This is a genomic window from Sphingomonas parapaucimobilis NBRC 15100, assembly GCF_000787715.1.
GTDB classification, from domain to species: Bacteria; Pseudomonadota; Alphaproteobacteria; order Sphingomonadales; family Sphingomonadaceae; genus Sphingomonas; species Sphingomonas parapaucimobilis.
The window spans coordinates 1-56,758 of the sequence record NZ_BBPI01000005.1; the positions used below are offsets into that span (position 1 = coordinate 1).

A 56,758-nucleotide genomic window follows, 5' to 3' on the forward strand; every position below is an offset into this window, starting at 1 on the left:
TGAAGGGGAGGGGCTAGGCGTGGTTCGATCCCATGTCATCATGCTCTCGCGGAGCTTGCCAGCGTGCTGAGTAGCGCAGCTTGGGTGAGGGATTAAGCAGGCCGTCACTTCCGCCAAGACGAAGTCGGCACAACCCTCTCCCGTCTATGAGGGGCGAGGGGAAAAGCGGTAGGATTGGCTGTCGATCCACTCCGGATCAGCCATCCCCCTGCGCAACGGCCCGCCAGATCCACGCCGTGGCTGGCAAGGCAATCCGGTCATGGGAGCGATACCGCGACAGCGCTTCTCGCAAGGCCGCCTCCATCCGCCGCCGTTCCTCAGGGGCGGCCTGTGCCAATGCCCGCGCCGCGGGACCGATTTGCGACAGGAAGGACAGCGCGTCCTCGACCGGATCGTCGCCTTCGCCCACCACATAGTCGAACGGCACGCGGACGGCCCCGTCAGGCCGCCATCCGCTTTCCATCAGCCACGCCCCGACCTGGTCCATGTCGGCAAAGGCAAAGGGACCGGGCAGGTAAGCGTCGTCCTGCGGAGGAGCAATACCGGTCACCGCATCCGCCAGCGTCGCGAAACTGTTGGCGGCCCGTTCCGCAAAGCAGGAAAAGACCAGCCGCGCTCCGTCGCACGCGGCCTGCCGCAAGCTGGCCAGCGCCTCGACGGGATCGGGAAAGAACATCATGCCGTGACGCGAGCATAGCAGATCGAACGGCCCTTCGGCGGCCGCCACGGCCAGCGCATCGCCGCACTGGAAACGCAGGCCGTCGCCAGACGCCCTGTCCACCCGCGCCTGTGCCACCGCCACCAATTCCGCCGACAGGTCGACACCCGTCACGCGCAATCCCGGCCGCGCCGCCCGGAGCGCCAGACTGGTTACCCCCGCCCCGCAACCGATATCGAGGGCATGGCCCCGTTCGGGCGCGACCGATGCGATCGCCGCGTCGAGATGACGGGACAGGTCCGCCAGGCTGCGGTCGGTCCGGCGCCATTCCGCGGCCCAGACCTCACCGACCCGCCCCCGCCAATCCATCCCGCCCGTCACGATCCCGCCCCCGGTATTTGCCAGCAAAAAGGCCCGCCATTGCTGGCGGGCCATATATTTTTAGATATCATCCTCGGCATCGGGGCCGGTCATCATTTCCTCGGCGACCTTTTCGGTCCGCTGGCGGATCGCCCGTTCCAGCCGGTCGGCCATGTCGGGATTGTCGCGCAGGTAATTCTTGGCATTCTCACGCCCCTGCCCGATGCGGACCGAGTCATAGGAGAACCAGCTGCCCGACTTCTCGACCAGCCCCGCCTTGACGCCCAGGTCGAGGATCTCGCCGATCTTCGAGATGCCTTCGCCATACATGATGTCGAATTCGACCTGCTTGAACGGCGGTGCGACCTTGTTCTTCACGACCTTCACGCGAGTCGCGTTGCCGGTCACTTCCTCGCGATCCTTGATCGCACCGGTGCGGCGGATGTCGAGCCGGACCGAGGCATAGAATTTCAGCGCATTGCCGCCCGTCGTCGTCTCCGGGTTGCCGTACATCACACCGATCTTCATGCGCAGCTGGTTGATGAAGATCACCATGCAGCGCGAGCGGCTGATGGAGCCGGTCAGCTTGCGAAGCGACTGCGACATCAGGCGGGCCTGAAGGCCGACATGGCTATCGCCCATCTCGCCTTCGATTTCCGCACGCGGCACCAGCGCGGCCACCGAGTCGACCACCAGCACGTCGATCGCATTCGAGCGGACGAGCGTGTCGGTGATTTCCAGCGCCTGCTCGCCGGTATCCGGCTGCGACACGATCAGTTCGTCGATGTTGACGCCCAGTTTCTTGGCATAGACGGGATCAAGCGCGTGTTCGGCGTCGACGAAGGCGGCGGTGCCGCCCATCTTCTGTGCCTCGGCGATGACGTGCAGCGCCAGTGTGGTCTTGCCCGAGGATTCAGGACCATAGACCTCGATCACGCGGCCACGCGGTAGGCCGCCGACACCGAGCGCGATGTCGAGGCCAAGCGAGCCGGTCGAGATCGCCTCGACCTGCATCGCTTCCTTCTGGCCCAGCTTCATCGCCGAGCCCTTGCCGAATGCCCGGTCGATCTGGGCGAGTGCGGCGTCCAGCGCCTTTTGCCGGTCTGCGTTTGCGGTTGCCATGCCTGTTTCGATCACTTTCAGATTGGCGGCCATCAGATGCTTCCCTCGCTAGACCAAGCTGGTGGTCCATTCAACGCATCTGCAATGTATGTGTTTTGTTCCATGAGAACAAGATGCGAACAAAGCCTATCGCAAAAAAGTCGGCAGCGTCCACCAGCCCTGTGTACGCGCGGCCTCCGCCGCCGCGTCGCGCGCGCCGGTGTCGCCGAAAATGGCAAAGCAGGTCGCCCCCGATCCCGACATGCGCGCCAGCTCGACGCCCGGCGCGCTCGCCAGCACGGCGAGCACCGAGTCGATCTGCGGCGCGATGGCGCGGGCGGGCGGCTCCAGGTCGTTGCGCCCCGCCGCCGCGACCGCCATCACCGCCCCCTGCCCCAGCGTGCCGCGGTCCACGCCGTCCCAGCGCCCGAACACCGCCGCCGTCGACACGCCGACGCCCGGATTGACCAGCAGCACCGGCCGCTTGCCCAGCGGCTCCAAGGGTTGGAGGGCATCGCCCTTCCCTTCGCCGCGCGCGGTCTTCCCGAGCAGGCAGGCAGGCACATCCGCGCCCAGTTCCGCCGCCAGCGCGAACAGCGCGGGATCATCGGTCGCGACGCCGTGCAGCCGCGCAAGCGCGCGCAAGGTTGCCGCCGCATCCGCCGAACCACCGCCAATGCCGGAGGCAACGGGCAAATGCTTGTCGAGGGTAATCGCATGGGCATCGCCCACGCCGAACTGCGCACCGAAACCGCGCGCCGCGCGCATGACGAGATTGTCGTCCTGCGACTCGCCCGCCAGCACGGCCGCAAACGGCCCGGTCAGCGTAAGGCTGGAGCTGTCCGCCCGCTCGACCGTGACGACATCGCCGTCACGGCAAAAGGCGAACAGCGTCTCCAGCTCATGATAACCATCGTCACGACGACGACGCACATGGAGCGCCAGGTTGATCTTGGCCGGGGCGGTTTCGACGATCGCGGTCATGCCCATCCCATGCGTCGCAAGCGCGCTCTCGGCAAGGCCGGTCAGCCCGCGATCTTTGCGGCCAGCCTGGCCTGCTCCGCAGCATCCGCCGTCAGGGCCGCCGCGCGCCAGGCATAACGTGCCTCGTAACGCCGCCCCAGCGCCCAATAGATGTCGCCGAGATGGTCGTTGATCTCGCTATTGGCGGGTTCGGCCATGGCAGCGCGCTCAACCAACGGCAGACCGCGCTTGGTCTGTCCCGCCTTGAAATAGGCCCAGCCGAGCGAATCGGTGATCGACGCATCGTCGGGAGCCAGCTTGCTCGCCTTTTCGAGCAGCGCGAGCGAGCCGGGCACGTCCTTGCCCCGCTCGATCCGGGCATAACCCAGATAGTTGAGCGCCAGCGGCTGGTCCGGGCCGAGTTCGACCGCCTTGGCCAGCGCAACATCCGCCTCACCCTTGCGCCCGGCCTGGTCGAGCGCCCCGCCATATTGCAGCCATGCCGCCCAGGGCAGTGCAGGGTCGGCGCGGGTTACGCGTTCATACCAGGGCACCGCGTCGGCCGGGCGCTTGGCGGCGATCAACTGGTCGGCATAGACCTGCCAGTCGTCGAGGCTGGACTCCTTCGCGGTCGCCAGCCCCTGTGCCAGCATCAGTGCCTCGCCCTGCCGCCCCGCCTCGGCGAGCAGGCCGATGCGGACGATCGCGGCGCGGTGTGCAAAGGCGCCACCCGGGCGCACGTCCCTGATCGCGGCGATGGCGGCATCCCAGGCCTCGTCCTTCGACAGGGCCTCGGCCATGATCAGCCGGGCGCGGTCATTGTCGGGGTCCGCGATCAGGGCGGTGCGGGTCAATGCGATGACCAGCGGGCGCGGCCCCTCGCTCGCCAGCTCGGCGCCGATCCGCACCAGCAGTCGCGACACGCCGAACCCGAGGTCCGGTTTGGCGCCCAGCGCCCTGCGATCGGCCAGGACGAGGGGATCGCTGAGCAGCGCGCGGGCATCGGCTTCGTCGCCACGCCCCGCCATGATCTCGGCCGCCGCGATCCGAGTGTCGGGCGCGGCGCGCATCGTCTCCAGCAGGACGCGGACCGAGGCCGGGTCGATCCGCTTGCTCGCCAGCGCGAGAAGGATGCGATGCTCGTCGGCCAGCCGCTTGGCCACCGGTTCCTTGCCCGCACTGTCGAGGCCGGGCTCGACCGGTTGCTTGCGGTCCCACGCCGCCCAGGCACGCAAGGTCGGCGAGAGGATGCGCAATGCGCCGCCATCGATCCGCTTCAGCGCCGCGTCATAGCCCGCCCGGTCACCTTTACGCGCCGCGATCGCCAGGTCGAGCAGCGCCACGTCGAGCGGCGCGACATTCTCGGCCTCCATCACCCGCGCGGATTTCAGGGCCAACGGCATGTCGCCGCTGGTCATCGCCTCGCGATAGGCACGCACCGCGACCGCCGGATCGTCCGGCCAGCCCGCCAGCGCGATCGCGTAGTCGCCGCTTGCGGCCGTCGCGCGCCCTTCCGACGCGGCCACCCGCGCCGCCAGATAGGCCGATAGCGGCGAGCGGGGCACCTCCACCGCCGCCAGCGCAGGCACGGACCAGCAGGCCCCGACCAGCAACACCCCGGTCAGGGCACGCAGAAACGAACGCTTACATATTGGGATAATTGGGTCCTCCGCCACCTTCCGGCACGACCCAGTTGATGTTCTGGGTCGGATCCTTGATGTCGCACGTCTTGCAGTGGACGCAGTTCTGGGCGTTGATCACGAATTTCGGATCGCCCTCTTCCACGCCCACCACCTCGTAAACACCGGCCGGACAGTAGCGTTGCGCGGGTTCGTCGAACAAGGGCAGGTTGTGTTCGATCGGCACATCCGCGTTCTTCAGGGTCAGGTGGACCGGCTGGTCCTCCTCGTGATTGGTGTTCGACAGGAATACCGAGGACAGGCGGTCGAAGGTCAGCACGCCATCGGGCTTGGGATAGTCGGGCTTCTTCACCTGATCCTTGCGCCACAGGCTTTCGTGATCGGGCTTGTGCTTCATGGTGAAGGGCATCTTCAGGCCCAAATGCTCGGCCCACATGGTCGCGCCCGCCAGCCCGGAACCCAGCGTGTCGCCATATTTCTTGACCAGCGGCACGACGTTGCGGACGGTCGACAGTTCCTTGTAGAGCCAGGACGCGCGGAACGCCTCCGGGTAATCGGTCAGTTCGTCGCCCTCGCGCCCTGCCTGCACGGCGGCAAAAGCGGCTTCGGCGGCCAGCATCGCCGACTTCATCGCGCCGTGCGTGCCCTTGATCCGCGGCACGTTGAGGAAGCCCGCCGAACAGCCGACCAGCACGCCGCCGGGGAAGGTCAGTTTGGGGATCGCCTGAAGCCCGCCGTCATTGATCGCCCGCGCGCCGTAGGAGACGCGCTTGCCGCCCTTCAGCAATTCGGCGATGACCGGATGGGTCTTCCACTTCTGCATCTCCTGGAACGGGGAGATATAGGGGTTGGTATAGTTCAGCCACGTCACGAAGCCGAGCGCCACCTGCCCGCCCGCCTGGTGATAGATGAAGCCGCCGCCATTGGCGTCATGGCCCAGCGGCCAGCCTTGCGTATGGATCACCCGGCCCGGCACATGCTTGGCGGGGTCGATGTCCCACAGCTCCTTGATACCGAGACCATAGACCTGCGGCTGGCTGTCACGGGCCAGATCGAACTGACGGATGATCTCCTTGGACAGGTGACCGCGAACGCCCTCGGCGAAGAAGGTGTATTTGGCGTGCAGCTCCAACCCCGGCTGATAGTCGGGCTTGCGTGTTCCGTCGCGCGCGATGCCCATGTCGCCGGTCGCGACGCCCTTCACCCGGCCATCCTCATGGAACAGGATTTCGGCGGCGGCGAAACCGGGGAAGATCTCGACGCCCAGTTCCTCGGCCTTGCCCGCCAGCCAGCGGCACAGATTGCCGAGACTCCCGGTGTAGGTGCCCTTGTTGTGCATGAAGGGCGGGGTCAGCGCGTGCGGCAGGTTGCGATGCTTGCCCGCGCTCAGGATCCAGTGGAGATTCTCGGTCACCGGCACCTCGGCCAGCGGACAGCCATCCTCGCGCCAGTCGGGCAGCAGTTCGTCGAGCGCGATCGGGTCGATCACCGCGCCCGACAGGATATGCGCGCCGACCTCCGATCCCTTTTCTAGGACGCAAACGGCGAGTTCTCCGCCCTGTTCGGCCGCCAGCTGTTTCAGGCGGATCGCCGCCGACAGGCCCGCCGGACCCGCGCCGACGATCACCACGTCATAGGGCATCGATTCGCGTTCGCTCATGGCATCCTCGCATCTGGTCCGCGCCCTGCCATACCGGCCCGCTTCGTACGGGTTCGTCCGGGCGCGGACGGGAAACATCTTGTCCCGACCGTCGATCCGACAGATTGACGCGCACGTCAACCTTGCAGCATGGGCTTACCCCATATGGGGGCTCTTCCAATGTTCGACACCGCACCGCTCGACGGTGCCCTCGCGGCCAGCATACTCGACTGGTGGCACGATGCGGGCGTCGACCTGCTGGTCGAGGACGAACCCCGCGACTGGAGCGCGCCCGAGCCTGTGCGGGCACCCCGCGTCATGCCGGGCCAGCCCCCAGCCGCCCCCCCCGTTGCCACTTCGGTCGCGTCCCTGCCCGACACACTGGAAGCGTTCCTGGCCTGGCGGCTGTCCGATGCCGCGCCGGAGGCGTCGTGGGACGGCATTTCGCTGACCGCGACCGGCCCGGCCGACGCCGCGCTGATGGTGCTGGTCGACTGCCCCGACCGCGATGACGGCGATGCGGGCCAGATCCTGTCGGGTGCGCCGGGGCGGCTGTTCGACCGGATGCTCGCCGCCATGGGCCTGTCGCGCGAGACGGTGCATATCGCCTCGGTCTGCGCGCGGCGGCCGATCGCGGGCCGTACGCCCGCCGGACTGGAGACGCGGCTGGCCGAGATCGCGCTGCACCATGTCGCGCTCATCGCCCCGCGCCGGCTGCTTCTGCTAGGCAATGCGGCGAGCCGTGCCGTGCTCGGGACCGAATTGACCGACGCACGCGGACATTCCCATGCCATTGACCATAAAAGCGGAAAAAGCACGGCCGTCGCCACCTTCCATCCGCGCTTCCTGATCGAGAAGCCGATGGCGAAGGCGGAAAGCTGGAAAGACTTGCAAAGGGTCATGGGGGATTTGCGCGCATGAAACTGGGCCGGACGATCGCGAAGGGCGCGACCATCGGGGCTTTGTTGACGGTCATCGGTAGTGCGGCCCTGGCTGCCGAACCCGGCTCCAACGCCGACGTCCGCAGCCCTGCCGCGCTCAAGGCCCCGCCCGCCATCCCCGCGCTGCTCGATGCCGATCAGAAGGCGGGCTATATGCGCGTCTTCGCCGCGATCCGGGACAGCCGCTGGACCGACGCGCAACTGGAACTGGACTCGCTCAAGCCCGGTCCGCTCCATGCCATCGCGCGCGCCGAACTCTACACCGCCAAGGGGTCCCCCAGGGTCGATGTCGAGCGGCTGGTCGCCCTGCTGAACGAAGCGCCCGAACTGCCCCAGGCCGAACAGCTGGCCCGCCTCGCCCGCTCGCGCGGCGCGCATGACCTGCCACCCCTGCCCGAAGCGCATACGCTGATCTGGCAGGACGGCGCCCCGCGCCGCACCCGCGCCAAGAGCGTGCGCAGCGATCAGATCGCCGCCGATCTGGCCGTGAGGATGCAGCCCTTCGTCAAGGCGGACGACGGCCCCTCCGCCCGCGCGCTGCTCGAATCGACGCAAGGCCTGTCGCCCGAGGCGCTGACCGAATGGCAGCAGAAGGTCGCGTGGATCTATTTCCTCAGCGGCGACGATACCAATGCCCGTATCCTGGCGGCGCAGGCCGCCGAAGGGTCGGGCGACTGGGCCGTCCAGGGCCGCTGGACCGTCGCCCTGTCGGCGTGGCGGCAGAATGACTGCCAGGCCGCCGCGACCGCCTTCGAGGGGACGGCGGCGCGCGCCACGGACGTCGATCTGCGCGCCGCTGCGCTGTATTGGGCCGCACGCGCCGACATGGTGTGCGGCCGCCCCGACAAGATCGAGGGCCGCCTGCGCTCCGCCTCGCAGTTCCGCGAAAGCTTCTACGGCCAGCTCGCTCGGCAGGCACTGGGAATGCGCGGCGATCGCGAACCCAGGGGACAGCTGGTCGCGACGGACTGGGCCGCGCTGGACCGTCGCCCCAATATCCTGGTGGCCGCAGCGCTGGTCGAAGTCGGCGAAACCGACCTCGCCGATCAGGTGATCCGCCAGCAGGCGCGGATCGGCCAGCCGTCCGAGTTCCGCAGCCTCGTCCGCCTGGCCGAATCGCTCGACCTGCCCGCGACCACCGTCTGGCTGGCACATAACTGCCCGGCCGGTGTCACCGCCACGGCCGAGGCGCGCTATCCGACGCCCAGCTGGAAGCCCGACAGCGGCTGGCGTGTCGACAAGGCGCTGGTCTATGCCCACACCCTCCAGGAGAGCGGTTTCCGCAACAAGGTGGTCAGCCCGGCGGGCGCCTATGGCCTGATGCAGATCATGCCCGCCGCCGCGACCGATTTCGCACGTGAGCGCGGCGTATCGATCGACCGCAGCGCCCTGACCAAGCCGTCGACCAACATGGATATCGGCCAGCGCCATCTGGAGCGGCTGCGCGACATGACCGGCGTGACCGGCGGCCTGCTGCCCAAGGTGATCGCGGCCTATAATGCCGGGCCGAAGCCGGTGGGCGAATGGAACAGCCTGGTCCGCGACAATGGCGATCCGCTGCTCTATATCGAGAGCATCCCCTATTGGGAGACGCGCGGATACGTCACCATGGTCCTGCGCAATTACTGGATGTATGAGAGCCAGACCGGCAAGCCGAAGTCGCCCAGCCGCGCGGCGCTGGCGCAAGGCCTGTGGCCGCGCTTTCCTGGCCTGCCGGGCGCCTCGGCGATCCGCCTGCAACGCCCGAACGTCGCACAGGCGAGCGTGACGCCCAAGAGGACCCTCGCCCTGAATGCGACGGTCAGCCCGCAGTCGAATACGACGATGCCTCAGGCGAATTGATGCGGGTTTGCGGCTGGGGGGATTCCCCTGGCCTTCGACTTCGCTCAGGCTGAGCGGGGGTTGGTGTTCGCTCCCACCTCCGTGCGCGCTGAGCCAAGTCGAAGCGCACGCCGACACAGCAGTTGCGCGCAAAAGTCATAGGTCCCCGCTCCGTTCAGCCTGAGCCAAGTCGAAGGCCACGCCGCGCCGCATCCAAAACGCCCCCGAAACCCCCGATCGGACGTTCACCCCGCCATGCCCATCGATACGACCCGCAACTTCACCCCCGTCCGCATCGCGGTCCTGACCGTCTCCGACACCCGCTCGCTGGCCGAGGATCGCTCCGGCGACACGCTCGCGGGCCTGCTCACCGACGCCGGTCATGAACTCGCCGACCGCACCATCCTGCGCGACGATGCTGACCAGATCGTCGCACAGCTCAATCGCTGGATCGACGACGCCAGCATCGACTGTATCCTGACCACCGGCGGCACCGGCGTCACCGGCCGCGATGTCACCCCCGAAGCGGTCGAGCGCGTCGCGACCAAGATGATCCCCGGCTTCGGCGAGCTGTTCCGCTGGCTGAGCTATCAGACCATCGGCACCTCGACCATCCAGTCCCGCGCCTGCGCCTGTGTGGCGCGCGGCACCTATATCTTCGCGCTCCCCGGCTCGACCGGCGCGGTCAAGGACGCCTGGAACGGCATATTGCGCGACCAGCTCGACAGCCGCCACCGTCCCTGCAACTTCGTCGAGTTGATGCCCCGCCTGCTGGAGCAATAATCAGTCGGCCTGCATCGCCGCGAGTTCATGCCCGTCGACATCGCTAAAGTGAAAGCGCCGCCCGCCCGGAAAGGCGAAGATCGGCACGACGACCGCCCCGCCTGCCGCCTCGACCGCCGCCAGCGTCGTGTCGAGATCATCGACCCGGATGACCGGCAGCGGCGCCTTAACCCTGTCCGATGCGGCATCGAGCCCGACATCGGTATCCCCGCTCATCGTCGCGGCATAATCCGGCCCGAAATCGGTGAAGGTCCAGCCAAACGCCTCCGCATAAAAATGCTTCGCCGCCGCCCGATTACCGACCGGCAATTCCAAATATTCCAGCCGCGCCATTCGCCCCTCCGTTCTCGATGCGTTCCGATGATGGTCGAATCGTCACGTCGCCGCAAGCCCCATAGGCTTGCACGCGCGTTCGCTTTATGTTCTATTCGGATCATGCCGAAGATCGCAGCTCGAGGGGCCACCCACAACGCGACGAGCCGACGCTTCGCCCTGCCGGAGCGGGAGGCGGATGGCGACTGGCTCGACGCCCGGTCGCTGGTCGACGGCGCGCCGCCGCCGCTGCGGACCAGCGTGACGGTCCTGACGCCACGCACGATCCTGACCCGAAACAGCTCACCCGACGTGCCGTTCAGCCAGTCGATCAACGCCTATGCCGGGTGCGAGCATGGCTGCATCTATTGCTTTGCCCGGCCGACCCACGCCTATCACGACCTGTCGCCGGGGCTGGATTTCGAGAGCCGCCTGTTTGCCAAGCCGGATGCCGCCGCGTTGCTTCGCGCCGAGCTGGCCAAGCCGGGCTACCGCGTCGCGCCGATCGCGCTGGGCACCAATACCGACCCATATCAGCCGATCGAGGGTGAGTGGCGGATCACGCGGTCCATCCTGGAAGTGCTGGCGGAAACGGATCATCCGGTGGCGATCACCACGAAGTCCGACCGCGTGGTGCGCGATATCGATATCCTCGCCCCGATGGCGGCCAAGGGGCTGGCGACCGTGTGCGTCTCGGTCACGTCACTCGATGCCAAGGTGGCGCGCACCGTCGAACCGCGCGCGCCGACGCCCGAGCGAAGGTTGGCTGCAGTCGCGAAACTGGCGGCGGCGGGTATCCCCACCTATGTCTCGATCGCACCCGTCATCCCCGCGATCACCGATCACGAGATCGAACATCTGGTCGCCCGCGCCGCCGAAGCGGGCGCGCGGCATGCCTTCTTCATTCCGGTCCGCCTGCCGCATGAGGTCGCGCCGCTGTTCCGCGCCTGGCTGGACACGCATTTCCCCGACCGGGCGGGTAAGGCGATGGCGATCATCCGGTCCTTGCGCGGCGGGCGGGACAATGATCCCGATTTCTTCACCCGGATGAAGGGGCAAGGGCCGTGGGCGGACCTGCTGCGCGTCCGCTTTCACCGTGCCTGTCGGCGGCACGGGCTCAATCTGGATCGGCCCATGCTCGACACCAGCCGGTTCCGTCCGCCCAAAGGGCCGCAGGGCGAGTTGTTCTGAGGATCGTCCTGCCTGTCCAAGGCGTTATGCGATGGAAGGAGAAATGCCATGATGACCGACCCCGAACAGACCAGCCCGGACAATATTCCGAACGAGGATGAGGCGGACACCTCCGGCGGCGGCTATGGCAATCACGGTGATGCCGATGAGGCAGGGCAGGATTGGCGTGAAGTCGGCGGCTGATACAAGACCAGCATGACGGAGCCGGGGACCTGGTTTACGGCCAGTAAGCAACAAAGCTGGCAGCTGCATATTCCTTCCCTGTAAGGGGAAGGGGACCAGCGTAGCTGGTGGAGGGGTATCGCCGGTCTCGATGGCGGGGCACCCCTCCGTCAGGTCTGACGGCCTGCCACCTCCCCTTCCAGGGCAGGAATAGGAGGTGTCCGTGTTCGCCGAACACTCGTCGAAGGCGTGCCGTCCTACCCCACCAGCGCCAATCGCGCCTCGGACGACTTCATCGCCACCGCCTTCACGCCGGGCAAATCCTCGATATGACTGGCCAGTTCGGCGTCGAGCAGGAAGTTCCGCCCCAGCGTCAGCAGCGTATCGCCCTCCGGCCCCTCGATCCGCGCGCGGACCTCGCCCCGGCCGTTGCGCAGCGGATCGAGCATCGCATGCAGCGCCTTGAACGCCACCTTGTCGGTCACCGTCACCTCCACCACGAATTTGGCGGTGCTGGCGAGGCCATCGAACAGCTGCACCCGCTTGACGCTGACGCGCGGAGCTTCCTCACCCGGTCGGCGGTCCAGCTCGACGGTAATGAGCGCACAGTCGCCTTCCTTCGCCGCCTTTTCCAGATCCGCCGCGACCGAGTCGTCGAAACAGGTCGCCAGAAACTGCCCCGTCGCGTCCGACAGCTGCGCCATCATGTAGCGCTTGCCGCGCGCCGATGTCCGCCAGCGCGCATCCTCGACCAGCGCCGCCATGGTCGCGCCGATCCGCGCGCCGTCGTCGGGGATAACGAGGTCGGTCAGCGAGGTATAGGTCCGCGCACCGTGCATCTTGGCGATATGCGCATGGCGGTCGACCGGGTGCGCCGAGAAATAGAAGCCGAACGCCTCTTTTTCTTGCTCCATCCGCTGCGACAGGGTCCAGCGGGTCCCGCTCGGCAGCTTGATCGCGTCGCCCGCGACTTCGGTTTCACCGAACAGTCCGCCCTGCCCGCTCGTCCGCCCCTCATGGGTGCGCGCGGCGATGGCGAGGACGGTTTCGGCGACCGCGTGGACGCCCGCGCGATTGGCTTCGATGCCGTCGAACGCACCCGCCGAAGCCAAGGTCTCCAGCTGGCGCTTGTTCATCAGGCGCGGATCGACCCGCTTGGCTAGCGCATCGAGCGAAGCGAAGGCGCCACCCGCCTGCCGCTCGACGACCAGCTTCTCCATCGCCCCCTCGCCCACCGACTTAAGCGCGCCCAGTGCATAGCGGACGGCCAAGCCATCCTCATGCGCCTCGACATCGAACTCGGCCTGGCTGGCGTTGATGCAGGGTGGCAGCATCGTCACCCCCATCCGCCGCGCGTCGTCGACGAAGATCGCCAGCTTGTCGGTCAGCGCCATGTCATAGCACATCGACGCGGCGTAGAATTCGTGCGGATGATGCGCCTTCAGCCACGCCGTCTGATAGGCAAGCAGCGCATAGGCAGCCGCATGGCTCTTGTTGAAGCCATAGCCTGCGAACTTGTCGATCAAGTCGAACAGTTCATTGGCCTTTTGCGCCGGGATGCCGTTCACCTCCTGGCATCCCTTGACGAAGATGGCGCGCTGCGCATCCATCTCCGCCTTCACCTTCTTGCCCATCGCGCGACGGAGAAGATCCGCGCCGCCCAGCGAATAGCCCGCCAGGATCTGGGCGGCCTGCATCACCTGTTCCTGATAGACGAAGATGCCGTAGGTTTCGGACAATATCTGTTCGAGCAGGGGATGCGGGTAGATGATCTCCTCGGTCCCCTGCTTGCGTCGGCCGAAGCTGGGGATATTGTCCATCGGACCCGGCCGGTACAGCGACACGAGTGCGATGATGTCGCCGAAATTGGTCGGTCGCACGGCGGACAGCGTGCGCCGCATCCCTTCCGATTCCAGCTGGAACACGCCGACCGTGTCGCCCTTCTGGAGCAGGGCATAGGTCGCCTCGTCGTCCCAGAGCAGCGCGCCGAGATCGACCACGACCCCGCGCTTGGCGAGCAACTGCACCGCCTTTTGCAGGACCGACAGGGTCTTCAGGCCCAGGAAGTCGAACTTGACCAGCCCCGCGCCCTCAACGAACTTCATGTCGAACTGCGTCACCGGCATGTCCGAGCGCGGATCGCGGTAGAGCGGCACGAGCTGCGCCAGCGGCCGGTCGCCGATCACCACACCGGCGGCGTGGGTGGACGAGTGGCGCGGCAGGCCCTCCAGCTTGGTGGCGAGATCGAGCAACCGGCGGACCTGGTTGTCGTTGGCATATTCCTTCGCCAGTTCGGGCACGCCGTTCAGTGCGCGCTTCAGGTCCCAGGGATCGGTCGGGTGGTTGGGCACCAGCTTGGCGAGCCGGTCGACCTGACCATAGCTCATCTGAAGCACGCGGCCGGTGTCCTTCAGCACCGCGCGCGCCTTCAGCTTACCGAAGGTGATGATCTGCGCGACCTGATCGCGACCATATTTCTCCTGCACGTAGCGGATGACCTCGCCACGCCGGGTTTCGCAAAAGTCGATGTCGAAGTCGGGCATCGACACGCGTTCCGGGTTCAGGAAGCGCTCGAACAGCAAACCCAGCTTCAGAGGATCGAGATCGGTGATGGTCAGCGCCCAGGCGACGACCGAGCCCGCGCCCGAACCACGCCCCGGACCCACGGGAATGTCGTGATCCTTGGCCCATTTGATGAAGTCGGCCACGATCAGGAAGTAGCCGGGGAAACCCATCTGGATGATGATGTCGACCTCGAACGTCAGCCGCTCGTGATAGGCCTCGCGCCAGCCGGGTTCGCCCTCGCCCTCCAGCTCGGCGATACGGTCGAGCCGCGCCTCCAGACCGGCGGTCGCGTCGCGGCGAAGCATCGCCGCCTCGCCCTCGCGGTCGCCCGCCAGGCTGGGCAGGATGGGCTTGCGCCACGGGGCCATGACGGCGCAGCGCTGTGCAACGACCAGCGTGTTCTCGATCGCCTCGGGCAGGTCGGCAAAGAGCTGCTTCATCATCTCGGCGGGCTTGAGCCACGCCTCGGGACAGCTTTTCGGGCGATCGTCCATTTCGACATAGGTCGAATTGGCGATGCACAGCATGGCGTCATGCGCGTCGCGGAACCCGCTATCGGTGAAACAGCAGGGGTTCGTCGCGACCAGCGGCAGGTCGCGGTCATAGGCCAGGTCGATCAGGTCCTGCTCGGCCGCCGCCTCGATGGGGTCGTCGCGGCGCGCGAGTTCGACATAGAGCCGGTCGCCGAAGATCGCCTGCAACCGGTCGGCATAGGCCTTGGCCCGATCCGGCTGCCCTTCGGCGAACAGGCGCGCGATACCCCCCTCGCCGCCCGCGGTCAGCGCGATCAGGCCCTTGCTGAACTTCTCCAGCGTGTCGAACCCGACATGCGCGGCCAGCTCGATCGGCCGATCCAGATGCGCCGCCGACACCAACGCGCACAGATTGTCATAGCCGGTCATGTCCTGCGCATAGAGCGCGACCCAATCGACCACCGCGCCGACATTGTCGGGCATGTCGGGACGCGCGATGCCCAGCATCGTGCCGATGACCGGCTGCACGCCCGCCTTCTTCGCGGCGTCCGAAAAGGCCATGGCGGCATATAGCCCGTTGCGGTCGGTCAGCCCGGCGGCGGGAAAGGCATTCGCCTTGGCCTGCGCCGCAATCGCCTTGGGATCGATCGCGCCGTCGAGCATCGTGAAGGAGGAAAAGATGCGAAGCGGCACATATCCGGAATGCATCCCCCATCCCTATCCGACCGCGCGTGATTCGACCAGTGCGGAACCCGGCCGTCGGAACACCGCCCAAGCCGATCGGTTATGCCAACAGAAGAACCAATCCAGATCAGGGCGAACGACGATGACCGACAGCGACCGTTCCTTTGCCGCCTCTTTCCAGCCCGGCGCGGGTTGGGGCTGGATCCTGGCCTATGGCATCCTGTCGGCGCTGCTCGGGCTGGCGGCGTTCCTGTTTCCGGTCCCTGCGACACTGGCGGCAACGCTGGTGATCGGGGCCTTCTTCATCGCCTCGGGACTGGTGTCGATCGGCGCCGGCATTTTCGGCAAGGGCCATGAGGGGCGCGGCTATGCGATCGGGTTCGGGCTGGTGTCGCTGATCATCGGGCTGATCATGGCGCTGGAGCCTGCCACGGGTGCGATCTCGATCACGCTGCTGGTGACCGTGTGGCTCGGCCTGCGTGGGGCATTGGAGATCGGGCTGGGCGCACGGATGCGGCGGCGGCGCGGGTGGATGATTGCGCTGGGCGTGCTGAACATCCTGCTCGCACTGTTTGTGCTGGCAACGCTGCCGTGGAGCGCGATGACGCTGCCGGGTTATATTCTGGGGCTGAGCTTCCTGTTCGGCGGGATCACCGCCATCGCCTCGGCGCTGGACCATAAGAAGGGGGCGAGCGCGTTTTCGATTTGAGCGGGCAAAACCCCGTTCAGGCTGAGCGTAGTCGAAGCCCATGCCCCGGCATCCGCCAAAAGGGCACGGTTACCCTTGGCCTTCGACTTCGCTCAGGCTGAACGGAGGTTGGGAATAATAGTTCGCCCCGTTCAGGCTGAGCGTAGTCGAGGCGCAGGCTCCGCCCTAGCGAAGCCGTGCCTCGATATCCTTTACCAGATCCTCGGGCTTGGTCGTCGGGGCATAACGCGCGACCACCTGACCATCCCGGTCCACCAGAAACTTGGTGAAGTTCCACTTGATCGCCTTGGTCCCCAGCACGCCCGGCGCCTGGGCCTTGAGCCACTGGAACAGCGGATCGGCATCGTCGCCATTGACGTCGACCTTCGCCATGACCGGAAAGCTGACGTCATAGGTCAGCGAGCAGAAGTTCGCGATCTCCGCTGCATCCCCCGGCTCCTGCGCGCCGAACTGGTTGCAGGGAAAGCCCAGCACCGTCAGACCCTGCCCCTCATAGCGGCGATGGAGCGCCTCCAGTCCTTCATATTGCGGGGTAAAGCCGCATTTCGACGCGGTGTTGACGATCAGCAGCGCGCGCCCCTCAAAGGTCGCCATGTCGAGCGCCTGACCGTCCGCCGCCTTGACGGTGAAATCCGTGATACCGCTCATGCGTGTTTCCCCAGCAGATAGTCGAGATTGGCCCGGACGCCCGGCCATTCGCGGTCGATGATCGAATAGACGACGCTGTCGCGGATGCGCCCATCGGCCATCACCTGATGCCCGCGCAGCACGCCGTCCTTCCTGGCGCCCAGCCGCTCGATCGCCGTCTGGCTGCGCGTGTTCAGCGTATCGGTGCGAATCTGGATCGCCTGGCACCCCATGACCTCGAAGGCATGGGCCAGCAGCATCCGCTTCGCCTCGCTATTGACGCCGGTCCGCTGGACGCGGGTGGCGTAGAAGGTGCCGCCGATCTCCAGCCGACGATGCTGGGCCGCGATCCGCATATAGCGCGTGGTGCCGACGACCTCGCCGCCCGGCGTCTCGACCGTGAAGATCAACGCGCGGCCCACGTCGCGCTCTTTCAGCGCCGCCGCCAGCCACCGCTCGGGCGTCTTCATCATCGCCACATTGGCGAAGAAGATATTCCAGAGATCGCCCTCGCGCGCCACCTCGACCAGCGCTGGCAGGTCAGCCTCGGCAAAGGGGCGGAGCGTGACGTGGCGGCCGGTCAGCGTCGGCGTCTCGGTCCAGACGCTCATTGCAGGCGCCCTTCGTGGAGGCGAACCACCCGGTCCATCTTCAGCGCCAGCCGTTCGTTATGCGTCGCGACCAGCGCCGCCGAGCCCTCGCCGCGGACCAGGCGTAGGAACTCGTCGAGCACGATTTGCGAGGTATGCTCATCAAGATTGCCCGTCGGCTCGTCGGCCAGCACCAGCGGCGGCTGGTTGGCGAGCGCGCGGGCGACCGCCACCCGCTGCTGCTCGCCGCCGGACAGCTGGCTCGGCCGGTGCGTCAGCCGGTGGCCAAGGCCGAGCGCGGTCAGCAATCCCTTCGCCCGCATTTCGGCGGCCTCGGGCATCGCACCCTTCACCAGCTGCGGCAGGACGACATTCTCGATCGCGTTGAAGTCCGGCAGCAGATGGTGGAACTGATAGACGAAGCCGAGATAGTCACGCCGCGCGACGGTGCGACCATGCGAGTCCAGCTTCGACACCTCCTCGCCCGCAATGCGGATCGAGCCGGAGAAACCGCCCTCCAACAGACCCACCGCCTGCAACAGCGTGGACTTACCCGAACCGGACGGCCCGAGCAGCGCGACGATCTCGCCCGGCGCGATGGCCAGGTCGACGCCGCGCAGCACCTCGATGGTCTGGCCCCCCTGGGTGAAGCTGCGGGACAATTCGCGCGTGGCCAGCACGGGCTCGGCGGCATGGGGCTGGGCGACCGTTCCCATGCGGATGATCGGATCATTCATAGCGCAGCACCTGAACCGGGTCCGTGCTCGCCGCCTTCCAGGCGGGGTAGAGCGTGGCGAGGAAAGAAAAGACGAGCGCCATCGACGCGATCACGACGATCTCGACCGGATCGGGCTTGGACGGCAACTCGGTCAGATAGCGGATCGAGGGGTCCCAGAGATTCTGACCGGTCACGAACTGGACGAAATTCACCACCGCCTGACGATAGAACAGGAACACCGCACCCAGCCCCAGGCCGGCGACCGTACCCAGCGCGCCGATGATCGTGCCCACCGTCATGAAGATGCGCATCAGCCCGCCGCGCGTCGCCCCCATCGTGCGCAGGATCGCGATGTCGCGCGTCTTGGCGCGGACCAGCATGATCAGCGAGGACAGGATGTTGAACACCGCGACCAGGATGATGATCGACAGCACGGTGAACATCGCCACCCGCTCGACCGCCAGCGCCTCGAACAGCTGCGCGTTCATCGTCCGCCAGTCGGCGATGACCGCGCGCCCGCCCAGCTTGTCGGCCAGCGGCGCCAGTATCTGGCCCACCCGGTCGGCGTCGACCGTCTGCACCTCGACCATGCCGACCGTGTCGCCCATCAGCAGCAGGGTCTGCGCATCCTCGATGGGCATGATGACATACGCCTTGTCATAGTCGTACACCCCGATCTCGAAGATGGCGCCGACCGTATAGCTGACGATGCGCGGCACGGTGCCGAACGGGGTCGTCTGCCCCTGCGGACTGATCAGCGAAATTTCCGAGCCGACCTGCGCACCCAGCGCCTCGGCCAGGCGGCTGCCGATCGCGATGCGGCCGCTGCCCGGCGTGATGCTGTTCAGATTGCCCATGATGATCTTGGAGCGGATGGCCGAATTGCCACGGATATCGGCGACCCGCATGCCGCGGACCAGCACCGCCTCGACCCGGCCGTTATAGCTGGACATCAAAGGCTGTTCGATCATCGGCACCGCGCTGGTGACACCGGGCGTGGCGCGCGCATCACGCACGATGTCGCGCCAGTCGGGCAGGCGTCCGCCCACCCCCTGCACCACGGCATGGCCGTTCAAGCCGACGATCTTGTCGAACAGCTCGGCGCGAAAGCCGTTCATCACGCTCATGACGATGACGAGCGCGGCGACGCCCAGCATGACCGCGACCAGGCTGATCGAGGCGACCAGGAAGATAAACGCCTCTCCCTTGCCCGGCAGCAGATAGCGCCGGGCGATCATCCGTTCATAGCGTGACAGGATCATTGATGTCCGATCGATCCGTGGAGAAACTGAAAAGCCCTGGGGCTGTACGGGGGGCTTCGGGTGCTGGCAATGCCGCGCCCGGATTGGGAGGCCAAACGGCCGACCCCGCCCATTGTTGCGCGCACGCCACACATCCGAGTCAATCGTAGCGCGAATGCCGCAAGAGGGATGACAAGCCGCCCCGCCGTACCGTACCACCGTCTTACTGAGACACAGGCACCAACGGCCGTGGTTCGGGGATTGCTCCAACGCTCACCCAACGAGGTTGATGCGGGAGCGGGAAAAGGGGGCTGACGAGCGATCGTCACGCAGGCGCCCGGATCGGAAACGGTCCGGGCGTTTGTCATTCGGGCCTCGTCGCGCATCACTCCACCCGCAAAGCCGCCGGAACCGGCTGAGGTACGGGGAGCTTCCAGACTCCGTCCCCAAATGCCGGCCCGGCGCCCGTTCACGGGATCTTGGCTATACCAGATCAAGATGAACCGAATGTGGACGAATCCTGAGATTCGCCTACCCAATCCTCCCCAAGCTTGCTTGGGGAGGGGGACCACAGGGCGTCAGTCCGGTGGTGGAGGGACCATGCCGTTGGCTGGCGTAACCCGCCCCTCCACCACCGCTAACGCGATGGTCCCCCTCCCCTTTGAAGATGGGGAGGATTTGTCTAGAACGACTTGGAAATGGTGAACCCATAGGTGCGCGGATCGCCTGGCTGACCCACGATCAGCCCGGTCGACCCCGATTGGGTGGCCAGCAGTTCGTAATAATCATGGTCGAACAGATTGCGCACCCAGACAAAGGCATTCCAGCTGCCCGGCGCCTTGAACCCGGCCCGAACGTTGGACAGGCTATAGCCATTGATGTCCGTATAGGCCGAGCGCGACGGATTGGATGAGAATTTCGACCGATAGCTGCCGTCATAACCCAGATAGAATTGCCCCTCGGTCCCCGCCACGGTCGCGGGCAGGTCATATTCCGCGCCATAGGAAAAGGCCCAACGCGACACGCCCGGCAGCCACTGGCTCGAGATGTTGCAATAGGGCAGCGAAGCGCCCGGCGTGCCCGCTGCCGCAGGGGTGCCCACGATCTGGCCGTTCACCACCGGCAGCGCGGTCCCGCCGGACAATTCGGGCGGGCACGGCGCATTGGTGAAACGGGTATAGCGCGCATCGGTGAAGGCGCCGTTGGCATAGACGTTGAACCGCTCCGTCGGGCGGAAGGCCGAGTCGATCTCGATCCCGCGCGTCCGCACCCGGCCCGCATTGGCGAGATAGCCGCGCAGGACGTTGACCTGAAGATTGTTCACCGTTGCCTGATAATCGCCGATCTCGGTCCAGAAGCCCGCGAAGTTCACGGTCGCGCGGCGATCCGCGAACTGGGTCTTCAGCCCCAGCTCGAAATGATTGACCTTTTCGGGCCGCACCGTCTGCGTCGCCAGGATGGGGTTGTTCTGCGCATCGAGCGGCAGGCCGGACAGGTTGATCCCGCCCGACTTATAGCTGCGGGCATAGGTGGCGTAATAATGGACGTTGGGATTGAACTCATAGGCGATGGTCAGGTCGCCGGACAGGTTCCAGTTTGTGAAGGAGGGCGTGTAGTTCTGCGGGGCGAGCACCCCACGCTGGTCGCTGGTCAGCGTCGTTGAGCCCGCCCCGTTGGTCACGGTCGAGACATAGGAGCCGTCCTTGCGATCATAGTTCAGCCGCAGGCCCGGCGACACCGACAGGCGATTGTCTACATGCCAGGTCAGCTTGCCAAACAAGGCCGCCGAGGTGTTGGTAAAGCCGATCGTATTGCGAGAGGCCAGCCCGTTCAGCGTCGCCGGATTGCGCCCCGCCACGCTGGTCGGGTTGAGCAGAAAGGCGCTGGCCGCCGGACCCTGCACCTGCAACCCTTGCGTATCGATCGACTGCCAGAAGTAGAAGGCGCCCAATACGTAATCGAGCGTCCGCTTGCCATTGGAGGCGATCCGCACTTCCTGCGTCACCTGGCTCTGCTGCGACGGGTTGGCCGAGACGGTGGTGATCGGCAGACCGATGAAATCGCGGTCGTTGGACGGATCCCAATGCCAGAAGCGCCATGCCGACATGCTGGTCAGCGTCGCCTCGCCCACATCCCAGTTCGCCACCAGCGACAGCCCGCCCAGCTCCTGTTTGGCGCGCAGATCGGTATCGACATCGGTCAGCCGGTCGAAGGCGTTGGTCGAGGGTACGCTATAGCCCTGCGCCGCCGCCAGCGCCGCATATTGCCGGTTGAGCGGCCGCTGCGTCGCGCCCACCCGCGCATAATATTGCACGCAGCAATTGGGGTTCTGCCGCGCATAATCACCCGACAGCGTCAGGTCGAGCGTCGGCGTCGCGTGCCACAGGAACTGGCTGCGCAGCGACAGATTGTCCTGCGAGTTCTGCCATTCCTGCTGGCGGGTATTATAGACGGTGCCGCGTCGCGTGGTGATCGACGTCGACAGCCGCACCGCGACCTTGTCATCGACGAGCGGGCCGGACACCGACGCCTTGCCCTGGAAGAAATCGTAATTGCCCCCACTCAGCTCGACCCGTGCCTCGGGCGTGAAGCTGGGCGGGCGGGTAATGATGTTGATCGCCCCCGCCGTGGTGTTCTTGCCATAGAGCGTACCCTGCGGCCCGCGCAGCACCTCGATCCGTTCGGTATCGGTGAAGTCGAACGTCGCCGAGGCGATGCGGCTGTAATAGACCTGATCGACATAGATGCCGACGCCCTGCTCGATCCCGTCATTGGTCAGCCCGAACGGCGCGCCCAGACCGCGGATATTGGCGGCCGAATTTCGCGGATTGGTCGAGTAGAATTGCAGCGTCGGCTGTATCTGGGTCAGCCGATTGACGTTGTAGGTCCCCGTCTCGGCCAGCGCGGTGCCGCCGATCACCGACATGGCGATGGGGACGCTCTGGATCGTCTCGGCCCGCCGCCGCGCGGTGACGACGACATCGCCCCCGCCCTGCTGCGCAGTGCCCAACCGCCCTTCATCGCGGCGGGTTTGCGCGGTCTGCGTATCGGCGTTGGGATCGGTTTGCGGAGTGGCGACGGCCGTCTGCGCCGCCAGGATGAAGGCCAGGGTCAAGGACATGGAAGCTCCCCTTTTGATTTCATCTCCTATTCACACATCGTTTTAGTAGGCATTCAAGCCAGCGATGGCTTGGCCCGTCCGAAGTTTTGCTTTTCGATCCTAAAAGGCGCTTGAAGACACCTTAAATTGAACCATATCGGTTCGCGTGCGGTGCCGTTATCGGGCCGCACGGATGGGTCGAACCGCCCCGTGCCGGGGTGGACCGACCGATCCCGTTTCAATTCGCTTCTGATGGAGGTTTTGACATGCGTATCGACCTGACTCCGTACCGCCGTTCGACCATCGGCTTCGACCGGCTGTTCGATCTGCTGGAGGCCAATTCGCGGGCCAATTCGGCGGAAAACTATCCCCCGTTCAACCTCGAGCGTCTGGCCGACGACCGTTACCGCATCACCTTGGCGGTGGCCGGTTTCGCCCGTGACGAGATCGAGATCACCGCGCAGCAGAACATGCTGCTCGTCACCGGCAAGAAGGACGACAAGGCGACCGCGCCCAACTTCCTGCATGTCGGCATCGCCAATCGCTCGTTCGAGCGGCGCTTCGAGCTGGCGGACTTCGTGTTCGTCGAGGATGCGCGCCTGAACGACGGCCTGCTCGTCATCGACCTCGTCCGCGAGGTGCCCGAGGCGATGAAGCCCAAGACGATCGCGATCAAGACGGGCCAGCCGCTCGCCGCGGTGGAACATCAGGCCGACGAGGCCCAGGCGGCGTAAACGGTTCGACGTCTTATTCTCCCTAAAGACGTCGCGGGGCGTCCGGACCGACGGGTCCGGGCGCCTTTTGGTTTTCTCCCTACCTCCGTTCAGGCTGAGCGTAGTCGAAGCCCATGTCCGAACATCCGCCAAGAGGATAAGCCCTCCCTTGGCCTTCGACTTCGCTCAGGCTGAACGGAGGGTTTGTGCCTTCCGGGAAAAGAAAAACCCCGCCTCCATTATCTGGAGGCGGGGTTTCCCATCACACCAAGCGGCTCTGCTTCACCGCCGCTTCGATGAAGCTGGCGAAGAGCGGGTGCGGGTCGAAGGGCTTGGACTTCAGCTCCGGGTGGAACTGCACGCCGACGAACCACGGATGGCCGGGCCGCTCGACGATTTCGGGCAGCGTGCCGTCCGGCGACATGCCGCTGAACACCAGGCCGCCCTTTTCCAGCGCTTCCTTATAGGTGGTGTTCACCTCATAGCGGTGACGGTGCCGCTCGGAGATGTCCTCGCTGCCATAGATCGATGCGACGACGCTGTTGCCCGCCAGCTTGGCGTCATAGGCACCCAGCCGCATCGTGCCGCCCATGTCGCCGCTCGCCTCGCGCTTCTCCAGACCATCGCGGCCCATCCATTCGGTGATGAGACCGACGATCGGCTCGGAGGTCGGACCGAACTCGGTCGAGGAGGCGTCGGCGATACCCGCCAGGTTCCGCGCACCTTCGACGCACGCCATCTGCATCCCGAAGCAGATGCCGAAATAAGGCACGCGCCGTTCGCGGGCGAAGCGGACCGCCTCGATCTTGCCCTGCGCACCGCGCTCGCCGAACGCGCCGGGGACGAGGATCGCGTGGCAGGGTTCGAGCTGCTGCGCGATCTCGCTTTCATCGCCTTCGAATAGTTCGGCGTCGATCCAGCGGATATGGACCTTTACCTTGTTGGCGATGCCGCCATGGACCAGCGCTTCGTTGAGCGACTTATAGGCGTCCTGCAGGCCGACATATTTGCCGACCACGCCGATCGTCACTTCACCTTCCGGGTTGACCAGGCGGTCGACGATCTCGGTCCAGCGCGACAGGTCGGGCGCACCCTCAGGCTCGATGCCGAACGCGCGCAGCACTTCCGAATCGAGACCCTCGGCATGATATTGGAGCGGCACCGCATAGATGCTCTTGGCGTCCAGCGCCGGGATGACCGCCGAGGGCGGTACGTTACAGAACAGGCCGATCTTGGCCCGGTCCGAGGCGGGCAGCGGATGCTCGCAGCGGCAGACCAGCACGTCGGGGGCCACGCCCAGTGCGGCGATCTCGCGCACCGAATGCTGGGTCGGCTTGGTCTTCAACTCGCCCGCCGCCGCGATGTACGGGACCAGCGTGACATGGATGCTGATCGACTTGCCGCGACCCAGCTCGTTCTTGAGCTGACGGATCGCCTCGATGAAGGGCAGCGATTCGATGTCGCCGACCGTCCCGCCGATCTCGCAGAGGATGAAGTCGATCTCCTTGCCGTTCTCGTCGAGCGTGTCGGCCTTGGCGAACGCCTTGATCGCGTCAGTGACGTGCGGAATGACCTGGACGGTCGCGCCCAGATAGTCGCCGCGCCGCTCGCGCTCGATGATCGTCTTGTAGATGCGGCCCGAGGTGACGTTGTCCGACTGGCGCGAGGAGACGCCGGTGAAACGTTCATAATGCCCCAGGTCGAGATCGGTCTCGGCACCGTCGTCGGTGACGTAGACTTCGCCATGCTGATACGGGCTCATCGTGCCCGGGTCGACGTTGAGATAGGGATCGAACTTGCGAATGCGCACACTGTAGCCGCGCGCCTGCAAGAGAGCCGCAAGAGAGGCCGCCATGAGGCCTTTGCCGAGCGACGAAACCACGCCGCCGGTGATGAAGATATACCGCGCCATGGGAAGAATCGCCTAGCTTGGATGGGGTGGATACGACAACAGCAAAGATGCGCGCCGCCGGAAATTATCGGCGGCGCGTTGGCCTATGCTGCGATGGAAACGAGGTTTAGCGGGCGAGCGGAACCGCCGAATTGTCCGCAGGCGCCTGTGCAGGAGCCGCGCCGGTCGGGACCGGGGCGGGCGCGGGCTGGGTGATCGGTGCCTGAGTCGCGGGCGTGCGGGCCAGCGAGGTGTCGATGGCGGGCGCGCCGCGCGTCGCGGCCAGCACCGCCAGCAGGATCGAGAAGCCGACGAACGCGGTGGCCAGCACCGCCGTCGCACGGCTGAGGAAGTCCGCCGCGCCGCGCGCCGACATCAGCCCAGACGGGCTGCCCCCCATGCCCAGACCGCCGCCTTCCGACCGCTGCATGAGGATCACCGTGACCAGGGTCGCGGCGATGATGGCGTGGATGACGAGCAGAAATGCGAACATGAGGCGCGTATGATCCCGAACAAGGGGTGTGCGAGGGGGCGCACATAGGCGACGTGCGTGGCGGGATCAACCGTGCGGCGGATCGGAGTTCCCTTCCCCGCCCGTCCATGCACTGAAAAGGTTCCGAAAAATCCCTGCCACAAGTTGTTCATCTCGTCGGAACAGGAGTGAAACCACCACGGATAAGGGGCGTTATGACAACGAAACAACGCCCGGCAAAGCCCGGCACAGCCATTGGAATCGCCGCCGTGTCCAATCCGCACGACCCGCAGTCGCTGTTCGCCTGGATGAGCGCCCTTGTCGATTATGTCCGTTCGGGCGAGCCCGATCTGACCAACCGGCAAATGGCGTTGCTGCTCGTCGTATACCTGCGTCCCGGCCCCCATACGGTACGCGGTTTGGCGCGCGCCTTGAACGTCTCGAAACCTGTCGTTACCCGCGCCTTGAATAGACTGGGAACGCTGGGCTATCTGCGCCGCCAACGCGATGATAGCGACAAGCGTAACATCTTTGTCGCCAGGACACCTGAAGGGGCGGACTTTCTTGAAGAATTCGGACATTTCATCGGCGCTGGCGACGCCCCAGCCCTCCAGCGGGCCAACGCGTAAGAGCTTCGCCCTGCAGGGGCGCACCGTCGGGCTCGACCCGAGAACCCATGCGGTTCGTCCCGATCTGGCCGATGTCCGGCTGGCTGAATACGTATTCGCGCCCCATTATGCAGCCCCCCTGCCCTATAGAAGCAGCGCACCGGTGACACTGCGCGAGGGACGTGCCACGAACAGCACGGTCCTGGCCGAATTGCGGTCGGGCGAGACGTTCGAAGTGCTGGAGCTGGCAGGTGGCCATGCCTGGGGCATCGCGCCCCATCTCGGGCTGGTCGGTTATTGCGATGCGGGACTGTTGGAGCGGGTGCAGTGACGAAGACGGTCTTCATCGATGGCGGCGCGGGCACGACCGGGCTGGAGATCGCCGACCGGCTGGCGGGTCGTACCGACCTGTCGATCCTGACCCTGCCCGATGATCTCCGCAAGGATGCCGATGCCCGTCGCGAGGCGATCAACGACGCCGATTTCGTCATTCTCTGCCTGCCCGACGATGCCGCGCGCGAAGCCGTTTCGCTGATCGCCAACGACCGGACACGGGTGGTCGACGCCTCGACCGCGCACCGGACCGCCGCGGGCTGGGTCTATGGTTTCGCCGAGCTGGAGCCCGAGCAGCAGGAGCGGATCGCCGCCGCCCGCTTCGTGTCCAACCCCGGCTGTTACCCGACCGGCTTCCTCGCCCTTGTCCGCCCGCTGGTGCGCGCCGGTATCATCCCGGCGGACTTCCCGGTGACGGTCAACGCCGCCTCGGGCTATTCGGGCGGCGGCAAGGCGATGATCGCCGAATATGAGTCCGCGACCGAGCGCGCCTTCCGCCCCTATGGCCTCAGCCTCGCGCACAAGCACGCGCCGGAGATGCAGCGTCATTCGGGCCTGACCCACGCGCCGATCTTCGCTCCGTCCGTCGTCGACACCTATCGCGGCATGGTCGTCGAAGTACCCCTGCCCCTTTACGCCCTGCCCGGCGCGCCCTCGCTCGACACCGTCGCGCAGGTGTTGGCCGACGCTTACGCCGACAGCCGCATCGTGCGTTTTTCGGCGGATGCCGTAGCGGCGGTGAATGTCGAGGAAAATGCCGGAACCGACCGGATGACCTTGCGCGTGTGCGGCAATGCGGCCACGGAACAGGCGCGACTGATCGCCACGCTCGACAATCTGGGCAAGGGTGCCGGGGGTGCGGCGGTCCAGAATTTGAACATCATGGCCGGGCTCGACCCGACCGCTGGCCTCGTGCTCTAAGGAGACGTCATGACGCGCAATCCCGTTGGCAAGCTGCTGCTGTTCGGCGCGACCGGCGACCTGTCGCAGCGGATGCTGCTGCCCTCGCTGTTCAACCTGCATTCGGACGGGCTGCTGCCCGAGGGGCTGACGATCACCGGCACCGCGCGGTCGGATCATGACGATGCCAGCTTCCGCGCGTTCGCGGCCAAGGCGCTCGACACCTTCCTACCCGACGACCGCAAGGACGCCGACAAGATCGCCAGCTTCCTGGAGCGGGTGCAGTATCAGTCGCTCGACGCGTCTTCGATGGACGGCTTCCCGGCGCTGGCGGAAAAGGTCGGCGACGTGTCGAACGGCCTGGCCATCTATCTCTCGACCGCGCCCAGCCTGTTCGAGTCCACCATCAAGGGCCTCGAATCGGTCGGCCTGGCGGGCGAGACGGTGCGGATCGGCCTGGAAAAGCCGCTCGGCTACGACCTCGCCTCGTCCAAGGAGATCAACGACGCGGTGGCCTTCGGCTTCCCCGAGGAGCGGACCTTCCGCATCGACCATTATCTGGGCAAGGAAACCGTCCAGAACATCCTGGCGCTGCGCTTCGGCAATTTCTTCTTCGAGCCGATCTGGAACGCGCACGGCATCGACAATGTCCAGATCACCATCGCCGAGACGGTCGGGCTGGAGGATCGCGCGGGCTATTACGAAGGTGCGGGCGCGCTGCGCGACATGGTGCAGAACCATATCCTGCAGCTGCTCGCCCTGATCGCGATGGAGCCGCCCGCGCGCTATGACGGCACGGCGATCCGGGATGAGAAGGCCAAGGTCTTCCGCTCGCTGCGCCTGATGACGCCCGAGGAAGTGCCCAACAACACCGTCACCGGCCAATATGCCGACGGCGCGGTCGGCGGCAAGATCGTCGGTTCCTATGCCGATGAACTGGGCAAGCCGTCCAAGACCGAGACCTTCGTCGCGATCAAGGCGCATGTCGACAATTGGCGCTGGCAGGGCGTGCCCTTCTACCTGCGCACCGGCAAGCGCATGGCCGCGCGACGCTCCGAAATCGCCATCCAGTTCAAGCCGGTGCCGCATTCGATGTTTGCCGGGCGCGGTGGCCTGCTCCAGCCCAACACGCTGGTCATCCGGTTGCAGCCGGAGGAATATATCCAGCTGCTGGTGATGGCGAAGGAACCGGGTCTCGACCGCGAAGGCATCCGCCTGCGCGAAGTGCCGCTGAACCTGTCGCTCGACGCCGAGTTCGCAGGGACCCGCCGCCGCATCGCCTATGAGCGGTTGCTGCTCGACCTGATCGAAGGCGACCAGACCCTGTTCGTCCGCCGCGACGAGGTGGAGGCGCAATGGACCTGGATCGACGCCATCCGCGCCGGTTGGGACGCCAACGACGTCAAGCCCAAGACCTATCCCAGCGGCAGCTGGGGGCCGTCCTCCGCCATCGCGCTGACCGAGCGTGACGGGGTGCATTGGCAGGACGACTGACCTTCGCCGTCAGACCAGAAGACGTGTGACATTATCGGCAAGGCACGGGTCCGCTGGCCCAAGGCGGCGGATCGGCCTTGCCCCGACCATCTAGGACGCAGATACCATGACCGACGAAATCGAATGGTGGGATTACGAAGACACCACCGAAATGGCGAACGCGCTGGCGGGCGACATCCAGTTCATCATCGAAAGCGCCATCGAGGCGCGCGGCGCGGCGGTGATCGCACTGTCGGGCGGCAAGACGCCGATCCCGGTCTATGAAAAGCTGGCCCAGGCCAAGCTTGACTGGAAGCGCGTGACCATCGTCCCCGCCGACGAGCGGATCGTGCCGCTGGGCGATCCGTTGTCCAATGTGACCATGATCGGCAAGATTTTCCTGCCCAAGGGCGCGCGGGTCATGCCGATCGTGCCGCAGGCGACCTCGGACTATAAGGCCGCCGGTCGCTCGGCCGATGCGCTGATGCAGGAACTGCACTGGCCGCTCGACCTCGTGCTGCTGGGAATGGGGACGGACGGGCATACCGCCTCGATCTTCCCCGGCCCGGACTATGACGAAGCGCTCAACGGCCCGAAGGAGCGCCGCGCGCTGGGCCTGATGCCCGATCCGCTGCCGCCGGAAGCGCCGGTCGCGCGCGTGACACTCAGCCGCGCGGGCATCGTCTCGGCCCGCTCGATCATGTTCGCCATTTCCGGCCCGGCCAAGAAGAAGGTGCTGGAAGACGCGATCAAGGAAGGCGCATCCTCGCCCTATCCGGTCGGCCGCGTGCTGGCCGAGGTCGAACTGCCGATCGACATCCACTGGAGCGAGCAATGAGCCTCAACGCCGCCGTCTCTGCCGTTACCGACCGGGTCATCGAACGCTCGCGTCCGGGCCGTCAGGCCTATCTCGACCTGATCGCGCACGAGGCCGAGACGGCGGTGCGCCGCCCCAGTCTGGGCTGCGCCAACCTCGCCCATGCCTATGCCGGGACCGAGGAAGACCGCGACGCCATGAAGGCGGATCGCGGCATGAATATCGGCATCGTGTCGGCCTATAACGACATGCTGTCGGCCCACGCCGTCTATTATCGCTACCCGGAACTGATGAAGGTCTGGGCGCGCGAAGTCGGTGCCACCGCGCAGGTGGCGGGCGGCGTGCCCGCCATGTGCGACGGCGTGACGCAGGGCTATGCGGGCATGGAGCTGTCGCTGTTCAGCCGCGACACCATCGCGCTGTCCACGGCGGTCGCCCTGAGCCACGGCACCTTCGAGGGGGCCGCGCTGCTCGGCATCTGCGACAAGATCGTGCCGGGCCTGCTGATGGGCGCGCTGCGTTTCGGCCATCTGCCGATGATCCTGGTCCCCGGCGGCCCGATGCCGACCGGCCTGCCCAACAAGCAGAAGGCCGCCGTCCGCGAGGCCTTTGCCGAGGGCAAGGCGGGGCGCGAGGAACTGCTCGACGCCGAGATCGCCGCCTATCATTCGAAGGGCACCTGCACCTTCTACGGCACCGCCAACACCAACCAGATGATGATGGAGGTGATGGGCCTGCACATGCCGGGCGCCGCCTTCGTCAATCCGGGCACCAAGCTGCGCCAGGAACTCAGCCGCGCCGCCGTCCACCGGCTCGCCGCCATCGGGCAGCGCGGGGACGATTACCGGCCGCTGGGCCGGTGCGTCGATGAAAAGGCGATCGTCAACGCGGCGGTCGGCCTGCTGGCGACCGGCGGTTCGACCAATCACCTGATCCACCTGCCCGCTATCGCGCGCGCGGCGGGGATCATCATCGACTGGGAGGATATGGACCGCCTGTCGGCCGCCGTGCCGCTGATCGCGCGGGTCTATCCCAACGGCTCGGCGGACGTGAACGGGTTCGAAGCGGCGGGCGGCATGCCCTATGTCATCCGCGAACTGCTGTCCGAAGGGCTGCTCCACCGCGACATCATGACGGTGGCGGGCCAGGACCTGTCCGATTACGGCCAGACCGCTGTGATCGAAGACGACAAGCTGGCGTGGACCCCGGTCGGCGACAGTGGTGACGAGACGATCCTGCGCCCCGCTGCCGCGCCCTTTTCGGCCGATGGCGGGATGCGCATCCTGTCGGGCAATCTCGGCCGCGCCTGCATCAAGGTGTCGGCGGTCGAGCGCGAGCGCTGGATCATCGAGGCCCCCGCCCGCGTCTTCTCCGACCAGTCGGAGGTGCAGGCCGCGTTCAAGGCGGGTGAGCTGGAGCGCGACGTGGTGGTCGTGGTCCGCTTCCAGGGGCCGAAGGCGAACGGCATGCCGGAACTGCACAAGCTGACCCCGCCGCTCGGCGTGCTCCAGAATCGCGGCTTCAAGGTCGCGCTGGTCACCGATGGCCGTATGTCGGGCGCGAGCGGCAAGGTCCCTTGCGCCATCCATCTCAGCCCCGAGGCGATCGGCGGCGGCGCGATCGGCCTGATCCGCGACGGCGATATCGTTCGGCTCGATGCGGTCGAGGGCACGCTGAACGCCCTGGTCGATCCGGCCGAATGGGCCGCCCGCGAACTGGCGGCGACGCCTGCCCCGGCGCAGGGCATGGGCCGCGAACTGTTCGCGCTGTTCCGCCAGGCCGCCGACGAAGCCGAGAAGGGCGCCTCGCCCATCCTCGCCGCGGCCGGCCTGTAAAACGATAAGGGGGAGGACATCATGGAAATCGTAGCCGTCGACATCGGGGGCACGCATGCGCGCTTCGCGATCGCCGAGGTCGAGAATGGCCGGGTGGTGAAGCTCGGCGAGCCCTGCACGCAAAAGACCGCAGAGCACGCCTCGCTCCAGACCGCGTGGCAGGCGTTCGAGGCGCATCTGGGCCGCCCGCTGCCCAAGGCCGCGTCTCTCGCCATCGCCTCGCCGATCACCGGCGACGTGATCCGCATGACCAACAACCCCTGGGTCATCCGCCCCTCGCTGATCCCCGAGCGGCTGGGCGCGGACGTCTATACCGTCATCAACGACTTCGGGGCGGTCGGCCATGCCGTCGCGCAGGTGCCGGAGGAGGACTTCCTCCACATTTGCGGCCCCGAGGAGCCGATGCCCGCCAACGGCGTCGTCACCGTCTGCGGCCCCGGCACCGGCCTGGGCGTCGCGCAGGTGCTGATGACGCCCAACCGCTATCATGTTATCGAAACCGAGGGCGGGCATATGGACTATGCCCCGCTCGACGGGATCGAGGATGCGATCCTGAAGCGCCTGCGCCGCACCTATACCCGCGTGTCGTGCGAGCGGATCTGCTCCGGCCCCGGCATCGTCGCCATCTACGAAACGCTCGCCACGCTGGAGGGCCGCGCGGTGCCCAGCCGTGACGACCGCGAAATCTGGACCGAGGCGCTGGATGGCACCGACTCGATCGCGCTCGCCGCGCTCGACCGCTTCTGCCTGGCGCTGGGCGCGGTCGCGGGCGACTTCGCGCTGGCGCAGGGGGCCAAGACCGTCGTGATCGCGGGCGGCCTGGGCTACCGGATCAAGGACAAGCTGCTTCGCTCGGGCTTCGACCAGCGCTTCGTCGCGAAGGGACGCTTCCAGTCGCTGATGGCGCGCATTCCCGTCAAGCTTATCACCCATCCCCAGCCCGGCCTGTTCGGCGCGGCCGCGGCCTTTGCCCAGGAGCATTCATGACCGACATCGCCACCATCATGCGTACCAGCGCGGTCATCCCCGTGCTGGTCATCGACGACGCCGCCACCGCCAAGCCCTTGGCCGAGGCGCTGGTTGCGGGCGGGCTGAAGGTGCTGGAGGTGACGCTGCGCACCCCCGCCGCGCTGGAAGCGATGGCCGAGATGAAGAAGGTCCCCGGCGCGATCGTCGGCGCAGGGACCGTGGTCAACGAGCAGCAGCTGCGCGACGTGGCGGATGCGGGTGCGGAGTTCATCGTCTCGCCCGGCCTGACCGATCGGCTGGGCGCGGCCGTCATCGAGAGCGGCATCCCCTATCTGCCCGGCATCGCCAATGCGGGCGACATCATGCGCGGGCTGGACCTGGGCCTGACCCATTTCAAGTTCTTCCCCGCCGAGACGAGCGGCGGGCTGAAGGCGCTAAAGGCACTGGCCGCGCCCTTCTATCAGGCGCGCTTCTGCCCGACCGGCGGCATCACCGAGGCGAGCGCCCCCGACTGGCTGGCGTTCGACCGCGTGCTGTGTGTCGGTGGCAGCTGGGTGACGGGCGGTTCGATGGCGGACGTGGAGGCCAAGGCACGGGCGGCGGCGGCCTTGCGCGGGTAAATCTATCCTCCCCTCGCAGGGGAAGTGGCAGCGCGAAGCGCTGACGGAGGGGTGTCCCGCTATCGAGAGGGCGACACCCCTCCACCATGTTGCGCATGGTCCGCCTCCCCTTGCAGGGGAGGAATTACCTCTACCGCCCCCAGCAACCACTGCCGAAATGCTCGCATCGCAAGCCCTTCCTTGCGCGACAGCAACCGCGTCAGCCAGTAACGCCCCGCATCGATCTCGAGCGCAAAGGGCTGGACCAGTCGCTCCGCCGCCAGCTCGCGCAGGAACATCGCGCGCGGCGCCAGCGCCACGCCCAACCCCGCCATCGCCGCCCCCGCCATCAGCGCCGAACTGTCGAACATCGGCCCACGCAAGGCAGGCGACGGAACGCCAGCGGCGTCGAACCAGCGCTCCCACTCGCTGACCCGGTAGGACCGCAACAGCCTTTCGCGTGCCAGATCGGCAGGTTGCCGCAAGCGCCCTGCGATCCGGGGCGAGCATAGGGGCGTCAGCGGCGCCGCCTGCAATGGCTCGGCATGGGTGCCGTGCCACGCCCCGTCGCCGAACCGGATCGCGTAATCGAGGCCCTCCCCGGCCAGATCGACGCGGTTGTTATTGATCGACACGCGAACATCGATGTGCGGATGGGTCGCGGCGAAATCGTCCAGCCGCTCGAGCAGCCATCCGGTCGCGAAGGTCCCCACCACGCCCAGCCCCAGCGTATATTGGAAGCGCCCGTCGGCAAACCGATCCAGCGTCGCCCCGATCCTGTCGAACGTCTCGGCCAGCACCGGGACCAGCGCATGGCCGTCATCGGTCAGCGCCAGTCCACGCGGCAGCCGGTGGAACAGCCGCGCACCCAGCCGCTTTTCGAGAGCCGCGACCTGATGGCTGACCGCGCCCTGGCTGACGCACAGCTCGATCGCGGCACGGGTAAAGTTCAGATGCCGCGCCGCCGCCTCGAAAGCGCGCAGGGCGTTCAGCGGGATTTGGGCGCGGTCCATGCCTCATCATGAATTTCCCTCATGGCTCTGTCGAGGGAAGATGCTTTGTAGGCCCTGCCGACCCGCTTCATGATGCCGGACGAAGGAGATACGCCATGCTTGCCAGACCGACCCTGCTTTCGCTGATCGCCATCGTCTCCGCGCCTGCCATGCCTCGGGCACCCGATCCCCTGACCAAGCCGATCGTGACGGACCACACCGCCGATTGGCTCGCCCCCCGCCCGCCGGTGAAGGTCTTCGGCCATAGCTATCTGGTCGGCTTTGGCGGACTGAACGTCGCGCTGATCGATACGGGCAAGGGCCTGATCCTGATCGACGGCGCCCTTCCCCAAGCCGCGCCTGCCATCCTGGCGAATGTCAGGAAGCTCGGCTTCGCTCCCCATGATATCAAATATATTCTCAGCACCGAGCCGCATTTCGACCATGCGGGTGGTTTGGCGGCGCTCGCCCGCGATACCGGTGCGACCGTCATCGCCAGTCCGCGCGGGGCCGAAGGACTGCGCACCGGGCGGCTGGCGGCCGACGACCCGCAGCGGGGCTATGACAGCCGCTTCCCGTCCGTTCGCACGGTGAAGGTGGTTCGCGACGGCGGACGACTGCCCTTGGGCAACACCATCCTCACCGCACGGGCGACGCCGGGCCACACCATGGGCAGCATGAGCTGGAGCTGGCGCGCCTGCGAAGGCCAACGGTGCAAGACGATCGTCTTTGCCTCCAGCCTGAACCCGGTGTCGACCGACGATTATCGCTTCTCCGCCCCGGCGAACAAGGCGGTGGTGGCGGCCTTCGCGCGCGGTCAGGCGGCGATGCGCGCCCTGCCCTGCGATATATTGATTACCGCCCATGCCGATCAGGACGGCGCGACCAGCCGGTTCCTGACGAAGCCCGGCGCCTGTCGGGCCTATGCGGATGCGTCACAGCGCAAGGTCGCACAACGCCTCAAGGACGAGGCGCGCTGACGCTTACATCTCGCCGCGCTGGCGGCGGATCGCGTACCATTTCTGCACATTGGCGTTATGTTCGGCCAGCGTGTCCGCAAAGACATGCCCGCCCGATCCGTCCGCCACGAAATACAGCGCCTTGCTGTCCGCCGGGTTCAGCACCGCGTCGATCGAGGCGCGGCCCGGATTGGCGATCGGGCCGACCGGCAGGCCGGGGCTGGCATAGGTGTTGTAGCCGTTCTTGGCGTGCAGTTCCGACCGCAGGATCCGGCGGCCGAGCGGGCGCCCCTTGGTGATCGGATAGATCACGGTCGGATCGGCCTGAAGCGGCATGCCGATGCGCAGTCGGTTGCCATAGACCGCCGCCACAGTCCGCCGCTCGGAGGGCTTGGCCGTCTCCTTCTCGACGATCGAGGCGAGGATGATCGCCTCCTGCGGGGTTCTCACCGCGATGCCGGGCTTCCGTTCGGCCCAGGCCTGGGCAAGATAGTCCTTCATCGCCTTCTGCATCCGCGCCACCACCGAGGCACGGGTGTCGCCCTTCTGATAGGCATAGCTGTCGGGCAGGACCGATCCTTCGGCGGGGACCGGCACGTCGCCGGTCAGCCCATCGGCCCGCAACAGCGCGTCATGGACCAGCACCGAGGGATAGCCCTCGGGCACCGGCACCAGCCGCTGGCGAACCTTGCCCTCCTGCAGCAGGGTCAGGACGTCATGCGCGCTGGCCTGTTCGGGAATGGCATATTCGCCCGCCTTGATCGCGCCGCCATCGCCGAAAATCCGGGCATAGAGGCGAAAGCGGCTGGCCGAGCGGATCGCGCCCGCCTTTTGCAATTCGTTGGCCGCGCGGGCCAGGCTGGCCCCTTCGGGCACGACGACCGCCAGCGGCTTCTCCGCCGGACCGCTGCCCGCCCAGTCATGCGCGACCCAGGCAAAGACGGCGATGCCGATCAGCCCCAGCAGCAACCCGATACAGCCGACCTTGCGCATATCTCACCCGGTTTTGACTAGGGCGCCCAGGCCCGGACATGGAACAACCCCGGCACCGATCCGGGTCCGCTCGCTTGGCCGCCCGATGGCGCGGGCCGAACCATTTTGCAAGCGGACCCGGCCGGTGCCGGGGTTGGAATTCTATCGCTGCCCTCCGTTCGCGCTGAGCGACGTCGAAGTGCACGCCCTGACCTCACCCTTTATCCCTTGGCCTTCGACTTCGCTCAGGCGGAACGGAGGTCCGGGCACTGGGCGGAACACAGGGGATGGGGGCGCACCACCGCCGTTCAGCCTGAGCGAAGTCGAAGGCCACGGGAATCCCCCGGAACACAACGACCCCGCCCCTCACGAACGGCGGTTGGGCCGATCAGACCGCCTTCATCACCAGCGAAGCATTGGTGCCGCCGAAGCCGAACGAGTTGTTCAGCACCGCCTTCACCTCACGCTTCTTGGCCTTGTGCGGCACCAGATCGACGCCCTCGGTGCCCTCATCGGGATTGTCGAGGTTCAGTGTCGGCGGCACGATCTGGTCGCGCAGCGCGAGGATGCAGAAGATGCTCTCCACCGCACCGGCACCGCCCAGCAAGTGGCCGATCGCCGACTTGGTGCTCGACATCGACGCACCCGACAGATCGTCACCGAACACGCGCTTGGCCGCGGCCAGTTCGATCGTGTCGGCCATGGTCGAGGTGCCATGCGCGTTGATATAGTCGATGTCCGACGGCTCCATTCCCGCCTTGCGCAGCGCCATGCGCATGGCGTTCTCGGCACCCTTGCCCTCGGGATGCGGCGCGGTGACGTGATAGGCGTCGCCCGACAGGCCATAGCCGACGACTTCGGCATAGATCTTCGCGCCGCGCGCCTTGGCGTGCTCATATTCCTCCAGCACGACGACACCCGCGCCCTCGCCCATCACGAAGCCGTCGCGGCCCTTGTCATAGGGGCGGCTCGCCTCGGTCGGGCGGTCGTTCATGCTCATGTTGAGCGCGCGCGCCTGGGCGAAGCCTGCCACGCCGAGCGGGTTGATCGTGCTTTCCGCGCCACCCGCCAGCATGATGTCGGCATCGTCGTCGCGGATCATCCGCGCCGCGTCGCCGATCGAATGCGCGCCGGTCGAACAGGCGGTGACGACCGCATGGTTCGGCCCCATCAGGCCGTATTTGATGCTGACCTGGCCCGAGATCAGGTTGATCAGGCGGCCATGCACGAAGTGCGGGCTGACCCGGCCGGGACCACGCTCATGCAGGTTGACCGATTCGATCTCGATGCCCGGCAGGCCGCCGATGCCCGAACCGATCGACACGCCCGCACGCAGCTTCGTCGCCTCATCCATCTCGGTGAGACCCGCGTCTTCCAGCGCCTGTCCGGCGGCGTCGATGCCATAGACGATGAACGGATCGACCTGGCGCTGGACCTTGTGGTCGACGCGCTTGTCGGGATCGAAGCCATATTCATGGTCCTTGGGCTTCACCTCGCACGCGATGGTGCATTTCTGCCCCGTCGTGTCGAAGCGGGTGATCGTCCCCGCGCCCGACTTTCCAGCGATCAGATTGGCCCAGGCGGTTTCGACGTCCGCGCCCAGTGGCGTGACAAGACCCAGACCGGTGACGACGACGCGCCGCATATTCCACTCCATTCCCAAACGAAAACGGCTCCCCGCCCGCTAGTCGGGGTCGGGGAGCCGCTTGAAACCTGGTCTTGCGACCCGTTCGGCCCGCATCATCTGCGGGCCGAGGCCCCGGTATTAGGCCTTGTTCTCGTCGATATAGGTGATCGCGTCCTTGACGGTCGTGATCTTCTCGGCGGCATCGTCCGGGATTTCGACACCGAACTCTTCCTCGAACGCCATGACGAGCTCGACGATGTCGAGGCTGTCGGCACCGAGGTCGTCGATGAAGCTCGCGTCCTCGGTCACCTTGTCGGCTTCGACGCCGAGATGCTCGACGACGATCTTCTTCACGCGGTCGGCGGTCTCGCTCATGGTAATCCCTTCTCGTAATTCATCGGGGGTTGATACTTGCTGAACGCACGTAGAACGCGCGCCCTAGTCTGGCAAGCCCGTCCAGCGACGGACTTGGTGTAGGATCGGATCATTCGAGCCCTTTTTGCGGGCTCAGAGCATCGCCATGCCGCCGTTGACGTGCAGCGTCTGGCCGGTGACATAGCCCGCCTCCTTCGACGCCAGATAGACGACGGCGGCCCCGATATCCTCGCCCTTGCCCAGGTCACCCGCCGGAATCTTGCCCAGCAGCGCGGCCTTCTGCGCTTCAGGAAGAACGTCGGTCATCGCCGAGCGCATGAAGCCGGGCGCCACGCAGTTGACGGTGATGTTGCGGCTGGCAAGTTCCTGCGCCACCGCCTTGGACATGCCGACGATGCCCGCCTTGGACGCGGCATAATTGGCCTGGCCCGGATTGCCGGTCGCGCCGACGATCGAGGTGATCGAGATGATGCGGCCGAAGCGCGCCTTCATCATCGGCTTGGCGGCGGCGCGGATCAGGCGGAAGGTCGCCTCCAGGTTGACGCGGATGACCTGGTCCCACTCCTCGTCCTTCATCCGCATGGTCAGATTGTCGCGGGTGACACCCGCATTGTTGACCAGGATGTCGAGCTTGCCGCCAAGTGCCTCGACCGCCTGCGGGATCAACGCATCGACGGCGGCGGGGTCGGACAGGTTGCACGGCACCGTGACATGATCGCCGCCCAGTTCGGCGCGAAACGCCTCCAGCTTGTCGATATTGGAGCCGGACAGCGCCAGCTTGGCCCCCTGCGCCGCCAGCGCCTTCGCCACAGCGGAACCCAGGCCGCCCGATGCGCCGGTCACGAGGGCGGTCATTCCTGTCAGGTCGAACATGCTCATTCTCCGATTCTTTGGTTCACGCGGAGACGCGGAGACGCGGAGGGAGTGTGGGAATTGACGATCCGTCGCACCCCTTCTCTCAGCGTTGCGCCGCCAAAGTTAATCAGCAGGCCGACCGGCTGCCCGGTCAGTCTCAAATAGGTCAGCAATTGCTTGGCATGAGCGGCGGTAAGCCGCTCAACCGATTTGATTTCGACGAGCAGTCGCTCGTCAACAAGGAGATCGATACGAAAAGCGGCGTCAAAGGTCATGCCGTCAAAATGAATGTCTACCGGCCGCTGTCGCGCAACCCGAAATCCCATTCGCCCCAACTTGCCCGCCAGAACAGTTTCATAAACGCTCTCAAGCAGCCCCGGCCCCAAATCGCGGTGCATATGCAGCGCAACATCGAGAACGGCTCCACTGATTTCGTCTATATCCTGCATCTCCGCGCCTCCGCGTCTCCGCGCGAAATCAAAATTTCGCCAGAAGCCCCTCGATATCGTCCATCGTCACCACGCTGACCGCATCGACGTCCGGCGCGATACGCTTGACCATGGGGCCGAGCACCTTGCCGCCGAATTCGACGCACTGCGTCACGCCCGCATCCTGCATCGCCAGCACCGATTCGCGCCAGCGGACCATGCCCGTCACCTGCGCCACCAGCAGCGCGCGGATCGCGCCCGGATCGGCGACCGGCGCCGCCTCGACATTGGCGTAGACCGGCACCAGCGGCGCGCGGATCGTCGCCTCGGCCAGCGCGGCGTCCATCGCATCGGCGGCGGGCTGCATCAGCGGGCAGTGGAACGGCGCCGACACCGGCAGCAGGACGGCGCGCTTGGCCCCCAGGTCCTTGGCCAGCGCCACCGCCTTCTCGATCGCCGCGCGGTGGCCGGAGATCACCACCTGCGACGGGTCGTTGTCGTTGGCGACCGTGCAGACCAGTTCCTCGCCGCCCTCGGCCAAGATCGCGTCGACCGCCGCACCTGCGATCGTCTTCGCCTTTTCCAGGTCCGCGCCGAGCAGCGCCGCCATCGCCCCCTCGCCCACCGGCACCGCCGCCTGCATCGCCCGGCCACGCAGCTTCAGCAGGCGTGCCGTCGTCGGCAGGTCGATCGCATCGGCCGCACACAGCGCGGTATATTCGCCCAGCGAATGGCCAGCGACGAAATCGGCCTTTTCGGACAAGCGTACGCCGCCTTCCTTCTCCAGCACGCGCAGGGTCGCAATCGCGTTGGCCATGATCGCAGGTTGTGCATTCTCGGTCAGGGTCAGTTCGTCGGCGGGGCCTTCGACCATCAGGCGATAGAGATGCTGGCCCAGCGCCTCGTCGACCTCCTGGAACACCTCGCGGGCGACGGGGCTCGCCTCGGCCAGCGCCTTGCCCATGCCGACGGCCTGGCTGCCCTGGCCCGGAAAGATGAATGCACGCATGTTCGTATCTGCCATCAAACAGTAATAGGATGGCCCGCGCGGTAGAAAGGTCCGGCATGGCTGGCAAGAGCACGCCCCCTTCCGCGCTTGCCTTTTGGCCACGATCCGCTATGAGCCAGCGCACCATTGGGCGGGAAGCACCTGCTTCACCCGCCCTCATGCCATTTTGGCGTGACGGTATTGAAGTATGGAAGACAGCCGGAGGGGCGCGCCACATGGGGTGGGCGTCAGCGATCGGCCAACATAAGGTAAGCTGCATGGCTCTTTACGAGCACGTGTTCCTTGCGCGCCAGGATCTGGCACAGGCGCAGGTGGACGCGCTGGCGGAAGCCGCCACGAAGATCGTCGAGGACAATCAGGGCAAGGTCGTGAAGACCGAGACCTGGGGCCTGCGTTCGCTGGCGTACAAGATCGCCAAGAACCGCAAGGCGCATTACGTCATGCTCGAAATCGACGCCCCCGCGGGTGTCGTCGCCGAGCTGGAGCGCCAGACCCAGATCAACGAAGACGTGATCCGCTACATGACCGTCAAGGTTGACGGCCATGAAGAAGGTCCGTCGGTGATGATGCGCAAGCAGGAGCGCGACCGCGAGCGTCGTGCCGATCGTGGCGAACGCCCCGACCGCGCTGACCGCCCCCGTCGTGATCGTGAAGAGGAAGCCGCATAATGGCCCGCCCGTTTTTCCGTCGCCGCAAGAGCTGCCCCTTCTCCGCGAAGGACGCGCCCCGGATCGACTATAAGGACGTCCGTCTGCTTCAGGGCTTCGTGTCCGAGCGCGGCAAGATCGTGCCTTCGCGCATCACCAGCGTGTCGGCCAAGAAGCAGCGCGAGCTGGCTCAGGCGATCAAGCGCGCCCGTCACCTGGGCCTCCTGCCCTACGTCGTGAAGTAAGGGGTCTTACAGATGAACGTTATTCTGCTTGAGCGCGTCGAGAAGCTCGGCGCCATCGGCGACGTGGTGACGGTGAAGGACGGCTATGCCCGTAACTTCCTGCTGCCGCGCAAGAAGGCGCTGCGCGCCAACGAAGCCAACAAGAAGGTGTTCGAGGCCAACCGCGCCCGCATCGAAGCCGAGAACGCGAACCGTCGCGCCGAGGCCGAGGTCGAGTCGAAGACCTTCGAGAACGCCACCGTCACCCTGATCCGTCAGGCGTCGAACGTCGGCCAGCTGTACGGCTCGGTCGCGGTGCGTGACCTGGTAGAGGCGCTGGTCGCCGATGGCCACAAGGTCAACAAGAGCCAGATCGTGCTCGACCGTCCGATCAAGGCGATCGGCGTGTACGACGTGCGCGTCGCGCTTCACCCGGAAGTGGCCGTGACCGTCAAGGTCAACGTCGCCCGCTCGCCGGAAGAGGCCGAAATGCAGGCGCAGGGCGTCGACGTCATGGCCTCGATGTTCGAGCGTGACGAAGCCGGCTTTACCGAGGATTACGATCCCAACGCAGAGCCCGGCGCCACCGCCGAGGTTCAGCCGGAGCAGGAAGAAGCGCAGGGCTGATCCCCAGCGCTTCGGCCTTCCGCCGACAAAGAAAGGGCCGTCCGGCATGTCCGGGCGGCCCCTTTTCGCGTCTTGGGAGATGGTGGCGAAGCGCGCTGAAGACCCGCGCGCTTCGGTTCAAGGACAGGTGACGCAGGCACCAACCATGGCGGCCAGCGGGATCAACGCAAAAATCAGTGGCATGACGTGCTTCATGGCAAAAACTGTCCAAGCTTCTCTTGAAATCGATAATAGCCGGCACCGTGTAAAAGTTGCGTTACGATGAACGAGCGGGACCAATTTTTTTCAATTCGTCGCCATATATGATCGGTTTGTCGTCGATTAAGTGATGTTTCGAGCGATCATGTAATCCTGATCGACGCTTCATCACTCATTCGCCTTGCCGGGTCATGTTGGCAATGGAGGGGGCTTCATGCGATCCGCCATGATATTGGTCGACCAGTTCCAATCGCCCCACGACCGCACCTGGTCGAAGCAGCGCACCGGGGGCAATCACGGCATTCGCGCCAATCCTGACCCCGTCACCGATCAACGCACCGAACTTTGTGACACCCGTATCGATCACACCCGACGGTACGGCGATACGAATGATTTTGTCGGTTAGCTCGTTGCGATGATTGGCGACTATCGCCCCCGCTTCGATATTGACGCCCGCCCCGACAATGGAGTCGCCGACGAAGTTGAGATGGGCCAACGCCGCGCCATCGAATATCAAACTGCTCTTGACCTTGCAGTGGGGGCCAAGCGTAGAATTTGCCGCGAGGCTGACACCGCCTCGCAGATAACAGCCGGTCGCGACCTGGCAATGTGGACCGATGATCCCGACCCCCTTCAGCGTCACCCCCGATTCGACGTTCGCGGTACGGTGGACAAGAAATCCGTCATGCCGCAGATATCCGTCGCCAAGATGCTCCATTCGCCGAGCAACCACAATTTCGGCACGCGGGACAATCTCCCATGCCAGCGACGCATTGTCGCCCCATGCCGATGTCGTCCACGCTGCGACATAGCGGGATATGGCGTGATCGTTCATCCCTGCTCCATCCCAAGCTACGACTGATGCCATCCGTCAGGTTTGGATACGGTCCCGGTCGACAATGGCTTCAATCCGTCTTCAAAGGCACCTTCCGTTTCGGCGTGCCCGAAGAAGCTGTCACTTCCGCCCGAACAGCTTCTCGATATCGCCATGCTGCAACTTCACCCAGGTCGGGCGACCATGGTTGCATTGCCCCGAATGCGGCGTGACCTCCATCTCGCGGAGCAGCGCGTTCATCTCGGCGACCGACAGGATGCGGCCCGCGCGCACCGAACCGTGACACGCCATGGTCGCGGCGACATGGTCGAGCCGCTCGCGCAAGGAAAGGGCCTGGTCGAACGCCGCCAGTTCGTCGGCAAGGTCACTGACAAGCCCCTTGGGATCGCTCTGCCCCAGCAGCGCGGGCGTCGCGCGAACCAGCATCGCGGTGGGGCCGAAACGTTCCAAGTCCAGCCCGAACTCGGCCAGTTCCTCGGCCCGCGCCTCCAGCCGGTCGCAGGCGGGCTCGTCCAGTTCGACCACCTCGGGGATCAACATCGCCTGTGACGCAATCCGTCCGCCGGTCAGCGCGGCGCGCATCCGCTCCAGCACCAGTCGCTCATGCGCGGCATGCTGGTCGACCAGCACCAGCCCGTCTTCCGCCTCCGCGACGATATAGGTCTTGGCGACCTGCCCCCGCGCGACGCCCATGGGGAATTGCCGGACCTCGGGGGGCGGCGCGAAGGCGGCTTCGGCGCGGGCCAGCGGCGGGGGGGCCGAAAAGCCGGGGCGCGGGGCGAAGAGCGATTGGCGCTCCATGACCCGCGTTTCGGGCGCGGCCTGGGGCCAGTCATCGGCGGGCGGCGGGGCCACCAGGGGCGAGGCGACCGCCTCGCTCTGCCACATGGCAAGCGCCGATTCCGGGGGCCGCTGAACGCTGCGATGCCCGGCCTCGTCGAGCGCGCGGCGCAGGCCGGAGACGATCATCCCCCGGATCAGCGCCGGATCGCGAAAGCGGACCTCGGTCTTGGCGGGGTGGACGTTCACATCGACTTCAGAGGGCGGCATGTCGAGGAACAGCGCGACGACCGCGTGGCGATCGCGTGGCAGCATCTCGGCATAAGCCCCTCGGATCGCGCCCATTAATAGGCGATCGCGGACCGGTCGGCCGTTGACGAACAGATATTGGTGGTCGGCGATCCCCCGGTTGAACGTGGGCAGCCCGGCAACGCCGCCCAGGCTCACCGCATCGCGAACCCAGTCGATCGCAACCGAATTCTCCGCCAGCGCGCGGTCGGTCAGACCCGCGACGCGCCCCGGCCGCTCCTCGCCCCCCGGCACGGTCAACACGCGGCGACCGTCATGCTCCAGCGTGAAGGCGATATCCGGCCGCGCCATCGCCAGGCGGCGCACCATGTCGAGACAGGCGGCATATTCCGAGCGTGGCGACCGCAGGAACTTGCGGCGTGCGGGCACGCGCGCGAACAAGTCCTCGACCACGATGCGGGTGCCCGGCGGCACGGCGGCGGGGCCGTCGCGCAGCACCTCGCCATTGTCGACGACCCGGCTCCAGCCGTCGCGGCCCGCCGGGCGACTTTCGATCGTCACCCGCGCGACGCTGGCGATGGAGGGGAGAGCTTCGCCGCGAAATCCGAGGGTTACGACCGATTCGATCGCCTCATCCGGCAGCTTGGAGGTGCAGTGCCGCTCCAGCGCCAGCGCCATGTCCCCGGCCGACATGCCGCAACCGTCATCGGCCACCTCGATCCGGCCGATGCCCCCCTGACCGATCGCCACGGCGATCCGGGTCGCGCCCGCATCGATGGAATTTTCGACCAGTTCCTTCAACGCACTGGCGGGCCTTTCCACCACTTCACCGGCCGCGATACGATTGACGAGATGGGGAGGCAGACGCCGTATTGACATGCGGCAAACCCTAGCCCAAGCGACGGCATCCCGCGACCCCGCAAATGACGGTGCAGGTGCCTTTGAAGGCTCTTGGGACGGCTCTTGGCGGCGGTTCGGGATATGAGTCCACGCCCACCCGGTCCATAGATGGAACGAAAGCTTCGATGCCCCTCCCCCGCTTCTTGAAATTCATGTCGCAAGACATGGCGATCGACCTCGGCACCGCGAACACCGTGGTCTATGTCCGCGGACGCGGCATCGTGCTGAACGAGCCGTCCGTCGTCGCGGTCGAGACGATCAACGGCATCAAGCGGGTCAAGGCGGTCGGCGACGACGCCAAGCTGATGATGGGCAAGACCCCCGGCAATATCGAGGCGATCCGCCCGCTTCGCGACGGCGTGATCGCGGACATCGACGTCGCCGAGCAGATGATCAAGCACTTCATCCTGAAGGTCCACGGCCCGCGCAAGTTCGCGCGCTGGCCCGAGATCGTGATCTGCGTGCCCTCGGGTTCGACCAAGGTGGAACGCCGCGCGATCCGTGACGCCGCCTCGAACGCGGGTGCGAGCCAGGTCTTCCTGATCGAGGAGCCGATGGCGGCCGCGATCGGCGCCGACATGCCCGTGACCGAGCCGATCGGCTCGATGGTCGTCGATATCGGCGGCGGCACGACCGAAGTCGCCGTGCTGAGCTTGCGCGGCCTGGCCTATACCACGAGCGTGCGCGTCGGCGGCGACAAGATGGACGAGTCCATCGTATCCTATGTGCGCCGCAACCATAATCTGCTGATCGGCGAAGCCACGGCCGAGCGTATCAAGCAGGAAGTCGGCATCGCGCGTCCCCCGGCGGACGGCATCGGCGTGACCATCCAGATCAAGGGCCGTGACCTCGTCAACGGGGTGCCCAAGGAAATCCAGATCAACCAGGGCCAGATCGCCGAGGCGCTGTCCGAGCCGGTCGCGACCATCGTCGAGGGCGTCCGTGTCGCCCTGGAGAACACCGCGCCCGAACTGGCCGCCGATATCGTCGACCAGGGCATCGTCCTGACCGGCGGCGGCGCGCTGCTGGAAGGGCTGGACGAGGTGCTGCGCGACGAAACCGGTCTGCCGGTGACGGTGGCGGAGGATCCGCTGACCTGCGTCGCGCTGGGCACCGGCCGCGCGCTGGAAGACCCGATGTATCGCGGCGTCCTGCTGAACGGCTAACCTCCAGCATAAGGGGACCGGCGCATGGCGCCCGCCCGCGACCGTCGCACCGGTTTCTCGCGACGGCGGCAATATGGAGCTTTCCTGGCCTATGTGCTCGCGGTGGCGGGTGCGGTGGTGGGTGCGGTGCTGCTTGTCGCATCGACCTTCAACCCGCCCGCCTTTGCCGCCCTGCGCATGACGCTGGGCAGCGTGACCGCGCCCATCTCCGGCACGTTCGTGGCGATCGGGGACGCGATCAGCGGCGTGCCCGATACGATCGGTCATTATTTCTTCGTCCATTCCGAAAATGACCGGCTGCGCGCCGAACTCGAACAGTCGCGCAAGGTCCTGCTGACGGCGCGGACCATCGCCCAGGACAACCGCCGCCTGCGCCGGTTGCTGGCGGTGCGCGACCGCACGCCCGATACCATCGTGACCGCGCGGCTGGTCAGCTCGACCGGGGCCAGCGGCCGCCGCTTCGCGCTGCTCAACGCAGGCCGCTGGCAGGGCGTGGAACCCGGCATGGCGGTGCGCGGGCCGGAAGGGCTGATCGGACGCGTGACCGAGTCGGGTCCCGCTGCGGCCCGCGTCCTGCTGCTGACCGATCCCGAGAGCATCGTGCCGGTACGGCGCACCCGGGACGGTATGCCCGCCATCGCGGTCGGGCGTGGCGACGGGACGCTCGACGTCCGGTCGGTGGCGACCAATGTCCGGCTGGGCAAGGGCGACCTGTTCGTGACATCGGGCACCGGCGGGCTCTATGCCCCCAATATCCCGGTCGCCCGCGTCCGCACCGATGGCGGCGACGTGGCGGTGGCGCGACCTTTCATCCATCCCGACACGCTGGATTTCGCGATCGTTCAGCGCGCCTTCATGCCGATGCCGCCATCAGCGCCGGCACCCCGGCCGTGACCCTCGACACCTATAACCCCTTCGACCCCGGACTGCCCCCCGCCCGCGCCCGTGCGCTGCCGTGGCTGACCGTGATGGCCGGTTCGCTGACCGCCATCGTGCCGGTGGTGGCGATCGTCCCGTTGCAGCCGCCGATGGGCCTGCTGATGCTGCTCGCCTGGCGGCTGGTCGCGCGTTTCGCACTGCGCCTGTGGGCCGCCGCGCCGCTTGGGCTGTTCGACGATCTGGTATCGGGGCAACCGCTCGGTTCCGCCGTGCTCCTCTGGTCGCTGACCTCGCTGGCGATCGACCTGTTCGAGCATCGGCTGGTGTTCCGCGACTTCTGGCAGGATTGGCTGATCGCCAGCGGCGCCATCGCCTTCTGCCTGATCGCGGGGCGTTTCCTGGCGGTGCCGGTCGGCGCGCAGGTCGATGCGCCGCTGGTCCTGCAGATCGCGATCACCGTCCTGCTGTTCCCGATGGCCACGAGGCTGGTCGCGTGGATCGATCGCAAACGCGGCCGGAATGAGGTAGGGGCCTGAGCATGGATCGCCCCGGCCGGATCATGACCGAGGCCGCGCAGGCCTATAGCTTTTCGCGCCGCGCCTTCGTGCTGGGCACGGCACAGGCGGGCGTCGGGCTGTTGCTGGCCGGGCGGATGGCGTGGCTGTCGATCGCGCAGAACGAGAAGTACAATCTTCTCTCCGAGAGCAACCGCGTCAACACGACGATGATCCCGCCGCGTCGCGGCTGGCTGATCGACCGGCACGGCGTGCCCATCGCCAACAACCGGACCGACTTCCGCGTCGACATCATCCCCGACCGGCTGGAAGACAAGGACCGCGTGCTGGAGCTTCTCCGCCGGATCCTGAAACTGGACGACGAGGCGATGAACCGCATCCGCCTCGATCTGGAACATGCCGCCGGGTTCCAGCCGGTCCAGGTCGCCGAGCGGCTCGACTGGGAACGCTTCGCGGCGGTTAGCGTCCGCCTGCCCGAACTGCCCGGCGTGCAGCCGACGCGCGGCTTTGCGCGTTTCTATCCGGCTGGCCCAGCCGTCGCGCATCTGACCGGCTATGTCGGCACGCCGACCGCCGAACAGTTCAAGGCGACGCACGACCAACTGCTCGTCACCCCCGGCTTCAAGCTGGGCAAGGACGGGCTGGAAAAGATGCTGGAGCCGTATCTGCGCGGCAAGCCCGGCGCCAAGCGGGTCGAAGTGACCGCGCGGGGCAAGGTCGTGGCCGAACTCGCCACACGGCCCGACACGCCCGGCAAGAATATCCGCCTGACCATCGATGCGGGGCTGCAGGAATATGCCGCACGCCGTCTGGGCACCAATTCGGGGTCGGCGGTGGTGCTCGACTGCCGTACGGGCGAGACGTTGGCGATGGTGTCGATGCCCGCCTATGACCCCAACAGCTTTTCGGACGGGATCAGCCATCTGGAATGGTCGATGCTGTCGGAAAACGACCATGTGCCCTTGATGAACAAGGTGACGCAGGGCCTCTATCCCCCCGGTTCGACCGTCAAGCCGATGAACGGCCTGGCACTGCTGGAAGCGGGCGTCGGCGCGAACGACCGCGTGCTCTGCACCGGCGCGATGCGGGTCGGCACCGGCGTCTTCCACTGCCACAAGCGGGGCGGGCACGGCGCACTCAACCTGAAGGGCGCCATCGAACAGAGCTGCGACATCTATTTCTACGAGATGATCCGGCGCATGGGCTATGACAGCATCGCGCCGATCGCGCGCATGGTCGGGCTGGGGCAGAAATTCGACCTGCCGCTCAGCACCCAGCGTTACGGCACCGTGCCCGATGCGGCGTGGAAGCTCAGGAAATACAAGACGAAATGGACCGTCGCCGACGGTCTCAACGCGTCGATCGGGCAGGGCTATGTGCTGGCCAATCCGCTCCAGCTGGCGGTGATGGCGGCGCGGCTGGCGTCGGGGCGGCATCTCCAGCCCAGCATGCTGGCGCATCAGGTTCATCTCGATGCCCCCGCTTTGCCCGTCGCCTCCGAGCATCTGGCGGTAGTGCGCGACGCCATGTTCGGCGTGGTCAACCAGGGCGGCACCGGCGGCGCGGCGCGGATGCTGGTGCCCGGCGTCAGCCTGGCGGCCAAGACCGGCACCGCGCAGGTGCGCCGCATCACCATGGCCGAGCGGCGCATGGGCGTTCTCAAGAACGGGCAATTGCCCTTCAAGCTGCGCGACCACGCGTTGCTCGTCTGCTTCGCGCCCGCCGACAATCCGCGTTATGCGGCGGCCGTCGTGCTCGAGCATAACGGCCATACCGTGCGCAATCTCGACGCGCCGCTGATCGGGCGCGACATCATGACCTATTTGTTCGATCGCGACCGGGCACTGGCCTCGCTGGCGGAAGGCGAGCAGACCTGGGGCGGTGACATCAACACCCGGATGCGCGCCGAGGAAGCCGCTTATCGCGCGGCGCACTCGCCCCAGCCCGCCGCCGCCGCGACCAAGACCGATGCGGGCGCGGCGACCGACGCACCGGCGGTCGAAGCCGCGACCAACGTCTCCGACGCGCAGGCCGAGGCGATGGCGACACGCGAAACCGATCCCGAGGATGCAGGCGACCCCAATCCATGAGCGGCCCCCGCATCATCCCCGAACCCATCGCGCAATTGCCATGGCGCGTGATCCTGCTGGTCACCGCGATCGGCTGTTTCGGCCTGGTCGTCCTCTATTCGGCGGCGGGCGGATCGCTGACCCCCTGGGCCAAGCCGCAGGGCGTGCGCTTCTTCGTCCTGCTGGCGGGGTCGCTGGTGCTGTCGCGCCTGCCGCTCGACCTGTGGCGGCGGATTGCGATGCCGGGCTATCTGGTGCTGGTGGTCGCCTTGGTGCTGGTCGAGCTGCTCGGCGCGGTGCGCGGGGGCAGCCAGCGATGGCTGGACGTAGGCTTTATCCGGCTCCAGCCGTCCGAGTTGATGAAGCTGTTCATCGTGCTGGGTGCGGCGCGCTTCTATGAACTGATGCCCCCGGCCGAGACACGGCGCTTCTCCGGCATATGGCCCGTCGCGGCGATGATCGCGGTCCCCGCCGCGCTCGTCATGAAGCAGCCCGACCTGGGCACCGCGCTGATGATCTGCGCGGGCGGTGCGACCGTCATGTTCCTCGCGGGCGTGCCGCTGCGCCTGTTCATCGGCGGGGCGATGGCGCTGGCGGTCGCGGCGCCGCTGGCGGTGAACTTCCTGCTGCACGATTATCAGCGCAACCGCGTGCTGATCTTCATGAACCCGGAAAGCGATCCGCTGGGCACCGGCTATCATATCAGCCAGTCCAAGATCGCGATCGGATCGGGCGGCATCTGGGGCAAGGGGTTTCTGAACGGCACCCAGAGTCATCTCGACTATCTGCCGGAGGGGCACACCGACTTCGTCTTCGCGACCATGGCCGAAGAATGGGGGCTGGTCGGCGGCTGCCTGCTGATCCTGGCCTTCATCCTCGTCATCCGCTGGGGCCTGAACGTCGCGCAAGCGGCGCAGACGCGCTTTGCCCGGCTGGCGGCGGCGGGGTTGTCGACCACCATCTTCATCTATGTCATGGTCAACCTGATGATGGTCATGGGCCTGGCACCCGTGGTCGGCATCCCCCTGCCCCTGGTCAGCTATGGCGGATCGTCCCAGATGACGGTGCTGTTGTGCCTGGGCATATTGATGGCGATCGACCGTGAAAATCGCCGCCCCGCGCGCTGGTAAGGCAAAAAATCCGCAAAAAGCATTTGCAAAGCGGCACAGGCCTGCTAAAGGCGCGCCTCCCGATCACGAGGCGGGCCGCCGGACGGCCTGATGAGCGTGACGAACGGACGCATAGCTCAGTTGGTAGAGCAGCTGACTCTTAATCAGCGGGTCCTTGGTTCGAGCCCAAGTGCGTCCACCAGTTTCTTCAACGGCTCTGCAGCGATGCGGGGCCGTTGTGCTATGGGGCCGTCCGGCCCCCAACGGGATAGATGATTGATGGCAGGATATAAGGTTCCCGGTTTCGCCGATCGTGCATCGGCTTCGCGCGACGCCAAGGCGGCTGCGCTGGAAAAGCTGCGCAACAAGGCCGCGCCCGACCCCGAGGTCGTCGCCGCCCGCGCCGCCGCGCGCGCGGCCAAGGAAGCCGCCGAGGCCGAGCGCCGCGCCGCCCACAAGGCCGCGATCGAGCAGGAAAAGGCCGCCCGCGAGGAAGCCCGCGCCAAGGCGAAGGCCGAAGCGGACGCCGCCGCAGAGGCCGCTGCCGCCGCAGCCCGCCCGCCGGTGGTCCCGACGGCCGCCGAGCTGAAGGCGGCGCGTGACGCCCGCTACGCCGCTCGCAAGGCGCGTCAGGGCAAGTGACCCCGCGCGAGCTGCTGGGCATCGCCGAGGTGCCGGGCGGCGAGCCCCTGCGGCTGTTCCGCCGGGGCAAGGACTTCATGATCGTGCTCGACCGCAACGAGCTGATGAGCACGCGGATGAGCGGCTCGGAAGTGGCGCTGGGCACGATGACCTGCGACCGGCTGGGCGGACGCAATGCGCCGCACCTGCTGATCGGGGGCTATGGCATGGGCTTTACGCTGCGTGCCGTGCTCGCCCGGCTGGGCCGCGATGCGCGGGTGACCGTGGCGGAGCTGGTGCCCGGCATCATCGAATGGGCACGCGGACCGATGGTCGAGCTGACCGCCGGATGCCTGGACGATCCCCGCGTCACGCTGGCCATGGGCGATGTCGGCAACGCCATCTACGCGGGGCGCGGGACGTATGACGCGATCCTGCTCGACGTCGACAATGGCCCCGACGGGCTGACCCGCCCGGCCAATGACGGGCTCTATTCGAACCGAGGACTGGACGAGGCGCGGGTCGCACTGCGTCCCGGCGGCGTGCTGGCCATCTGGTCGGCCGCACCCGACCCGGTCTTTACCCGGCGGCTGTCGCGGGCGGGGTTCCTGGTCGATGAGGTGAAGGTCCGCGCCCGCGAGAACGGCAAGGGCGCGACCCACACCATCTGGTTCGCGACGCCGCGGTAAGAGCATACCGCCACCCTCACCCTTCCCACCCGCTAACGCGGGCGGGCCCCTTCCCTCTCCCATCGGGAGAGGGAGGGAGGCGCGAAGCGCCGGAAGGGTGAGGGTATTGGCGGGTCAATCCTCCCGCTTGGCCCCGTCGAGTTTTTTACGAATCCGATCCTGCTCGGCGGCATCCCGCTGCTTCTCAGCCTTGCTCCGTCCGAACCGCGCACGGTTCTCCGCCGCCTGCTGCTCGGCCGCTCTACGCACCAGCCCCTTGCGCGCCTGACGGAAGTTGACGACCTCACCCATCAGCGCCGCCGCAGCCGCCGGAACAGTCCCTTGCGCTGGCTGAACGCCTCGAACATCTCGTCCGGCCCTTCGGGGTCGAGCACTTCGTTGTCGGCCAGCCATTCCTCGACGCTCGACAGGTCCGGCACCTCATAGGGCCGCAGGCTCCGTCCCCCCTGCCCACGCAGCGCCTCGACCGCGGCGATCAGCGAGCCGGTGCGGGCGACGGTATCGCCGACCAGCCTGGGCGCGATGCCCAGATGCTCGCCCAGCAGATCATCGCGGATCGCCGCGATCCGCCGCCCGGCCGCACTTTCCGCCTCGACCGCGATCGCCAGGTCGCATTCGGTGTCCAGCCGCATGGAGCGATTGTTGAGGTTGGACGAGCCGAGCCGGAAGACCTGGTCGTCGGAGATCAGGATCTTGGCATGGCAATAGATCGCCTCGCCCCCGGCGGTGAAGGGATGATAGAGCCGCAGCCGCCCATGCCGGTCCCGCCGCCGCAACGCCTCGACCAGCCGGGCACGGGCGGTGTCCATCGCGATCGGCTCCAGCCAGCCTTGCGCGGTCAGCGGGTTGATGATGACGAATTCCGGGCCATTCTCTTCGTCCAGTCGCCGGGCGATCGCCTCGGCCACCCGGCGCGAGGCGAAATACTGGCTCTCGATATAAACATACCGCTCGGCCCGAGCGATCTGGGCTAGGAACAACGCCTCATTCTCATGGACCGGCGCCTGATCGTCCATCTCCGGCATGGTGCGGGCGATGGCGACCGGCTGGTTGGTGAAGTCGGGCTCCAGTCCTTCCGGCCAGCAGCTTGCCCCCGGCACGGCAGGCCCCATCGGCTTGCCGCCCGCCGCATGCCAACGCTCGCGGAACAGCTCGCCCAGCGCGTGCGTCACCGGCCCCTCCACCGCGCTGATCGCGTCGTGCCATGGCTTGTAGGGCTGGGCGCCGGGCCGCTTGCGACCGGGATCGTCGTCGCGGTGTTCGCGCGTGTCCCAGCGCTCGCTGGTCATGTCGATGCCACCGCAAAAAGCGAGCTGGTCGTCGATGATGACGATCTTCTGGTGATGCGAGGCGGCGATCGGATGATGGCCGTCCAGCTTCGTATGGATACGCTTGTGCGCCATCCACTTCAGGACGGTGAAGAAGGTCCGCCCCCGGAACAGAGACTTGATCGCGCCGGTATCCCAGCGGAGCAGGAAAATCTCCAGCTCGGGCTGGCGCTGGACGCGTGAATAGATGAAATCGCCGACCGTCTCACCCGGCGCCTCGTCATGGTCGAGGACGATACGTGCGTCGAAGTCCCAACCGATCAACAGGATCTGCCGCCGCGCATTCAGCATCGCGCGGCGGGCCTTGCGGAAATATTCCTCCGCATCGACGATGACCGCCATGCGATCGGCCTGCTCGATCCGCCAGCATTCCTGTCCGACCTTCAACGACGATCTCCCCTATTGACGCCCGCGTCATGCCCGGACGACCAGCCGCTAGCAAATGCCCAAACGGCCAATGCCCGCAAAAGGTCAGGAAATTGGAGGCGAAAAGGGATCAGAAAATGCGGTAACGAACAGGGCGGATCGACAGGGACTGACCGGCAGCCGCGTCCACCGCGACGGGCAAGTCGAAGGTCAGCGGCTCGGCCGCCCCGGCAAGCTGGGCCGTGATCCGGCGGGACCGGCCGACAGGCCGGCTCGCCAGCACCGTGACGGTCAACGCATCGGCCGCGCCCGGCTCGGCCAGCTCGACATCGTGCGGCCGGATATGGATTTCGCCCTCGCCCTGCCCGCGTGCTTCGTCGGACATGGTCGCCAACCCGACGCCGATGATCGCCACGCCGTCGCGACGCGTCACGGGCAGCCGGTTGGTCTCGCCGATGAAGGACGACACGAAGGCGGTGGCAGGCGCGCTCTGCACCTCGGCGGGGGTGCCGATCTGCTCGATCACGCCGCCGCGCATCACGACGATGCGGTCGGCGATCTCCAGCGCCTCCTCCTGGTCATGCGTCACGAAGATCGAGGTCAGCCCCGTCTCGTCATGGATACGCCGCAGCCAGCCGCGCAGGTCCTTGCGCACCTGTGCATCCAGCGCGCCGAAGGGTTCGTCGAGCAGCAACAGGCGCGGCTCGATCGCCAGCGCGCGGGCCAGTGCCACACGCTGGCGCTGGCCGCCCGACAGCTGCGCCGGGTAACGGTCGCCCAGTTGCGGCAGCTGGATCAGTTCGAGCAGTTCGGCGACCTTGGCCGTGATCGCCGCCTTGGCGGGCCGGTCACGCCGCTTGCGCACCGTCAGGCCGAAGGCGATGTTGTCGGCGACCGTCATGTGGCGGAACAGCGCGTAATTCTGGAACACGAAGCCGATCCGCCGCTCGGCGGCGGGGGTGCCGGTCATGTCCTGCCCATCGAACAGGACATGACCCTCATCGGCGAAGTCCAGCCCGGCGATGGTCCGGAGGAGCGTGGTCTTGCCCGAACCGGACGGTCCAAGCAGTGCCAGGAACTCGCCCGGCTTCGTCTCCAGCGTCACACGGTCCAGCGCGGTGAACCCGCCGAAGCGGCGGGAGATATTGTCGACGACGATGCTCAATGCGCGGCTCCCGCCCGGTGGATGCCGAAACGCCATTCCAGCACGGTCTTCACTCCCAAGGTCACCAGCGCGAGCGAGGCGAGCAGAGACGCCACCGCGAACGCGCCGACAAAGTCATATTCATTGTACAGGATTTCGACATGCAGCGGCATGGTGTTGGTCAGCCCCCGGATATGCCCCGACACGACCGATACCGCGCCGAATTCGCCCATCGCGCGGGCGTTGCACAGCAGGACCCCGTAGAGCAGGCCCCAGCGGATATTGGGCAGCGTGACATGCCAGAAGGTCTGCCACCCGCTCGCCCCCAGCGACCGCGCCGCTTCCTCATCGTCGCGCCCCTGCTCCGCCATCAGCGGGATCAGCTCGCGCGCGACGAAGGGGAAGGTCACGAAGACGGTCGCCAGCACGATGCCGGGCACCGCGAAGATGATCCGCACGCCATGCGCAGTCAGCCATGGACCGAGCCAGCCCTGCGCCCCGAACAGCAGGACGAAGATCAGGCCCGACACCACCGGCGAGACGGAAAAAGGCAGATCGATCAGCGAGATGAGCAGGCTTTTTCCACGAAAATCGAACTTTGCGATCGCCCAGGAGGCGGCAACTCCGAACACGGCATTGATCGGCACCGAGATAGCCGCGACGAGCAGGGTCAGGCGGATCGCCGCCAGCGCATCCGGGTCGACCAAAGCGTCGAGGAAAACCTTCCATCCCTTCGCAAGAGCCCCGGCAAAGACCATGACCAGGGGCAGGAACAGGAACAAGGCCAGAAAGAGAAAGCCGACGCCGATCAGCGCCCGCCGCGCCCAGGGGCTTTCGATGGTGGTGGGGTTGGAGGCGCTCATCGCGCCCCTCGCTTGGCGCGCCACGCCTGGAGGAGGTTTACGAATAACAGCATCGCAAAGGACAGGACCAGCATCACGCAGGCGATGGCCGTCGCGCCGTTATAGTCGAACTGTTCCAGCTGGGTGATGATCAGCAGCGGCGCGATCTCCGACTTGAAGGGCATATTGCCCGCGATGAAGATGATCGAGCCATATTCTCCCACGCCGCGGGCGAAGGCGAGCGCAAAGCCGGTCAGCAGGGCTGGCGCGATCGCGGGCAGGATCACCCGGCCAAAGGTCTGCGCGCGGGAGGCGCCCAGCGTCGCGGCGGCCTCCTCGACGTCGCGCCCCAGATCGGCGAGCACCGGTTGGACCGAACGAACAATGAACGGCAAGCCGATGAAAACAAGGGCAATGGTCACACCCAGGGGCGTATAGGCGACCTTGATCCCAAGCGGCGTGAGCAGCGACCCGACCCAACCATTTTCCGAATAGAGCGACACCAGGGCGATACCCGCCACCGCCGTCGGCAGCGCAAAGGGCAGGTCCACCGCCGCGTCGATCAGCTTCTTGCCCGGAAACTCATAGCGGACGAGGATCCAGGCGATCAGCAGCCCGAACACCGCATTGATCGCCGCCGCCGCCAGCGCCGCCCCGAAGCTCAGGCGATAGGCGGCCAGCGCGCGCGGCGACAGCCCGACCTCGGCAAAGCCGTCCCAGCCCATGCCCGCGGCCCGGATGACGAGCGCCGACAACGGAACCAGCACGACCAGCCCCAGCCAGAAAATGGTCATGCCCATGGTCAGGCCGAACCCCGGCAGCGCCGAGCGGCGCTTCGTCCGCACCACCGCGATCAGCGCCGCTTGCCGCCGCCATAGATGGCGTCGAACACTCCGCCATCCGCGAAGAACCGCTTCTGCGCCGCGCCCCAGCCGCCGAAATCCTGGATCGTCACCATGTCCAGCTTGGGGAAGGTCGCGGCGTGCTTGGCCAGCACCGCCTGATCGCGCGGGCGATAGAAGTTGCGCGCGGCGATCTCCTGCCCCTCGGGCGTATAGAGGAACTTGAGATATTCGGTCGCGACCTGTTCGGTGCCATGCGCCTTGGCATTGGCGTCGACCACCGCGACCGGTGGCTCGGCCAGGATCGAGATGGAGGGCACCACGATATCGAACTTGCCCGCGCCCAGCTCCTTTTCGGACAGCAAGGCTTCATTCTCCCAAGCGATCAGAACATCGCCCAGCCCTCGCTCGACAAAGGTCGTCGTCGCCCCGCGTGCGCCGGAGTCCAGCACGGGCACATGGCCATAAAGGTCGGCGACATATTTCTGCGCCGCCGCATCCGAACCGCCCGCCTTCTTGCCGTAAGCCCAGGCCGCCAGGAAATTCCACCGCGCGCCGCCGCTGGTCTTCGGACTGGGGGTGATGACCTGCACGCCCGGCTTCACCAGATCGGCCCAGTCGCG

55 protein-coding genes and 1 tRNA gene (1 of these 56 cut by a window edge) are annotated in these 56,758 nt (G+C 66.5%); 27 read left to right on the top strand and 29 right to left on the bottom strand.

Going from position 1 to position 56,758, the window contains the following annotated elements; genetic code table 11:
* Positions 1–196 precede the first annotated feature (196 nt).
* From SP5_RS00890 to SP5_RS00910, 5 genes are all read right to left on the bottom strand, one after another.
* Entirely contained in the window at positions 197–1,093 is an 897-nt protein-coding gene (locus SP5_RS00890; protein WP_245613359.1) for a class I SAM-dependent methyltransferase, read from the bottom strand.
* Positions 1,094–1,099: 6 nt separating this feature from the next.
* Positions 1,100–2,173: a recombinase RecA gene (gene recA / locus SP5_RS00895; RefSeq protein ID WP_042482753.1), complete on the bottom strand. Its 1,074-nt coding sequence runs from the start codon at positions 2,171–2,173 to the stop codon at positions 1,100–1,102.
* Between the two features lie 93 nt (positions 2,174–2,266).
* Positions 2,267–3,103, bottom strand: a complete 837-nt coding sequence (locus tag SP5_RS00900) for a 4-(cytidine 5'-diphospho)-2-C-methyl-D-erythritol kinase (protein ID WP_042482987.1) — start codon at positions 3,101–3,103, stop codon at positions 2,267–2,269.
* A gap of 41 nt (positions 3,104–3,144) precedes the next feature.
* The gene (locus SP5_RS00905) at positions 3,145–4,698 is read right to left on the bottom strand and encodes a hypothetical protein (RefSeq protein ID WP_245613360.1); all 1,554 of its coding nucleotides are present in this window, start codon (positions 4,696–4,698) and stop codon (positions 3,145–3,147) included.
* 28 nt (positions 4,699–4,726) lie between these two features.
* A complete protein-coding gene (locus SP5_RS00910; protein ID WP_042482756.1) occupies positions 4,727–6,382 on the bottom strand; it encodes an electron transfer flavoprotein-ubiquinone oxidoreductase in 1,656 nt (551 codons plus the stop codon).
* Between the two features lie 159 nt (positions 6,383–6,541).
* On the opposite strand from SP5_RS00910, the gene SP5_RS00915 reads away from it, so the two are divergent.
* The 3 genes from SP5_RS00915 (at position 6,542) to moaB (ending at position 9,906) form a co-directional block, all read left to right on the top strand.
* Positions 6,542–7,282, top strand: a complete 741-nt coding sequence (locus SP5_RS00915; protein WP_052811354.1) for a uracil-DNA glycosylase — start codon at positions 6,542–6,544, stop codon at positions 7,280–7,282.
* Complete coding sequence (locus SP5_RS00920; protein ID WP_042482762.1) at positions 7,279–9,144, top strand: lytic transglycosylase domain-containing protein; 1,866 nt, start codon at positions 7,279–7,281, stop codon at positions 9,142–9,144. The genes SP5_RS00915 and SP5_RS00920 overlap by 4 nt, the downstream gene beginning before the upstream one ends.
* A 234-nt stretch (positions 9,145–9,378) precedes the next feature.
* The gene (gene moaB, locus SP5_RS00925) at positions 9,379–9,906 is read left to right on the top strand and encodes a molybdenum cofactor biosynthesis protein B (RefSeq protein WP_042482765.1); all 528 of its coding nucleotides are present in this window, start codon (positions 9,379–9,381) and stop codon (positions 9,904–9,906) included.
* Here the strand turns inward: moaB and SP5_RS00930 are convergent, their stop codons facing one another.
* On the bottom strand, positions 9,907–10,239 hold the full coding sequence (locus tag SP5_RS00930) for a VOC family protein (RefSeq protein ID WP_042482767.1): 333 nt from the start codon (positions 10,237–10,239) through the stop codon (positions 9,907–9,909).
* A 102-nt stretch (positions 10,240–10,341) separates the two neighbouring features.
* Between SP5_RS00930 and SP5_RS00935 the strand changes: the two genes are divergently transcribed.
* On the top strand, positions 10,342–11,409 hold the full coding sequence (locus SP5_RS00935; RefSeq protein ID WP_042482769.1) for a PA0069 family radical SAM protein: 1,068 nt from the start codon (positions 10,342–10,344) through the stop codon (positions 11,407–11,409).
* 48 nt (positions 11,410–11,457) lie between these two features.
* Positions 11,458–11,592 carry a hypothetical protein gene (locus SP5_RS19870; protein ID WP_281177293.1) on the top strand — a complete coding sequence of 45 codons (135 nt, stop codon included), beginning with the start codon at positions 11,458–11,460 and terminating at the stop codon, positions 11,590–11,592.
* 236 nt (positions 11,593–11,828) lie between these two features.
* On the opposite strand, the gene dnaE is transcribed toward SP5_RS19870, so the two are convergent.
* On the bottom strand, positions 11,829–15,317 hold the full coding sequence (dnaE, locus tag SP5_RS00940) for a DNA polymerase III subunit alpha (protein WP_042482772.1): 3,489 nt from the start codon (positions 15,315–15,317) through the stop codon (positions 11,829–11,831).
* Positions 15,318–15,435: 118 nt separating this feature from the next.
* On the opposite strand from dnaE, the gene SP5_RS00945 reads away from it, so the two are divergent.
* Positions 15,436–16,002: an HdeD family acid-resistance protein gene (locus tag SP5_RS00945; protein ID WP_042482774.1), complete on the top strand. Its 567-nt coding sequence runs from the start codon at positions 15,436–15,438 to the stop codon at positions 16,000–16,002.
* Positions 16,003–16,167: 165 nt separating this feature from the next.
* On the opposite strand, the gene SP5_RS00950 is transcribed toward SP5_RS00945, so the two are convergent.
* The 5 genes from SP5_RS00950 to SP5_RS00970 all read right to left on the bottom strand — a co-directional run bounded on the left by SP5_RS00950 (position 16,168) and on the right by SP5_RS00970 (position 22,299).
* Positions 16,168–16,650 (bottom strand): glutathione peroxidase, encoded by a 483-nt coding sequence (locus SP5_RS00950; RefSeq protein ID WP_042482776.1) that lies wholly within the window; start codon positions 16,648–16,650, stop codon positions 16,168–16,170.
* Positions 16,647–17,240, bottom strand: a complete 594-nt coding sequence (locus tag SP5_RS00955) for a GNAT family N-acetyltransferase (RefSeq protein ID WP_042482779.1) — start codon at positions 17,238–17,240, stop codon at positions 16,647–16,649. The genes SP5_RS00950 and SP5_RS00955 overlap by 4 nt, the downstream gene beginning before the upstream one ends.
* Positions 17,237–17,956, bottom strand: coding sequence for an ABC transporter ATP-binding protein (locus SP5_RS00960; RefSeq protein WP_375244747.1), 720 nt, complete (start codon positions 17,954–17,956; stop codon positions 17,237–17,239). Before SP5_RS00960 ends, SP5_RS00955 begins: the two co-directional genes overlap by 4 nt.
* Entirely contained in the window at positions 17,949–19,199 is a 1,251-nt protein-coding gene (locus SP5_RS00965; protein ID WP_042482782.1) for a lipoprotein-releasing ABC transporter permease subunit, read from the bottom strand. The genes SP5_RS00960 and SP5_RS00965 overlap by 8 nt, the downstream gene beginning before the upstream one ends.
* Before the next feature lie 661 nt (positions 19,200–19,860).
* Positions 19,861–22,299: a TonB-dependent receptor gene (locus tag SP5_RS00970; protein WP_042482786.1), complete on the bottom strand. Its 2,439-nt coding sequence runs from the start codon at positions 22,297–22,299 to the stop codon at positions 19,861–19,863.
* 245 nt (positions 22,300–22,544) lie between these two features.
* Here SP5_RS00970 and SP5_RS00975 point away from each other — a divergent pair, with 245 nt between their 5' ends.
* Positions 22,545–23,012 carry an Hsp20 family protein gene (locus tag SP5_RS00975; protein WP_042482788.1) on the top strand — a complete coding sequence of 156 codons (468 nt, stop codon included), beginning with the start codon at positions 22,545–22,547 and terminating at the stop codon, positions 23,010–23,012.
* Positions 23,013–23,253: 241 nt separating this feature from the next.
* On the opposite strand, the gene pyrG is transcribed toward SP5_RS00975, so the two are convergent.
* Positions 23,254–24,903, bottom strand: a complete 1,650-nt coding sequence (pyrG, locus tag SP5_RS00980; protein WP_042482790.1) for a CTP synthase — start codon at positions 24,901–24,903, stop codon at positions 23,254–23,256.
* Between the two features lie 106 nt (positions 24,904–25,009).
* Positions 25,010–25,375, bottom strand: a complete 366-nt coding sequence (secG, locus tag SP5_RS00985; RefSeq protein ID WP_042482793.1) for a preprotein translocase subunit SecG — start codon at positions 25,373–25,375, stop codon at positions 25,010–25,012.
* A 287-nt stretch (positions 25,376–25,662) separates the two neighbouring features.
* Here secG and SP5_RS00990 point away from each other — a divergent pair, with 287 nt between their 5' ends.
* The 8 genes from SP5_RS00990 (at position 25,663) to eda (ending at position 32,909) form a co-directional block, all read left to right on the top strand.
* Positions 25,663–25,983, top strand: coding sequence for a MarR family transcriptional regulator (locus SP5_RS00990; RefSeq protein WP_042482995.1), 321 nt, complete (start codon positions 25,663–25,665; stop codon positions 25,981–25,983).
* A 142-nt stretch (positions 25,984–26,125) separates the two neighbouring features.
* Positions 26,126–26,293 (top strand): SH3 domain-containing protein, encoded by a 168-nt coding sequence (locus SP5_RS19930; protein WP_335695348.1) that lies wholly within the window; start codon positions 26,126–26,128, stop codon positions 26,291–26,293.
* Positions 26,290–27,216: an N-acetyl-gamma-glutamyl-phosphate reductase gene (gene argC, locus SP5_RS01000; protein WP_042482796.1), complete on the top strand. Its 927-nt coding sequence runs from the start codon at positions 26,290–26,292 to the stop codon at positions 27,214–27,216. The genes SP5_RS19930 and argC overlap by 4 nt, the downstream gene beginning before the upstream one ends.
* Positions 27,217–27,225: 9 nt before the next feature.
* Positions 27,226–28,689, top strand: coding sequence for a glucose-6-phosphate dehydrogenase (gene zwf, locus SP5_RS01005; RefSeq protein WP_042482799.1), 1,464 nt, complete (start codon positions 27,226–27,228; stop codon positions 28,687–28,689).
* 106 nt (positions 28,690–28,795) lie between these two features.
* Positions 28,796–29,506 carry a 6-phosphogluconolactonase gene (gene pgl, locus SP5_RS01010; protein ID WP_042482801.1) on the top strand — a complete coding sequence of 237 codons (711 nt, stop codon included), beginning with the start codon at positions 28,796–28,798 and terminating at the stop codon, positions 29,504–29,506.
* Positions 29,503–31,320 carry a phosphogluconate dehydratase gene (gene edd, locus SP5_RS01015; RefSeq protein WP_042482804.1) on the top strand — a complete coding sequence of 606 codons (1,818 nt, stop codon included), beginning with the start codon at positions 29,503–29,505 and terminating at the stop codon, positions 31,318–31,320. The genes pgl and edd overlap by 4 nt, the downstream gene beginning before the upstream one ends.
* A gap of 21 nt (positions 31,321–31,341) precedes the next feature.
* Positions 31,342–32,307, top strand: coding sequence for a glucokinase (glk, locus tag SP5_RS01020; protein WP_042482807.1), 966 nt, complete (start codon positions 31,342–31,344; stop codon positions 32,305–32,307).
* On the top strand, positions 32,304–32,909 hold the full coding sequence (eda, locus tag SP5_RS01025; RefSeq protein WP_042482810.1) for a bifunctional 4-hydroxy-2-oxoglutarate aldolase/2-dehydro-3-deoxy-phosphogluconate aldolase: 606 nt from the start codon (positions 32,304–32,306) through the stop codon (positions 32,907–32,909). Before glk ends, eda begins: the two co-directional genes overlap by 4 nt.
* Before the next feature lie 59 nt (positions 32,910–32,968).
* Here the strand turns inward: eda and SP5_RS01030 are convergent, their stop codons facing one another.
* Positions 32,969–33,901, bottom strand: coding sequence for a LysR family transcriptional regulator (locus SP5_RS01030; protein ID WP_042482813.1), 933 nt, complete (start codon positions 33,899–33,901; stop codon positions 32,969–32,971).
* A gap of 95 nt (positions 33,902–33,996) precedes the next feature.
* On the opposite strand from SP5_RS01030, the gene bla reads away from it, so the two are divergent.
* Positions 33,997–34,860: a subclass B3 metallo-beta-lactamase gene (gene bla, locus SP5_RS01035; protein ID WP_042482816.1), complete on the top strand. Its 864-nt coding sequence runs from the start codon at positions 33,997–33,999 to the stop codon at positions 34,858–34,860.
* A gap of 3 nt (positions 34,861–34,863) precedes the next feature.
* Here bla and mltG read toward each other — a convergent pair whose 3' ends face one another.
* The 6 genes from mltG to fabD all read right to left on the bottom strand — a co-directional run bounded on the left by mltG (position 34,864) and on the right by fabD (position 40,105).
* Positions 34,864–35,832: an endolytic transglycosylase MltG gene (gene mltG / locus SP5_RS01040; protein WP_042482818.1), complete on the bottom strand. Its 969-nt coding sequence runs from the start codon at positions 35,830–35,832 to the stop codon at positions 34,864–34,866.
* Between the two features lie 367 nt (positions 35,833–36,199).
* The gene (gene fabF / locus SP5_RS01045; RefSeq protein ID WP_042483000.1) at positions 36,200–37,456 is read right to left on the bottom strand and encodes a beta-ketoacyl-ACP synthase II; all 1,257 of its coding nucleotides are present in this window, start codon (positions 37,454–37,456) and stop codon (positions 36,200–36,202) included.
* 120 nt (positions 37,457–37,576) lie between these two features.
* Positions 37,577–37,813, bottom strand: a complete 237-nt coding sequence (locus tag SP5_RS01050; RefSeq protein ID WP_007403554.1) for an acyl carrier protein — start codon at positions 37,811–37,813, stop codon at positions 37,577–37,579.
* Positions 37,814–37,945: 132 nt separating this feature from the next.
* Positions 37,946–38,686, bottom strand: coding sequence for a 3-oxoacyl-[acyl-carrier-protein] reductase (fabG, locus tag SP5_RS01055; protein ID WP_042482821.1), 741 nt, complete (start codon positions 38,684–38,686; stop codon positions 37,946–37,948).
* A 2-nt stretch (positions 38,687–38,688) separates the two neighbouring features.
* A complete protein-coding gene (locus tag SP5_RS01060) occupies positions 38,689–39,117 on the bottom strand; it encodes a GxxExxY protein (RefSeq protein ID WP_042482822.1) in 429 nt (142 codons plus the stop codon).
* A gap of 28 nt (positions 39,118–39,145) precedes the next feature.
* Positions 39,146–40,105 (bottom strand): ACP S-malonyltransferase, encoded by a 960-nt coding sequence (gene fabD, locus SP5_RS01065; RefSeq protein WP_042483002.1) that lies wholly within the window; start codon positions 40,103–40,105, stop codon positions 39,146–39,148.
* 257 nt (positions 40,106–40,362) lie between these two features.
* Between fabD and rpsF the strand changes: the two genes are divergently transcribed.
* From rpsF to rplI, 3 genes are read left to right on the top strand one after another with little or no spacing between them, the layout of a single operon-like run.
* Positions 40,363–40,773 carry a 30S ribosomal protein S6 gene (gene rpsF, locus SP5_RS01070; RefSeq protein WP_037567458.1) on the top strand — a complete coding sequence of 137 codons (411 nt, stop codon included), beginning with the start codon at positions 40,363–40,365 and terminating at the stop codon, positions 40,771–40,773.
* The gene (gene rpsR / locus SP5_RS01075; protein ID WP_007403456.1) at positions 40,773–40,997 is read left to right on the top strand and encodes a 30S ribosomal protein S18; all 225 of its coding nucleotides are present in this window, start codon (positions 40,773–40,775) and stop codon (positions 40,995–40,997) included. The genes rpsF and rpsR overlap by 1 nt, the downstream gene beginning before the upstream one ends.
* Before the next feature lie 12 nt (positions 40,998–41,009).
* Positions 41,010–41,603, top strand: coding sequence for a 50S ribosomal protein L9 (gene rplI / locus SP5_RS01080; protein WP_042482825.1), 594 nt, complete (start codon positions 41,010–41,012; stop codon positions 41,601–41,603).
* Between the two features lie 370 nt (positions 41,604–41,973).
* Here the strand turns inward: rplI and SP5_RS01085 are convergent, their stop codons facing one another.
* Positions 41,974–42,636, bottom strand: coding sequence for an LbetaH domain-containing protein (locus SP5_RS01085; RefSeq protein ID WP_042482828.1), 663 nt, complete (start codon positions 42,634–42,636; stop codon positions 41,974–41,976).
* Positions 42,637–42,756: 120 nt separating this feature from the next.
* On the bottom strand, positions 42,757–44,544 hold the full coding sequence (gene mutL / locus SP5_RS01090) for a DNA mismatch repair endonuclease MutL (protein ID WP_042482830.1): 1,788 nt from the start codon (positions 44,542–44,544) through the stop codon (positions 42,757–42,759).
* Positions 44,545–44,690: 146 nt separating this feature from the next.
* Between mutL and SP5_RS01095 the strand changes: the two genes are divergently transcribed.
* The 8 genes from SP5_RS01095 to SP5_RS01130 all read left to right on the top strand — a co-directional run bounded on the left by SP5_RS01095 (position 44,691) and on the right by SP5_RS01130 (position 51,613).
* Positions 44,691–45,731, top strand: a complete 1,041-nt coding sequence (locus SP5_RS01095; RefSeq protein WP_042482832.1) for a rod shape-determining protein — start codon at positions 44,691–44,693, stop codon at positions 45,729–45,731.
* Between the two features lie 24 nt (positions 45,732–45,755).
* Positions 45,756–46,625 carry a rod shape-determining protein MreC gene (locus SP5_RS01100; RefSeq protein ID WP_042482835.1) on the top strand — a complete coding sequence of 290 codons (870 nt, stop codon included), beginning with the start codon at positions 45,756–45,758 and terminating at the stop codon, positions 46,623–46,625.
* Complete coding sequence (locus SP5_RS01105; protein WP_042482837.1) at positions 46,622–47,146, top strand: rod shape-determining protein MreD; 525 nt, start codon at positions 46,622–46,624, stop codon at positions 47,144–47,146. Before SP5_RS01100 ends, SP5_RS01105 begins: the two co-directional genes overlap by 4 nt.
* A gap of 2 nt (positions 47,147–47,148) precedes the next feature.
* Entirely contained in the window at positions 47,149–49,215 is a 2,067-nt protein-coding gene (gene mrdA, locus SP5_RS01110; protein ID WP_042482840.1) for a penicillin-binding protein 2, read from the top strand.
* Complete coding sequence (gene rodA, locus SP5_RS01115; protein ID WP_042482843.1) at positions 49,212–50,324, top strand: rod shape-determining protein RodA; 1,113 nt, start codon at positions 49,212–49,214, stop codon at positions 50,322–50,324. The genes mrdA and rodA overlap by 4 nt, the downstream gene beginning before the upstream one ends.
* A gap of 105 nt (positions 50,325–50,429) precedes the next feature.
* Positions 50,430–50,505: transfer RNA gene (locus tag SP5_RS01120), tRNA-Lys, on the top strand.
* 77 nt (positions 50,506–50,582) lie between these two features.
* Positions 50,583–50,945 (top strand): DUF6481 family protein, encoded by a 363-nt coding sequence (locus tag SP5_RS01125; protein WP_042482846.1) that lies wholly within the window; start codon positions 50,583–50,585, stop codon positions 50,943–50,945.
* Complete coding sequence (locus SP5_RS01130) at positions 50,942–51,613, top strand: spermidine synthase (RefSeq protein ID WP_042482849.1); 672 nt, start codon at positions 50,942–50,944, stop codon at positions 51,611–51,613. Before SP5_RS01125 ends, SP5_RS01130 begins: the two co-directional genes overlap by 4 nt.
* Before the next feature lie 114 nt (positions 51,614–51,727).
* On the opposite strand, the gene SP5_RS18645 is transcribed toward SP5_RS01130, so the two are convergent.
* From SP5_RS18645 to SP5_RS01155, 6 genes are all read right to left on the bottom strand, one after another.
* Positions 51,728–51,904, bottom strand: a complete 177-nt coding sequence (locus SP5_RS18645) for a DUF4169 family protein (protein ID WP_084220514.1) — start codon at positions 51,902–51,904, stop codon at positions 51,728–51,730.
* Complete coding sequence (locus SP5_RS01135; RefSeq protein ID WP_084220516.1) at positions 51,904–53,283, bottom strand: phospholipase D-like domain-containing protein; 1,380 nt, start codon at positions 53,281–53,283, stop codon at positions 51,904–51,906. The genes SP5_RS18645 and SP5_RS01135 overlap by 1 nt, the downstream gene beginning before the upstream one ends.
* A 154-nt stretch (positions 53,284–53,437) precedes the next feature.
* Positions 53,438–54,472, bottom strand: a complete 1,035-nt coding sequence (locus SP5_RS01140; protein WP_042482855.1) for a sulfate/molybdate ABC transporter ATP-binding protein — start codon at positions 54,470–54,472, stop codon at positions 53,438–53,440.
* Positions 54,469–55,314 (bottom strand): sulfate ABC transporter permease subunit CysW, encoded by an 846-nt coding sequence (cysW, locus tag SP5_RS01145; RefSeq protein WP_042483005.1) that lies wholly within the window; start codon positions 55,312–55,314, stop codon positions 54,469–54,471. Before cysW ends, SP5_RS01140 begins: the two co-directional genes overlap by 4 nt.
* Positions 55,311–56,141 (bottom strand): sulfate ABC transporter permease subunit CysT, encoded by an 831-nt coding sequence (cysT, locus tag SP5_RS01150; protein ID WP_157013534.1) that lies wholly within the window; start codon positions 56,139–56,141, stop codon positions 55,311–55,313. Before cysT ends, cysW begins: the two co-directional genes overlap by 4 nt.
* A gap of 5 nt (positions 56,142–56,146) precedes the next feature.
* Positions 56,147–56,758: the 3' portion of a sulfate ABC transporter substrate-binding protein gene (locus tag SP5_RS01155; protein WP_084220515.1), read on the bottom strand. 396 nt of this gene lie beyond the right edge of the window; only the last 612 of its 1,008 coding nucleotides appear in the window; its start codon lies off the right edge, out of view; it ends in the stop codon at positions 56,147–56,149.

Coding starts and splice junctions, on each gene's coding strand:
- SP5_RS00890 (WP_245613359.1), bottom strand. CDS start 1,093: ATGGCCCGCCAGCAATGGCGGGCCTTTTTGCTGGCAAATACCGGGGGC.
- recA (WP_042482753.1), bottom strand. CDS start 2,173: ATGGCCGCCAATCTGAAAGTGATCGAAACAGGCATGGCAACCGCAAAC.
- SP5_RS00900 (WP_042482987.1), bottom strand. CDS start 3,103: ATGACCGCGATCGTCGAAACCGCCCCGGCCAAGATCAACCTGGCGCTC.
- SP5_RS00910 (WP_042482756.1), bottom strand. CDS start 6,382: ATGAGCGAACGCGAATCGATGCCCTATGACGTGGTGATCGTCGGCGCG.
- SP5_RS00915 (WP_052811354.1), top strand. CDS start 6,542: ATGTTCGACACCGCACCGCTCGACGGTGCCCTCGCGGCCAGCATACTC.
- SP5_RS00920 (WP_042482762.1), top strand. CDS start 7,279: ATGAAACTGGGCCGGACGATCGCGAAGGGCGCGACCATCGGGGCTTTG.
- moaB (WP_042482765.1), top strand. CDS start 9,379: ATGCCCATCGATACGACCCGCAACTTCACCCCCGTCCGCATCGCGGTC.
- SP5_RS00930 (WP_042482767.1), bottom strand. CDS start 10,239: ATGGCGCGGCTGGAATATTTGGAATTGCCGGTCGGTAATCGGGCGGCG.
- SP5_RS00935 (WP_042482769.1), top strand. CDS start 10,342: ATGCCGAAGATCGCAGCTCGAGGGGCCACCCACAACGCGACGAGCCGA.
- SP5_RS19870 (WP_281177293.1), top strand. CDS start 11,458: ATGATGACCGACCCCGAACAGACCAGCCCGGACAATATTCCGAACGAG.
- dnaE (WP_042482772.1), bottom strand. CDS start 15,317: ATGCATTCCGGATATGTGCCGCTTCGCATCTTTTCCTCCTTCACGATG.
- SP5_RS00945 (WP_042482774.1), top strand. CDS start 15,436: ATGACCGACAGCGACCGTTCCTTTGCCGCCTCTTTCCAGCCCGGCGCG.
- SP5_RS00950 (WP_042482776.1), bottom strand. CDS start 16,650: ATGAGCGGTATCACGGATTTCACCGTCAAGGCGGCGGACGGTCAGGCG.
- SP5_RS00955 (WP_042482779.1), bottom strand. CDS start 17,240: ATGAGCGTCTGGACCGAGACGCCGACGCTGACCGGCCGCCACGTCACG.
- SP5_RS00960 (WP_375244747.1), bottom strand. CDS start 17,956: ATGAATGATCCGATCATCCGCATGGGAACGGTCGCCCAGCCCCATGCC.
- SP5_RS00965 (WP_042482782.1), bottom strand. CDS start 19,199: ATGATCCTGTCACGCTATGAACGGATGATCGCCCGGCGCTATCTGCTG.
- SP5_RS00970 (WP_042482786.1), bottom strand. CDS start 22,299: ATGTCCTTGACCCTGGCCTTCATCCTGGCGGCGCAGACGGCCGTCGCC.
- SP5_RS00975 (WP_042482788.1), top strand. CDS start 22,545: ATGCGTATCGACCTGACTCCGTACCGCCGTTCGACCATCGGCTTCGAC.
- pyrG (WP_042482790.1), bottom strand. CDS start 24,903: ATGGCGCGGTATATCTTCATCACCGGCGGCGTGGTTTCGTCGCTCGGC.
- secG (WP_042482793.1), bottom strand. CDS start 25,375: ATGTTCGCATTTCTGCTCGTCATCCACGCCATCATCGCCGCGACCCTG.
- SP5_RS00990 (WP_042482995.1), top strand. CDS start 25,663: ATGAGCGCCCTTGTCGATTATGTCCGTTCGGGCGAGCCCGATCTGACC.
- zwf (WP_042482799.1), top strand. CDS start 27,226: ATGACGCGCAATCCCGTTGGCAAGCTGCTGCTGTTCGGCGCGACCGGC.
- pgl (WP_042482801.1), top strand. CDS start 28,796: ATGACCGACGAAATCGAATGGTGGGATTACGAAGACACCACCGAAATG.
- edd (WP_042482804.1), top strand. CDS start 29,503: ATGAGCCTCAACGCCGCCGTCTCTGCCGTTACCGACCGGGTCATCGAA.
- glk (WP_042482807.1), top strand. CDS start 31,342: ATGGAAATCGTAGCCGTCGACATCGGGGGCACGCATGCGCGCTTCGCG.
- eda (WP_042482810.1), top strand. CDS start 32,304: ATGACCGACATCGCCACCATCATGCGTACCAGCGCGGTCATCCCCGTG.
- SP5_RS01030 (WP_042482813.1), bottom strand. CDS start 33,901: ATGGACCGCGCCCAAATCCCGCTGAACGCCCTGCGCGCTTTCGAGGCG.
- bla (WP_042482816.1), top strand. CDS start 33,997: ATGCTTGCCAGACCGACCCTGCTTTCGCTGATCGCCATCGTCTCCGCG.
- mltG (WP_042482818.1), bottom strand. CDS start 35,832: ATGCGCAAGGTCGGCTGTATCGGGTTGCTGCTGGGGCTGATCGGCATC.
- fabF (WP_042483000.1), bottom strand. CDS start 37,456: ATGCGGCGCGTCGTCGTCACCGGTCTGGGTCTTGTCACGCCACTGGGC.
- SP5_RS01050 (WP_007403554.1), bottom strand. CDS start 37,813: ATGAGCGAGACCGCCGACCGCGTGAAGAAGATCGTCGTCGAGCATCTC.
- fabG (WP_042482821.1), bottom strand. CDS start 38,686: ATGTTCGACCTGACAGGAATGACCGCCCTCGTGACCGGCGCATCGGGC.
- SP5_RS01060 (WP_042482822.1), bottom strand. CDS start 39,117: ATGCAGGATATAGACGAAATCAGTGGAGCCGTTCTCGATGTTGCGCTG.
- fabD (WP_042483002.1), bottom strand. CDS start 40,105: ATGCGTGCATTCATCTTTCCGGGCCAGGGCAGCCAGGCCGTCGGCATG.
- rpsF (WP_037567458.1), top strand. CDS start 40,363: ATGGCTCTTTACGAGCACGTGTTCCTTGCGCGCCAGGATCTGGCACAG.
- rpsR (WP_007403456.1), top strand. CDS start 40,773: ATGGCCCGCCCGTTTTTCCGTCGCCGCAAGAGCTGCCCCTTCTCCGCG.
- rplI (WP_042482825.1), top strand. CDS start 41,010: ATGAACGTTATTCTGCTTGAGCGCGTCGAGAAGCTCGGCGCCATCGGC.
- SP5_RS01085 (WP_042482828.1), bottom strand. CDS start 42,636: ATGAACGATCACGCCATATCCCGCTATGTCGCAGCGTGGACGACATCG.
- mutL (WP_042482830.1), bottom strand. CDS start 44,544: ATGTCAATACGGCGTCTGCCTCCCCATCTCGTCAATCGTATCGCGGCC.
- SP5_RS01095 (WP_042482832.1), top strand. CDS start 44,691: ATGCCCCTCCCCCGCTTCTTGAAATTCATGTCGCAAGACATGGCGATC.
- SP5_RS01100 (WP_042482835.1), top strand. CDS start 45,756: ATGGCGCCCGCCCGCGACCGTCGCACCGGTTTCTCGCGACGGCGGCAA.
- mrdA (WP_042482840.1), top strand. CDS start 47,149: ATGGATCGCCCCGGCCGGATCATGACCGAGGCCGCGCAGGCCTATAGC.
- rodA (WP_042482843.1), top strand. CDS start 49,212: ATGAGCGGCCCCCGCATCATCCCCGAACCCATCGCGCAATTGCCATGG.
- SP5_RS01125 (WP_042482846.1), top strand. CDS start 50,583: ATGGCAGGATATAAGGTTCCCGGTTTCGCCGATCGTGCATCGGCTTCG.
- SP5_RS18645 (WP_084220514.1), bottom strand. CDS start 51,904: ATGGGTGAGGTCGTCAACTTCCGTCAGGCGCGCAAGGGGCTGGTGCGT.
- SP5_RS01135 (WP_084220516.1), bottom strand. CDS start 53,283: ATGGCGGTCATCGTCGATGCGGAGGAATATTTCCGCAAGGCCCGCCGC.
- cysW (WP_042483005.1), bottom strand. CDS start 55,314: ATGAGCGCCTCCAACCCCACCACCATCGAAAGCCCCTGGGCGCGGCGG.